This is a genomic window from Arthrobacter glacialis (assembly GCF_002909445.1).
Classification (GTDB): Bacteria; Actinomycetota; Actinomycetes; order Actinomycetales; family Micrococcaceae; genus Specibacter; species Specibacter glacialis.
On record NZ_PPXC01000017.1, the window covers coordinates 1 to 57,671 of the forward strand.

Annotated in this window: 44 protein-coding genes (1 of these 44 running past the window's edge); 21 read left to right on the plus strand and 23 right to left on the minus strand. The window is 62.0% G+C overall.

The window, feature by feature from the left end; genetic code table 11:
* Window positions 1-246: 246 nt before the first annotated feature.
* Together CVS27_RS17240 and CVS27_RS17245 are read right to left on the minus strand one after the other, a co-directional pair.
* Entirely contained in the window at window positions 247-4,173 is a 3,927-nt protein-coding gene (locus CVS27_RS17240) for an HtaA domain-containing protein (RefSeq protein WP_165788342.1), read from the minus strand.
* Window positions 4,174-4,220: 47 nt separating this feature from the next.
* Complete coding sequence (locus CVS27_RS17245) at window positions 4,221-4,955, minus strand: neocarzinostatin apoprotein domain-containing protein (protein WP_103467093.1); 735 nt, start codon at window positions 4,953-4,955, stop codon at window positions 4,221-4,223.
* 278 nt (window positions 4,956-5,233) lie between these two features.
* Between CVS27_RS17245 and CVS27_RS17250 the strand changes: the two genes are divergently transcribed.
* The 4 genes from CVS27_RS17250 (at window position 5,234) to CVS27_RS17265 (ending at window position 9,937) form a co-directional block, all read left to right on the plus strand.
* A complete protein-coding gene (locus CVS27_RS17250) occupies window positions 5,234-6,439 on the plus strand; it encodes a heme/hemin ABC transporter substrate-binding protein (protein WP_103467094.1) in 1,206 nt (401 codons plus the stop codon).
* On the plus strand, window positions 6,436-7,623 hold the full coding sequence (locus CVS27_RS17255) for a FecCD family ABC transporter permease (RefSeq protein ID WP_103467095.1): 1,188 nt from the start codon (window positions 6,436-6,438) through the stop codon (window positions 7,621-7,623). The genes CVS27_RS17250 and CVS27_RS17255 overlap by 4 nt, the downstream gene beginning before the upstream one ends.
* A complete protein-coding gene (locus CVS27_RS17260; RefSeq protein ID WP_207767560.1) occupies window positions 7,620-8,450 on the plus strand; it encodes a heme ABC transporter ATP-binding protein in 831 nt (276 codons plus the stop codon). Before CVS27_RS17255 ends, CVS27_RS17260 begins: the two co-directional genes overlap by 4 nt.
* A gap of 77 nt (window positions 8,451-8,527) precedes the next feature.
* Complete coding sequence (locus CVS27_RS17265) at window positions 8,528-9,937, plus strand: DUF2079 domain-containing protein (protein ID WP_103467097.1); 1,410 nt, start codon at window positions 8,528-8,530, stop codon at window positions 9,935-9,937.
* 77 nt (window positions 9,938-10,014) lie between these two features.
* Here the strand turns inward: CVS27_RS17265 and CVS27_RS17270 are convergent, their stop codons facing one another.
* The 3 genes from CVS27_RS17270 to CVS27_RS17280 all read right to left on the minus strand — a co-directional run bounded on the left by CVS27_RS17270 (window position 10,015) and on the right by CVS27_RS17280 (window position 13,207).
* On the minus strand, window positions 10,015-10,710 hold the full coding sequence (locus CVS27_RS17270) for a biliverdin-producing heme oxygenase (protein ID WP_165788343.1): 696 nt from the start codon (window positions 10,708-10,710) through the stop codon (window positions 10,015-10,017).
* 110 nt (window positions 10,711-10,820) lie between these two features.
* A complete protein-coding gene (locus CVS27_RS17275; protein WP_103467099.1) occupies window positions 10,821-12,098 on the minus strand; it encodes an MFS transporter in 1,278 nt (425 codons plus the stop codon).
* A gap of 80 nt (window positions 12,099-12,178) precedes the next feature.
* Window positions 12,179-13,207, minus strand: a complete 1,029-nt coding sequence (locus tag CVS27_RS17280) for a Gfo/Idh/MocA family protein (protein ID WP_103467100.1) — start codon at window positions 13,205-13,207, stop codon at window positions 12,179-12,181.
* Window positions 13,208-13,259: 52 nt separating this feature from the next.
* Between CVS27_RS17280 and CVS27_RS17285 the strand changes: the two genes are divergently transcribed.
* Window positions 13,260-13,640: a helix-turn-helix domain-containing protein gene (locus tag CVS27_RS17285; protein WP_103467101.1), complete on the plus strand. Its 381-nt coding sequence runs from the start codon at window positions 13,260-13,262 to the stop codon at window positions 13,638-13,640.
* A 35-nt stretch (window positions 13,641-13,675) separates the two neighbouring features.
* Here the strand turns inward: CVS27_RS17285 and CVS27_RS17290 are convergent, their stop codons facing one another.
* On the minus strand, window positions 13,676-14,899 hold the full coding sequence (locus CVS27_RS17290; protein ID WP_103467158.1) for a PucR family transcriptional regulator: 1,224 nt from the start codon (window positions 14,897-14,899) through the stop codon (window positions 13,676-13,678).
* 220 nt (window positions 14,900-15,119) lie between these two features.
* On the opposite strand from CVS27_RS17290, the gene ald reads away from it, so the two are divergent.
* The gene (ald, locus tag CVS27_RS17295; RefSeq protein WP_103467102.1) at window positions 15,120-16,232 is read left to right on the plus strand and encodes an alanine dehydrogenase; all 1,113 of its coding nucleotides are present in this window, start codon (window positions 15,120-15,122) and stop codon (window positions 16,230-16,232) included.
* Window positions 16,233-16,326: 94 nt separating this feature from the next.
* Here the strand turns inward: ald and CVS27_RS17300 are convergent, their stop codons facing one another.
* Window positions 16,327-21,705: a family 20 glycosylhydrolase gene (locus CVS27_RS17300; protein WP_133162976.1), complete on the minus strand. Its 5,379-nt coding sequence runs from the start codon at window positions 21,703-21,705 to the stop codon at window positions 16,327-16,329.
* Window positions 21,706-21,944: 239 nt separating this feature from the next.
* Here CVS27_RS17300 and CVS27_RS17305 point away from each other — a divergent pair, with 239 nt between their 5' ends.
* The 3 genes from CVS27_RS17305 to CVS27_RS17315 all read left to right on the plus strand — a co-directional run bounded on the left by CVS27_RS17305 (window position 21,945) and on the right by CVS27_RS17315 (window position 24,882).
* Window positions 21,945-22,739, plus strand: coding sequence for an alpha/beta fold hydrolase (locus CVS27_RS17305; protein WP_103467104.1), 795 nt, complete (start codon window positions 21,945-21,947; stop codon window positions 22,737-22,739).
* A 101-nt stretch (window positions 22,740-22,840) separates the two neighbouring features.
* Window positions 22,841-23,494: a GerMN domain-containing protein gene (locus CVS27_RS21365; protein WP_243400258.1), complete on the plus strand. Its 654-nt coding sequence runs from the start codon at window positions 22,841-22,843 to the stop codon at window positions 23,492-23,494.
* 59 nt (window positions 23,495-23,553) lie between these two features.
* Entirely contained in the window at window positions 23,554-24,882 is a 1,329-nt protein-coding gene (locus CVS27_RS17315; RefSeq protein ID WP_103467106.1) for an aminotransferase-like domain-containing protein, read from the plus strand.
* A gap of 98 nt (window positions 24,883-24,980) precedes the next feature.
* On the opposite strand, the gene CVS27_RS17320 is transcribed toward CVS27_RS17315, so the two are convergent.
* Complete coding sequence (locus tag CVS27_RS17320; RefSeq protein WP_103467107.1) at window positions 24,981-25,733, minus strand: LPXTG cell wall anchor domain-containing protein; 753 nt, start codon at window positions 25,731-25,733, stop codon at window positions 24,981-24,983.
* Between the two features lie 197 nt (window positions 25,734-25,930).
* On the opposite strand from CVS27_RS17320, the gene CVS27_RS17325 reads away from it, so the two are divergent.
* A complete protein-coding gene (locus CVS27_RS17325; RefSeq protein ID WP_133162977.1) occupies window positions 25,931-27,598 on the plus strand; it encodes a PHP domain-containing protein in 1,668 nt (555 codons plus the stop codon).
* Between the two features lie 80 nt (window positions 27,599-27,678).
* On the opposite strand, the gene CVS27_RS17330 is transcribed toward CVS27_RS17325, so the two are convergent.
* From CVS27_RS17330 to CVS27_RS17345, 4 genes are all read right to left on the minus strand, one after another.
* Complete coding sequence (locus CVS27_RS17330) at window positions 27,679-29,043, minus strand: dihydrolipoamide acetyltransferase family protein (RefSeq protein ID WP_103467109.1); 1,365 nt, start codon at window positions 29,041-29,043, stop codon at window positions 27,679-27,681.
* 11 nt (window positions 29,044-29,054) lie between these two features.
* On the minus strand, window positions 29,055-30,029 hold the full coding sequence (locus tag CVS27_RS17335) for an alpha-ketoacid dehydrogenase subunit beta (RefSeq protein ID WP_103467110.1): 975 nt from the start codon (window positions 30,027-30,029) through the stop codon (window positions 29,055-29,057).
* Window positions 30,026-31,210 (minus strand): pyruvate dehydrogenase (acetyl-transferring) E1 component subunit alpha, encoded by a 1,185-nt coding sequence (gene pdhA, locus CVS27_RS17340; protein WP_103467111.1) that lies wholly within the window; start codon window positions 31,208-31,210, stop codon window positions 30,026-30,028. The genes CVS27_RS17335 and pdhA overlap by 4 nt, the downstream gene beginning before the upstream one ends.
* A gap of 165 nt (window positions 31,211-31,375) precedes the next feature.
* Window positions 31,376-32,497: a histidinol-phosphate transaminase gene (locus CVS27_RS17345; protein ID WP_103467112.1), complete on the minus strand. Its 1,122-nt coding sequence runs from the start codon at window positions 32,495-32,497 to the stop codon at window positions 31,376-31,378.
* Between the two features lie 66 nt (window positions 32,498-32,563).
* Between CVS27_RS17345 and CVS27_RS17350 the strand changes: the two genes are divergently transcribed.
* Entirely contained in the window at window positions 32,564-32,968 is a 405-nt protein-coding gene (locus CVS27_RS17350) for a phage holin family protein (RefSeq protein ID WP_103467113.1), read from the plus strand.
* A gap of 10 nt (window positions 32,969-32,978) precedes the next feature.
* On the opposite strand, the gene CVS27_RS17355 is transcribed toward CVS27_RS17350, so the two are convergent.
* The gene (locus tag CVS27_RS17355; protein WP_103467114.1) at window positions 32,979-34,562 is read right to left on the minus strand and encodes a hypothetical protein; all 1,584 of its coding nucleotides are present in this window, start codon (window positions 34,560-34,562) and stop codon (window positions 32,979-32,981) included.
* A 43-nt stretch (window positions 34,563-34,605) separates the two neighbouring features.
* Window positions 34,606-34,980, minus strand: a complete 375-nt coding sequence (locus tag CVS27_RS17360) for a hypothetical protein (RefSeq protein WP_133162978.1) — start codon at window positions 34,978-34,980, stop codon at window positions 34,606-34,608.
* A gap of 137 nt (window positions 34,981-35,117) precedes the next feature.
* On the opposite strand from CVS27_RS17360, the gene purB reads away from it, so the two are divergent.
* A complete protein-coding gene (gene purB / locus CVS27_RS17365; RefSeq protein WP_103467116.1) occupies window positions 35,118-36,560 on the plus strand; it encodes an adenylosuccinate lyase in 1,443 nt (480 codons plus the stop codon).
* Between the two features lie 70 nt (window positions 36,561-36,630).
* Here the strand turns inward: purB and CVS27_RS17370 are convergent, their stop codons facing one another.
* Entirely contained in the window at window positions 36,631-37,077 is a 447-nt protein-coding gene (locus tag CVS27_RS17370) for a hypothetical protein (protein WP_103467117.1), read from the minus strand.
* Between the two features lie 228 nt (window positions 37,078-37,305).
* On the opposite strand from CVS27_RS17370, the gene CVS27_RS17375 reads away from it, so the two are divergent.
* Complete coding sequence (locus CVS27_RS17375; RefSeq protein WP_103467118.1) at window positions 37,306-37,740, plus strand: acyl-CoA thioesterase; 435 nt, start codon at window positions 37,306-37,308, stop codon at window positions 37,738-37,740.
* A gap of 42 nt (window positions 37,741-37,782) precedes the next feature.
* Here CVS27_RS17375 and CVS27_RS17380 read toward each other — a convergent pair whose 3' ends face one another.
* Window positions 37,783-38,994: an aminotransferase class I/II-fold pyridoxal phosphate-dependent enzyme gene (locus tag CVS27_RS17380; protein ID WP_103467119.1), complete on the minus strand. Its 1,212-nt coding sequence runs from the start codon at window positions 38,992-38,994 to the stop codon at window positions 37,783-37,785.
* A gap of 103 nt (window positions 38,995-39,097) precedes the next feature.
* On the opposite strand from CVS27_RS17380, the gene CVS27_RS17385 reads away from it, so the two are divergent.
* Complete coding sequence (locus CVS27_RS17385) at window positions 39,098-39,784, plus strand: peptidyl-tRNA hydrolase (RefSeq protein ID WP_103467120.1); 687 nt, start codon at window positions 39,098-39,100, stop codon at window positions 39,782-39,784.
* A gap of 66 nt (window positions 39,785-39,850) precedes the next feature.
* On the opposite strand, the gene rlmN is transcribed toward CVS27_RS17385, so the two are convergent.
* Window positions 39,851-41,110, minus strand: coding sequence for a dual-specificity RNA methyltransferase RlmN (rlmN, locus tag CVS27_RS17390; protein WP_103467121.1), 1,260 nt, complete (start codon window positions 41,108-41,110; stop codon window positions 39,851-39,853).
* A 167-nt stretch (window positions 41,111-41,277) separates the two neighbouring features.
* Between rlmN and CVS27_RS17395 the strand changes: the two genes are divergently transcribed.
* Complete coding sequence (locus tag CVS27_RS17395; protein ID WP_243400259.1) at window positions 41,278-42,288, plus strand: YdcF family protein; 1,011 nt, start codon at window positions 41,278-41,280, stop codon at window positions 42,286-42,288.
* 111 nt (window positions 42,289-42,399) lie between these two features.
* Window positions 42,400-44,553: an alpha-galactosidase gene (locus CVS27_RS17400; RefSeq protein WP_103467122.1), complete on the plus strand. Its 2,154-nt coding sequence runs from the start codon at window positions 42,400-42,402 to the stop codon at window positions 44,551-44,553.
* 79 nt (window positions 44,554-44,632) lie between these two features.
* Here CVS27_RS17400 and CVS27_RS17405 read toward each other — a convergent pair whose 3' ends face one another.
* Complete coding sequence (locus tag CVS27_RS17405) at window positions 44,633-45,655, minus strand: LacI family DNA-binding transcriptional regulator (RefSeq protein ID WP_103467123.1); 1,023 nt, start codon at window positions 45,653-45,655, stop codon at window positions 44,633-44,635.
* 190 nt (window positions 45,656-45,845) lie between these two features.
* Between CVS27_RS17405 and CVS27_RS17410 the strand changes: the two genes are divergently transcribed.
* The 4 genes from CVS27_RS17410 to CVS27_RS17425 all read left to right on the plus strand — a co-directional run bounded on the left by CVS27_RS17410 (window position 45,846) and on the right by CVS27_RS17425 (window position 51,094).
* Window positions 45,846-47,873: a beta-galactosidase gene (locus CVS27_RS17410; RefSeq protein ID WP_103467124.1), complete on the plus strand. Its 2,028-nt coding sequence runs from the start codon at window positions 45,846-45,848 to the stop codon at window positions 47,871-47,873.
* A complete protein-coding gene (locus CVS27_RS17415) occupies window positions 47,870-48,787 on the plus strand; it encodes a carbohydrate ABC transporter permease (protein WP_103467125.1) in 918 nt (305 codons plus the stop codon). Before CVS27_RS17410 ends, CVS27_RS17415 begins: the two co-directional genes overlap by 4 nt.
* Window positions 48,788-48,882: 95 nt before the next feature.
* Window positions 48,883-49,710 (plus strand): carbohydrate ABC transporter permease, encoded by an 828-nt coding sequence (locus tag CVS27_RS17420; RefSeq protein WP_165788198.1) that lies wholly within the window; start codon window positions 48,883-48,885, stop codon window positions 49,708-49,710.
* Between the two features lie 52 nt (window positions 49,711-49,762).
* Window positions 49,763-51,094 (plus strand): sugar ABC transporter substrate-binding protein, encoded by a 1,332-nt coding sequence (locus tag CVS27_RS17425; RefSeq protein ID WP_103467126.1) that lies wholly within the window; start codon window positions 49,763-49,765, stop codon window positions 51,092-51,094.
* Window positions 51,095-51,219: 125 nt separating this feature from the next.
* Here CVS27_RS17425 and CVS27_RS17430 read toward each other — a convergent pair whose 3' ends face one another.
* The 5 genes from CVS27_RS17430 to CVS27_RS17450 all read right to left on the minus strand — a co-directional run bounded on the left by CVS27_RS17430 (window position 51,220) and on the right by CVS27_RS17450 (window position 57,431).
* Window positions 51,220-51,606 (minus strand): DUF1304 domain-containing protein, encoded by a 387-nt coding sequence (locus CVS27_RS17430; protein ID WP_103467127.1) that lies wholly within the window; start codon window positions 51,604-51,606, stop codon window positions 51,220-51,222.
* Window positions 51,607-51,631: 25 nt separating this feature from the next.
* Window positions 51,632-53,380 carry a pyruvate dehydrogenase gene (locus tag CVS27_RS17435; RefSeq protein ID WP_103467128.1) on the minus strand — a complete coding sequence of 583 codons (1,749 nt, stop codon included), beginning with the start codon at window positions 53,378-53,380 and terminating at the stop codon, window positions 51,632-51,634.
* 191 nt (window positions 53,381-53,571) lie between these two features.
* Window positions 53,572-54,729, minus strand: a complete 1,158-nt coding sequence (locus CVS27_RS17440; protein ID WP_103467129.1) for a mannitol-1-phosphate 5-dehydrogenase — start codon at window positions 54,727-54,729, stop codon at window positions 53,572-53,574.
* Window positions 54,729-56,645, minus strand: a complete 1,917-nt coding sequence (locus CVS27_RS17445; protein WP_103467130.1) for a PTS mannitol transporter subunit IICBA — start codon at window positions 56,643-56,645, stop codon at window positions 54,729-54,731. Before CVS27_RS17445 ends, CVS27_RS17440 begins: the two co-directional genes overlap by 1 nt.
* Window positions 56,646-56,708: 63 nt before the next feature.
* The gene (locus CVS27_RS17450; RefSeq protein ID WP_103467131.1) at window positions 56,709-57,431 is read right to left on the minus strand and encodes a TetR/AcrR family transcriptional regulator; all 723 of its coding nucleotides are present in this window, start codon (window positions 57,429-57,431) and stop codon (window positions 56,709-56,711) included.
* Between the two features lie 149 nt (window positions 57,432-57,580).
* Between CVS27_RS17450 and ptsP the strand changes: the two genes are divergently transcribed.
* Window positions 57,581-57,671, plus strand: the beginning of a protein-coding gene (gene ptsP, locus CVS27_RS17455) for a phosphoenolpyruvate--protein phosphotransferase (RefSeq protein WP_103467132.1). The gene runs 1,595 nt beyond the window's last position; only the first 91 of its 1,686 coding nucleotides appear in the window; the start codon lies at window positions 57,581-57,583; the stop codon falls past the right edge of the window.

The following is a 57,671-nucleotide window of genomic DNA, read 5'->3' on the forward strand; positions in this document are numbered from 1 at the left end:
CAAGCTCACCAACCCCGCGTCCAGCCGCCGGGAACACCTCATCCTCAGATACCTCAAACGCCACCCACGCTGACAGCTCTATTGACACGTGAGGCGGCCCATCAACCAGGAAAACAGAAAGCGCCATGTAGATGCCATGAAAAAGGCTGGGGCGGGTTCTGCACTTGCAGAACCCGCCCCAGCCTTTTTCATCTCAGCCAGCCACCGGGCTATTCAGCTCAGGTTGAGCCTCAACTGCGCACCTTACTAGCGACGGCGTCGCACCAGGCGGTTGCTGGTGATGGCACCGGCACCCAGCAGCAGGACCATGAGCGCTGCGATGACCGAAGCATCCAACCCCATGGCACCTGTCTTGGCGAGTGTTCCACTTCCGGCAACACTGCCAGCCACAGCCACAGAGTTACTGCCAGCGGTAGCACCTTCTGCGCAGCCCAATTCAAAGGCCACCGTATCCAGCGCCTCTCCGGCAGCGTAGAAATCGGCAAACGGCGCAACGCCACTGGCGGCCAGGACAGCCTTGGCGCCGGAGGCTGAGTAGACCGTGCCGGCCGTGTTGAGGCCCGACGTGGAGAGGTCAAGCGTGGCCAGGACCACGCCGTCGTACTTGGTGTCGACACCGGGCTTGGCGCCAGCCGTGGCGGACTCCAGTGAACGGCTAACAACGTTGGCCTTGAGTGTTCCACTATTGCCATCCATGACCAGCGTGACGTTGTTGATGGTCACCGAGAGGACGGCGCCGGAACCGTAGTCATGGCCCTGGAATCGCGCCTCACCGTTGAACGCCACGGAACCGGTGCGCTTGGCTGGTTCAATGGTTCCCTTGCCCTTTGTGAAGGTGAAGACGGAATCCGCGCCAACCGTCGCACCGTTGAAGGTGATGTTGCCCTTGGCGATGTTGCCGGTGATGTACTTGCGGAAGGACTCCTTCACTCCCCAGGACAGCGTGCCGTCAACAACCGTGCCGTTGGTGCATTTGGCATCGGCGGTGGACTTCGTCGTCGGGCCCGTGGTTCCAGGCACTGCGGGCTTGGGCGTCACCGGGCCCACCACGGGTGCAGTGATCTGCAATTGCGCCGAAGCGCTTTGCACACCGGGAACCTCCACCGCAAGGAACTGCGCAGGAGCGGTTGCCGTTGTGGTCAGGGTGTACGTGCCGGCTTTTTGTGAAGCCGGGACAGCCCAATTCACGGAGAATGTTCCGTCAGCAGCCACCGTCAGCGGAACGGCAGGGGCACTGCCTTGAACCTCAAAACTCAGCGAGTCAAGAGGGGTGTTTGCCGGGTAGAAATCAGCAAAAGCAGGAACGCCGGCTGCCGTCAAGATTGAGGGCAGGTTCTTGCCTGCCAAGCTTGAAGCATCCGCCGTGACTGCCGCGGTGTCAATGGTGGCCAGGGCAACGCCGGGGTAGCTCCTGGGGGCGCCTTCCAGGGACTTGCTGGTCATGTCGGCTACGAGCTGCTTGTTGTTCACATCAACACGAATGTTGCTGATATTCACCTGGAGCGCGCCGTCGTGGCCCGTCATGGAGACGGTACCGCCGAACGCGGCAAGCTTGGTGGTTGCATTGAAGCTGGCTGCGGGGAAGTGGAAGCTGCCATCAGCGTTTACCGTGGCGCCTTCGCTGGGCGTGATTTCGCCCTTGGCGATGGACCCCTGGACGTAGTTGCGGAAGGTCTCCTTCAGACCCCAATCCAGACCACCCGTTGCCCCCGTGGAGGGTGCCCCAATTTCCAGAGCCTCACCTCCCAGGTCAAAGGTCAGTGCGCTGCCTGGCGCGAAGTTGGCGCCCGTCAAGGCCAAGCTCTTGCCTGCCTCAACGCTCATGGCACCGAGATTCAGAACAGGCTTCACGTCCGGAACTTCAGGCTCGGTAATGACCGGAGCCGACGGATCAGCCCATGCGAGTTCCACAAATGCATCCTGGGTGCGGTCGGATGAGTAGTCATGGTCCTTGTTGTCTTCGTCGCGGGGCGAATTGAAGGTGGCAACAAAGAGCTTGTTGGCAACGGCTGTGTAGCCGCCGTTCTCAAAAACAGTTGTCACGGAGAACTCAATTGGACCAAAGGCACCCAAGCCATCTGTTGTTACCAACTGGGCGCGTTCATAGACGGCGGGCCGGCTTTCGCCTCCCGGTCCTTGTGCCACCTCGGCAACGTAGACGGCACGATTGGCGGCGTATCCGGTGCCGGAAACCATAACCTTGCTGTCATGCTTCAGACCGGTTGCGGGCTCAACTTTCAGCACAGGCTTAGTGGCCGGCACCTCAGGCGTGCCCACGGTTACGGGTGCGTAGAGTTCCTGCGCAGCATTCGTCGTGCCACCGGCAGCATAGGTGTAAACACCAAAGTTGCCAGCCTCGGGCCACGCAACATCAACACCGGCAGTGACCTTCTTCTTCACCGTCAACGTCGCCGTGAACGAACCATCCGCAGCAACCTCAACCCACTGACCCCGCACAGCACCCTGATACGCCGCCGGAACAGCATCCAAAGCAGCCTGGCTCATCGCCCACAACTGATCCCCCACCACACGCGTGCCAGCAGCAGCACCCACCGAGGGACGCCACGCATCAGCAAACTTGCCAAACACCACATACGTGCCAGCAGGCTTACCCGTAGCAATCGGCGGACGCGAACCAGCCGGAGCAACATTGCCCGCAGGATCAAAGCCAGTTCCCTTAACAACAATCTTCGTACCCTCAGCCACCGGACCCGCCAACGGCGTCACACCATCAACAGCAAACACCTTCACCGCAGGCACAAACACAGGAGCAGGCGTGCCGACGGTTACGGGTGCGTAGAGTTCCTGCGCAGCATTCGTCGTGCCACCGGCAGCATAGGTGTAAACACCAAAGTTGCCAGCCTCGGGCCACGCAACATCAACACCGGCAGTGACCTTCTTCTTCACCGTCAACGTCGCCGTGAACGAACCATCCGCAGCAACCTCAACCCACTGACCCCGCACAGCACCCTGATACGCCGCCGGAACAGCATCCAAAGCAGCCTGGCTCATCGCCCACAACTGATCCCCCACCACACGCGTGCCAGCAGCAGCACCCACCGAGGGACGCCACGCATCAGCAAACTTGCCAAACACCACATACGTGCCAGCAGGCTTACCCGTAGCAATCGGCGGACGCGAACCAGCCGGAGCAACATTGCCCGCAGGATCAAAGCCAGTTCCCTTAACAACAATCTTCGTACCCTCAGCCACCGGACCCGCCAACGGCGTCACACCATCAACAGCAAACACCTTCACCGCAGGCACAAACACAGGTTCCGGGACCACAACTTCAGTCACCGTCAACGCGGCGGCTGCGGAATAAACCACTCCTCCTGCGTTGGTGAATGCTGCACGGTAATTCTTGCCGTTGTCGGCAACAGTGGCCGGAACGCTCAAGGTATCTGCGGTTGCGCCGTCAATGTTTGTCCACACGTCCGTGCCCGGCGCATTGACCTGCCACTGCACTGAATCGTGCCCCGTGGCGGCTGCACTGAACGTGGCAGTCGAACCGTTTTCCACGCTCTGCGCAACTGGCGACGCTGTCACAACGGGTGCCGCAACAGGTACCGTATAAGAAAGTGAAAAGGTCACGGGGTCGAAGGCATCGCGCTCCGCATAAAAGTTGGCAAACGCCGGAACTCCTGCGCCCGTCAGCGCCGTGGGCAGCGCGCTTCCGCTGAAGTTTCCTTCGCTTGCAACCGCGCCGGCGCCCACGGTGGCGAGATCGGCGTCGTCGTACGTCACCATGCCCTCGCCGCTGAGGGCCTTGCTGACAACATCGGCAACGAGGGTCCCGCGCGTCAGGTCGAGGCGAATATCAGTGATGTTGACGGACAGTTGCCCCTCATGCCCTGCAAAGTTCACCGAACCGCCAAAGCTCAAGAGCTTGGCGGCCGGGTCAACTGCTGCTGCGGGGAACTTGAAGGTCCCGTCGGCGTTCTTAATGGCACCACCGGCCACCGTGACAGTTCCCTTGGCGAAGGGCATTTGCAGGTAGTTGCGGAAGGATGCTTTCACTCCCCAGTCAAGGCTGCCAGCGGTGACTATTGGCGCAGCTGGCGCAGCCGAGGCCGCCGGAGCTGTGGCGGCAAAGGCGCCACCTGTCATGGCGAGTGCTGCCACTACAGCCAACGGGCGGCGCCACCAGCGTCCGCGTTGAAGTGATGTCATGGTGTTCCTCTGTAGTCGGGGAGAAAGGTGCACGCTGGCGGGGCGGGTCATTTGGAACCTCGACGGCGCTTGTTAAATACCACTGCACCGGCACCCAGGCCGAGTAGGACGGCGCCACCGGCCACCACGTAGCCCGTTGTGGCGCCGGTTTTAGCCAGGGCACCCTTGGCGTCACTCTTTGTGTCGCTGGCGGCGGGTTCCTGCGCCACTGTGCCAAAGCTGATGGGAATTGCGACGTCGGCTGTCCGGTCTGCACTGCGCGTGTGGTCGGCGCGGGTGACAATGACACAACCGTTGGGGGCCTTGGCCGGGTCCTCGCAATTGGTCAGCGCGTCAGCCGCGGACACGGCGAGGGCTACCGAGAAGGAACCCTTGCCGCCGGCCTGGGCGAACGGCTGGGCCAACCCTTGGCCATAGGCAGGCGGGTTGGAAGAGATCCACACTGAACTTCCCGAGCCCCCAGTGGTGTCAACGCCGCCAAGGCAGGGCGTTGCCACCGCGCCGGGGCCATTGTTGACGCAGATACCAAGGTAGATGCCCTTGCTCAGGTCAAATCCAGCACCGCTGACTTGCACGGAATCTCCCGCGGCAGCCAGGCCCGTGGCACGGTCCACGGTGAGGGTTTGCCCGCTCGGCCCGCTGCCCGACGCGGCAAGCGCACCGGCACCCGTTGCCAGGGCCAGCCCACCCGCCAGGGAAATGGCTGCGGCTGTTCGCGCTAAGCGCGCGCCACCTCTCACATGTGACACCTTGGCTGCGTTGCAGCTGGCGATTCCCTTCATGATCCTCCTTGTAGTTGGCGGCCGCACGCAAGCAGCACACCACCCCAACGCAGGCCACTTTTGACCTACGCAAATCCTCGATTTGTGCACTTTCCTGTGCGGAAATTCTGCTCAAAACCGAGCTTTGCAGCAACCTTCACGGCCGGCATGATTACGCAAGATTAATTTGAGCTAAACATAACCTAACCTAGGGTAGGCTTACTTAAGAAACGCGATGGTTATTGTGTTACTCCTCGTACCGTCAGCTAGACCACTGCCTGCTTCTCACTGGGGAATCCATGAATTTTGTTGTGCCGCAATCACCAGCGCCCGCCAGTCGTTTTGGCCACAGAAAAAGGGCAGCTGCACTGCTGGCATCCGTGACGGCAGCGGCTTGGCTTGTCAGCGGCTGCGCCCCGACCGCTCCCGGATCAGGCGATGTGACATCGGTGCAGACGTCAGCCGCACAACCTGCGGACCCGGTTGCCGCCTGCACCGAAGGAACCGCCGGGAAGCTTCCCTTGCCTGCCGACTGGCAGGCTCCCGGCACTGCGGCCGGCACCAAAAAGGCAGGCAACACGGCGCCAACTGGCCCACAGACCGCCAATACGGCCGCCATCACCCTGCCCATCGTGGCCGCCAAACCCGTTCCGGCGCTTCCCACCACCGTGACCTCCTGTGATCAGGCGGAGGTGGAAGTAACCGATGTGAGCCGCATTGTCACCATCGACTTGAACGGCACGTTGACGGAGATTGTCCATGGCCTGGGCTTGGGCGCAAACGTTGTCGGCCGGGACCGTGCAGCAGATTTCCCGCAGGCAGCCAACGCCACAGTAGTGACCCCCACGGGACACGACCTCAATGCTGAAGCCATCACAGCCCTGAACCCCAGTGTGGTCCTCACCGACACCACCATTGGCCCCTTGGAAGTTCAGGAGCAGCTGCGGGCTGTGGGGATACCCGTTATTTTCTTTGACCCCTCCCGCACGCTGCCCGGGATCAACCACCAGATTAACGCCGTGGCAGCCGCGCTTGGCGTGCCTGCGGCCGGGGTTGAACTGAACAAGCTGGTGGGCGCCGACATGGTTGCCGCGCTCTCCATGGTTCCCGAGGACTCCACACCAACGCGCGTGGCCTTCCTCTACGTCCGTGGCACCGCCGGGGTGTACTTGATGGCAGGCCCCGGCTCCGGCGCTGATGACATGATCAAGGCGGTGGGGGCCACGGATGTCGGCACCGAAATCGGCCTGAAAATGCCGTTCACCCAATTGACGTCCGAGGCCTTGATCAAGGCAGCTCCTGACGCACTGCTGCTCATGACCGGAGGCTTGGAAAGCGTTGGTGGGGTGGATGGCTTGGTCAAGATTCAAGGCATCGCCCAAACCCCTGCCGGCACCAACAGGCGGGTCATTGACGTGGCTGATGGGACCTTGCTCAGCTTCGGCCCACGCACGGGCCAGATCATCAAGGCCCTGTCCCTTGCCGTTCACGGGGCGCCGGAATGACAGCCACCATCCCCTCCGAAGCCGTCACCTCAGCCGAGGAAGCCGAGGAATCCAAGGAATCGGCGGCCGCAGCAAAAACCGGGCAGGCTAAAACTAAACGCACGGCAAAGGACCGCCTGATTCTGGGCATCCTGGCAGCGGCACTGGCGGTCACCGCATTGGTCGCCGCCGGCACCGGACAGCTGCACATTGCCCCCGTGGAAGTTATTGGCAGCATCATCCACGGTTTTAACAACTGGCTGCAAGGCTGGCTTGACTACTTCGGCACCGGCTGGAACGCACCGTTTGGCTCGGCGCCGCTGCCCGAACATGCCAGGGGCTATGAGACCCTGTGGTCTGTGCGCTTCCCGCGCGTGGTGCTGGCCATGATAGTTGGCGCAGCATTGGCCTGCGCCGGCACCGTCATGCAGGGCGTCTTTGGCAACCCGCTGGCAGAACCGGCCGTGGTGGGTGTTTCCTCGGGCGCCGCCGTGGGCGCCAGCACAGCCATTGTGACGGGCCTGGCCACGCAGGGCAATTGGGTTGTGGCCATCTGCGCCTTCCTCGGCGGGCTCATCACAACACTGCTGGTGTACAGCCTCTCGCGCAGCAAGGGCCGCACGGAAGTAGTCACCTTGGTGCTGACAGGCATTGCCGTGAACGCGTTCACTTTCGCCATGATTGCCTTTTACACTTACGTCGCCGATCCCAACGCCCGCGAACAGTTGATTTTCTGGCAGCTTGGCAGCCTCAATGGGGCAAGCTGGCTCAGCGTAGCCTCCGTGCTTCCTCTGCTGCTGGCGGGACTGTTCATGGCTTTCATGGCTGCCGGAAAATTGGACCTGCTGGCCCTGGGCGAACGGTCCGCCCGGCATTTGGGTGTCAATGTGGAGCGGCTGCGCATGACCATGATCGTCACCGTGGCCCTGCTGGTGGGGGCGGGCGTGGCCTTCACCGGCATCGTGAGCTTTGTGGGCCTGGTGGTCCCCCACCTGATCCGCATCATTGCAGGCCCCGGACACAAGCTGCTACTCCCGGCCAGCGCACTGGGCGGCGCCCTTTTGGTCCTGCTGGCCGACCTTGGCGCCCGCACCCTGGTCACCTATTCCGACCTGCCATTAGGCATGCTGACAGCCCTGATTGGCGGCCCGTTCTTCTTCTGGCTGCTGCGCCGGACCCGCAATGAACAAGGAGGCTGGGCGTGAGCCTGCTCGATGTTTTTCGCGCCCCTCCCACGGCCGTCCCGGAGCCCTTGGCTGCTGGGCAGGAGGCCATTTCCTGCTTCGGGGCAAGTGTTGAGCTCGGCGGCCGCACGGTGTTGCACGACGTCGACCTGACCATCCTTGCGGGCGAAGTCCTGGCCTTGGTGGGCCCCAACGGCGCCGGCAAGTCCACCTTGTTGGCGGCCCTGGCCGGTGACGTCCCCCTGCGCAGTGGGGAAATCCGTCTGGCCGGGAAGCCATTGAAGCACTGGCGGGCGCAGGAATTGGCGTTGCGCCGGGCAGTGCTGCTGCAGCAGGTTCAGCTCAGCTTCCCCTTCAACGTTCTGGACGTTGTGCGGATGGGCAGGGCGCCCTGGTCCAATACTGCTGCTGCCGAGCACGACGACGAACTGGTGTCAGCCGCCATGCTCGCCACAGATGTCACGCACTTTGCGCACCGCAAGTTCTACTACCTTTCCGGCGGCGAGAAGGCCCGCGTGGCATTGGCCCGGGTACTAGCCCAGGACACTGCGGTCCTGATGCTTGATGAGCCCACGGCGGCCCTTGACTTGCGCCACCAGGAGCTCGTTTTGCAGGTGGCACGCGCCCACGCGGCTACTGGCCGGGCAGTGGTTGTAGTGCTGCACGATTTGAACTTGGCGGCCGGCTACGCGGACAAAGTGGCGGTGCTGGACCAGGGGCGCTTGGCGGCACTGGGAACCCCTGCCGAGGTGTTGACGGAGGAACTGCTCAGCCGCGTCTACCAGTACGGGATAGATGTCATGCCGCATCCCGTGAGTGGGCGCACCGTGGTTCTGCCCCGGCGCTGATGCGCAGGCAAGATCAGCAGCCGCGATGCACGGTTAACAATGCCCGGTATCGCGCGCCCGCGGCCTAGACTTTCAGAGTGACCACCGCACAAGAAACCCGACGGCCAGCCCCGGCCAGCCCGCCACGTCTGGCCGAATTTCAGCACGCCACAACAACGCCGCTGGCCCTTTCGGGGATTGTGGGCGCCCTGGCCTTCGCGGTGTATTCGGTGTTCTCCTGGCTGCAGTGGCAAAGCTTCACCATCCGCTCCTGGGACTTGGGCATCTTCACCCAATTGGCGAAGGACTACGCCAATTTGCGCCCGCCCATTGTGAGCCTGAAGGGCGAGGGTTACAACCTCCTGGGCGATCACTTCCACCCCCTTCTGGTGTTGCTGGCACCCTTCTACCGCTTGTTCCCCAACGCGTACACCTTGCTGGTGGTGCAGAACATGCTGCTGGCTGTCTCAGTGGTGGTGGTGTGCCACTTTGCCATCAAGCGTTTGGGCAAGATTACGGGCGTTTGTCTTGGCGTTGCCTACGCACTCAGCTGGGGCATGCAGTCGGCCATCGACGCGCAGTTCCATGAAATTGCCTTCGCCGTGCCGCTACTGGCCTTCTCACTTGTGGCTCTGCTGGAAGAACGGTGGCGTTCAGCTTGGATTTGGGCCTCGCTGCTGGTTTTCGTCAAGGAAGACTTGGGGCTGACGGTGTTTGTCATTGGCCTGGTCATGGCGTGGCGGGCACGGACGGCGGCCGGCTTGTGGCTCTCCGCGTGGGGTGTTGGCTGGTTTATTCTGACCACCAAAGTCATCTTGCCCGCCATGAATCCGGGCGATAAGTGGGCGTATCAAAGCCAGCTGAACATTGCTGGCCTGCTCAGCGATCCGGCGTCACTGTTCCACCCGGACAAGGTCACCACGGTCCTTTTGCTGATTGCCATCACGGCCGGGCTGTGCCTGTTCTCACCGTTGACGTTGATAGTTTTGCCCACCCTGGCGTGGCGCTTCCTCTCGGAACTGCCCGTCTACTGGGGCCAGGAATGGCAATACAGCGCGGTGCTCATGCCGGTGGTTTTCTGCGCCGCCATTGACGCCCTGTCTCGGCGCAAGGTGCTCAACTCCACCCGGCTGCGGCTGCTCATGGGCACCACCATGATGTTGCTGGCCGTGGTGCTGTCCAGCCAATACGCCTTGGGGAAACTGGCCGATCCGGCCAAACACTTCCCCACGCATACCGTTGCTTCCTCGCAAAGCGCACTGGCAGCCGTGCCGGACGGTGTCACGGTTGAAACAGATATTTCCTTGATGAGCTACCTGGTTGACCGCACCGAAGTGTATTGGATTGGCAACCAAAATCCCGCCCCGCAGTACGTCTTGATTGACGTCTCCGGCCGCCCCGGGCTGTCCCCCACAGCTGCCGCCACTGAAGCCGAAGCGCGCTTCCCCGGCACCCGCTTCGTCACCGTTTACGCTGACGGCCGCTACCAGGTGGCCCAGCGGCAATAGCTGACCACGCTTAACGAGAGGACGACGCCGGAATGTAAGTTACGGCGTCGTCCTCTCGTTAAGGCTGGGGTAAAAGCCTACGCTGCGGCCGCGCGGGCAGCAGCCAGGTCAACAAAGACTGCCCGGTTGAGCTCAAAGGAATCGGCCGCAAAGGCCAGGATGGCATCCTTCTGGGCCCGGCTGAAGCCAGTGGTGTCCAGGAGGTCGCGATAGCCGTCCTTGTACGGCTTGGGCTTGGGGATCTGGGGGAACGCGTAAAAGTTCAAGCCCTCATCGGCGATGCCGTAGTGGCGCTGCACCATGCGGGAGATGATCAAGCCGCCGGAGAGATCGCCCATGTAGCGCACATAGTGGTGGGCCAGCAGGAATTCAATGGATTCCGCACCCATGGCTGTCAGTGCCCGCGCATAGGCCACCGTGGCCGGGACAATGGCAATCCTGCCGTCCGCCAACTGCGCTTCCCAGTCCTCACCATGGTGGTAGCTCATGTCGGCCTCCAAGGCGGATGCCCGGGCCAACTTCGGATCGATGAACGCGCCCAGTTGCGGGTGGTCCACATGCGCTGCGAGGGCATCTTCCAGCGCGCGGTAGATGACCAGGCTCTGGTCCAGCAGGCTCACCAGGGCCGCAGTGTCCAAGGTGCCAGCCATCAGCTCTGCCACAAAGGCCGAGTCCTCGGCGGCTGTGTGGGCCGCCGCCGTGTGGCTTTTCAGCTCCTGCGAGAGGGCCTCGGCGGAGTCGGGCAGAACGGTTTCAATGACTGGTGCAGACATAGCGAACTCCATGATTAGGTAATGGTAGCCTTAGCTAATCAGCTTTGCTGACACTGTGTCAAGACATTGCTGACACTGTGTCACCAGAAGTCGCAATGTTGCCGTGGGACTCAGTCAACTCCCTTGATTTTGACCACAAAGACAGCGCCCAGCAACCCAATGATTGCCGCCGCAACGTAGAGAGTCACGTAGCCGCCCAGAATGGTCACCAGCGGCCACGCAATCAGCGGCGCAATAACCTGGGGCAGGGAATTGGCAACATTGATGACGCCCAGGTCCTTGCCGCGACTCTCCGCATGCGGCAGCACCTGGGTCAGCAGCGCAAAGTCAACGGCCAGGTACGCTCCGTAGCCAATACCCAAGACTGCGGCGCCAACCAACGCACCCGTCCACGTGGGTGCGAACGCCAAGATCAGGGCCGCCAGGGCGATGATGGCCGAGGACCCAATGACAAACGGCTTGCGCCGCCCCACCTTGTCGGTCCAGCGGCCGCCAATCACCGCCGTCACAAGGGTCAAAATGGCGTAAATGCCCGTCAGGATCAGGACCCCGAATTCCGGGTTCTCAAAACCAACGGCGTCGCGCAGGAAAAACAGCAAATACAAGGTGACCATGTGGTTGCCCACATTGACCAGAAAGCGGGTAATCCAAGCCCAGGCAAAGTCAGGGTAAAGCCGCGGGGAAATCCAAAATCCCTTGACGAAGGCTGGCCAGGTAAATGGCGGCCTGTCCTCCTTGCGCAGAACAATGTCATTCGAGTAGAACAAGTAGGGCACCATCCCGGCAACCAGGGCAACGGCGCACAGCACGTACCCCAGCGCGAAGTTGCCGGCCACCACGGCACCCACCGCGGCACCCAGCAAGATGCCAATCACGGTGCCCATGGAGGCCAAGCCGCCAATGGTGCCGCGTTGGTGGACGGGGGCCTGGTCGGGAACGGCTGCGGTAATGGCCGCGAGGGCGCCGTTGCAGCCCAGTTGAACCAGGCACCACAGCAGCATCATGGCAGCAACGGTCGGGGCAACCGTCAAACCCAGCAGGCCGATGGTCCCCAGCAGCGCCCCAATGAATACCCAGGGCACCCGCCGACCAAAGCGGGAGATGGACCTGTCGCTGAAGGTGCCAAAGAGCGGATTCGCCACCAAGGAAACTGCGGCTCCGGCTCCGGTGACCAGGGCAAGGATGCCTTCCTTGCCCTCCTCATTGAAAGCGATGGCCTGTTGCCCCAACAGGACCTGAATGGGGCCAAAAAAGGAGGTGTTGATGCCAACATTGACCAGAATGACGGCAAAAATCCACTTTTTGCCCACGTCCTGAGTTGGCTCGGCAAATGCTGCCGTGGACGACGTCGGACCAGACGGGGTGCCGGTTCCCTTGGATGTGGTCATGTTCCCCAGCTTTCACAGTTCCTTCGAGTGGCGCCAACATGCGCCACCACGGGCTTCGCTTCGCAACAGCTTACGTGGCTTTATCCCACTTGCGCCCGAATTTTCTCTATGATCCGCAACGCAGCCACGGAATCGGCAGGGTTGACCGGTACCGGCCCGCCACGGAGTATGGCCTCCGCCAGGAGCTCGTAGAAGCGTCCGAAGCTTGCCCGCTCGGTTGGCACCAACTCCAACGTCCCGTCCCGACCCAGAAGACCCCAATTTTCTTGCGGATCCACCCCGTACCGCGGGTCCCCGGGCGCCAAGCCGGCCATCAGCTGGGACTCCTGAATGTCTGCCGTTTGCTTGGTGTAGCTTGCCTCGGATCCCACAACACGCAGGCGGGGTCCCAGTTGCGGGGCATTAAGGTTCATCCACAGGTGGGAAATCACCCCGCCAACATGTTCCAGCGCAACAAAAGCATCGTCGTCGGCCAGTTCCTGTGGCCGGCGGGCCGCAAGCTCACCGTAGACGCGCGTGGCGGGGCCAAAAAGTTGCAGTGCCTGGTCGATCAGGTGTGTGCCCAAGTCAAAGAGGATGCCACCGCCGCTGGCAACGGTTGCCTTGGCCTTCCATTCCTTGGTGATGACCGGCTGCCAGCGTTCCAGTCGAGATTCAAACCGGCGGACGTGCCCCAGCCGCCCCTGCTCCATCAGCTTTTTCACGGTCAGGATTTCCGCATCCCAGCGGCGGTTTTGGTATGTGGTCAGCAGCAGGCCCCGTTCCCGGGCCAGGGCAATCAGTTCCTCGCCTTCGGCGCTGGTCACGGTGAACGGCTTGTCCACCACCACGGCACACCCGGCCTCCAACGCGTCACGGGTGAGACCCCCATGCGTTGCCGGCGGGGTTCCCACCACCACAAGGTCAACATCCAGCTGGCTGGCCGCCCACACTGCCCGGTCAATGACGCGGGCCTGCGGATATGCTGCCCGGGCCTGAGCCTGACGCTGCGGATTGGAGGTGACGATGACGTCAAGGGCGAAGTCTGGCAATGAAGCAATGGCTGGGGCGTGGAAAATACTGCCGGCATGGCCAAAACCGAGCAGGGCGGTGCGGATTCTCTGCGTCATGGGCATTACATTACCGGGCACCTTTTGGAACCAGCGCGATAAAGTATGACCCATGACCCTCCACGCACCCCGCATCAGCTCCGGCCTTGCCCCAACGGATCAGCAGGGACTGGCCCGCACCTTGGGCGACAGCGACGACGTCACGATTTTTGTGGACGGCACCGCGCACCGCCTGCCGCCCGAAGCCACGGAGGCCGTGTTGGACTTGCTGCGTCGGCTCTCACGTGGCGATGCCGTAACCGTTGCGAGCGTTGCTGAACTGTTGACAACCTCCCAGGCAGCCGAACTTGCAGGGATTTCCCACACCTTCTTGCGCAATATGACGGACAGGGGTGAGATACCTGTGCAGTACCGCGGCACGCACAGGCGGATTCGCAGCCAGGACATCATGGCGTGGCTGGAGTCCCAAAAGACTGACACGCGTCAGGGCTGAGTTCCCGCCTCGCCAGACTCCTTGGAGCAGTCTCTCTAGAGACGGGGCCGGCCGGCCCAGCGCGCCGCCTTCAACGCCAAGTGCAGTTCCAGGCGCACCCGCCCAGACAGCGGATCCGCCCCGATGATGCCCCGCACCCGGCTCAACCTGTTGTAGACGCTTGAACGGTGCAGGTGCAACTGCTCCGCGACTCTGGCCACGGCCCCGTCACTGTCGTACAACAGTTCCAAAACAGGAAACAGCTCTTGGGCGCCGTCGCGATCGCGCAACAACCGGTAGTACACGCTGTCCTCGGGGTCGGCGGCGCCGCCTGCCAGGACCTCATAGACCCCGGCTCCTCGGACATCAAGAATTTCGCCCAGGGCCGGGTCCACCGCGGCAGCCTGAGCAGCAATGTGCGATTCCACGTTGGCCGCAGGCAAGGCCCGCAGGGAAACGAAGGGCTCGCTAATGCCCATCACCACGCGCTCCGGCGGAACCCCCGTACGCTTGCTCAGTTCCGCCGCATAGCGCGAAAGCACTGCCGCATGGCTGCTGCGTCCGGGCGTGTGCCGGAACAAGAGCGCCGCATGGGTGGCCAAGCCGGCGCTGAAAAGGGCTTCATCAACACCAATGGTGCCCTGCAGGCCTGCGCTGCGGTGGATCAATGCCGCAGCCAGCGGATCAGTGACAGCAGGAACGGCGGAGCGGCCGGGAATTCCGGGTGCTGCGTACAGGGTTGCCATCTGCCACGGGCCATTTTGGCGGATCTCGGGCCACTCACCCAACACATCAATGGCACGCTTGTCCCCTGACACGGCGGCCAGAAATTGTTGTTCCCGCAGCTGGCGGACACTGGATTCGGCAGTGTTGGAGTCCAGCAACAACGTGGCCAGCAAGTCTAGCGAGTCCCTGACCTGCGGCAGTTCGGCGAGTACCGCCGTCGCACTTGGTTCCTGCGCATCCTGCTGGACCCACAAGTAGCCCACCCGGAATCCGCGCACCAGCAGTGGGACACAGACCCGGCCCAGCATGCCCAGGTCGTCGTTGGCGGGGATCACCACGGGCCGGACCGCACTGGCAATGCCATGCGAGAGCTGCCAGGCGCTGACGTCGGCCGGGACGCGCTTGCTCAGCAGAAAATTCACCCGCACCCTGTCGGCATGGGACTGGTTGGCGCTGTAGGCGAGCAGGAGACCGTCAAGGTCCTCGAGGGACAGCCCGCGGCCCAATTGGAGGGCCAGTTCCTCCACGAGGTTCTCTATCTCTGGATTGCGCATGAAATCAGCGTAGTGGAGCGGCACGACAGTAGGCGACACTTGAACCCCCAACCATCGACAAGTGTCGAGCCGATTTGGGCAAAGTTGCTGATATTGCGGGAATTTCCTTCTCTGGTGGCACCCGTGGGCTATGAAGTACTTCACAGGAGGGCTCTAATGTAGTCAGTACACCAACAGCGTCCGGGCGCAGGCCCACCGCACCGAAATGAAGGACAAAATCATGATTATCGGCGTTCCCAAAGAGATCAAGAACAACGAGTTCCGCGTGGCCATGACGGCGTCGGGTGTCCACGAACTCACGCGCCACGGGCACACGGTTTTGATTGAACGCGGCGCCGGCATTGGCTCAAGCATTTCCGATGACGAGTACGCAGGCTCCGGTGCCGAGTTGGTTGTTGACGCCGCAGAGGTGTGGGGCCGTGCCGACATGGTGGTCAAGGTCAAGGAACCCATCAGCGTTGAGTACCCGTACTTCCGCAAGGGCCTGATCCTGTTCACCTACCTGCACCTGGCCGCCGAGGCTGAACTGACGAAGGCGCTCATGGAGTCCGGCGTGACCGCCATTGCCTACGAGACTGTGCAGATTGGGCGCACCCTGCCGTTGCTGGCACCCATGTCCGAGGTTGCCGGCCGCTTGTCAGTCCAGGTGGGCGCCCAGTGCCTGACGGCCCCTGCCGGCGGCAAGGGCATCCTGCTCGGCGGGGTCCCCGGGGTCCGCCCCGCCAACGTGGTCATCCTTGGTGCCGGCGTGTCCGGCACCAACGCTGCGGCCATGGCCATTGGTGCTGGCGCCGATGTGACCATTCTGGATATCAACATTGACCGCCTGCACCAGCTCGATGACCACTACCAGGGCCGCCTGAAGACGGTTGCGTCCAACACCTTGGAAATTGAGCGCTCCCTGATGGCTGCGGACCTGGTCATCGGCTCAGTGCTGATCCCCGGCGCCAAGGCTCCCAAGCTGGTCACCAATGAGATGGTGTCCCGCATGAAGCCCGGTTCCGTGCTGGTGGACATCGCCGTGGACCAGGGCGGCTGCTTCGAGGACACCCACCCCACCACGCACGCCGACCCCACCTTCAAGGTCCACAACTCCGTGTTTTACTGCGTGGCCAACATGCCCGGCGCCGTGCCGAACACGTCAACCTACGCACTGACCAATGTGACCCTGCGCTACGCCGTTGCCTTGGCCAATCTGGGTGTTGTTGCCGCACTCGAAGCAGACCCGGCCTTGGCTGCGGGCCTGAACGTTGCGGGCGGCCAGGTGGCTCACCACTCGGTGTCCAGCGCCCACGATCTGCCCCTGGCGGCAGATTGGCGCCAGCTGGTCTAGCTCCTAAACGCCGACGGCGTGCCATACGGGCGGGGACGCATGAAATTTCAGGTGTCCCCGCCGGTATGGCACGCCGTCGATCGTTAATGCGTTGCTACGCGTGCCGGCTGCGTCGCTTCCGGCTCACAGCAATGCCCACGCCGATCAACAGCGAGGCCAAGGCCAGCCCCGACAGCAGCGAGACATTGGCACCCGTTTTCGCCAGGTCATCTACCGTGGCCGGAGCCGTGGTGGCCACTGCCGTACTGAACGGCGTTGACGTTTTCGACGGTGTTGCGCTCGGTGTTGCTGCGCCCGTGGGTGTTGCTGTCGCACTTGCCGTCGCGGACGGCGTTGCACTGGGAGACGCGCTCGGGCTCGGCGTCGGCACCACCACCTCGGCAACCGTCACCGCAACGGAGCCGATGCTGCTGGCACCCACGGCACGGATCTGGTGACTCCCGGCAGTGGCACCGGCGGGCGTTGCGACGTCGAGCGTAAACGCACCAACGCCGTCGGCCGTGGCATTGCCCAGGGGCAGCGGATCCGAATGCAGGCTCAGTGCCACCTGCTGGCCGGGCGTGAACCCGGAGCCTGCGAGTGTCCAGCCCTTGGCGGTGGCAACGGCGCTCAGTGCACCAACCCGCGCTACAGCGCTTTGTGGCAGGACCGCGAGCGCGCCATTGGCATCAAGGGCCGAGAACGCCACCGTGTTCGCTCCGGAAACTGCCGGGACCGAGAAGTTGAATGCACCGTTGGCGGTGATGGCGTGTGCCGTGCCGTTCACGGTGGCAGTCACCGTTCCCGTGACACCGCTCAGGGTGCCGGTGGCGGTAAAGACGGGCTTGCCTGCTGCATCAAAGGAAACCTTGCCGGAGAAGTCCGTCAGGGTCAGGGCGGCGGAAGCTGGCAGCGCCGGGGCGCCAACACTCTTCCACGCAACATCGGGGGCGCGGTAGTAGCCAATCTTGGCCTCGTCCCAGCCTTGGGCCCGGTTGATGAGGCGGGCCGTGAAGTCCTCGAACTGGGCCGGATCGTTCTGGCGGTCAGCCTTGGCGCTCCACGCAAGCTCGGCCACGGCCGGGAAGCGCGGGAACATCATGTGGTTCATGTAGGCGCGCACCGAGTCAAAGGGCTTCTCGGGCGTCCACAGGATGTCGCCGTTCTGGTTCGTGGCATCGGACCACAGTGCCACTTCAACACCTAGGATCTGGCTGTCGGTCAGCTCTAGCTTCCCGCCGCCGGCCTTGGGGACGGCGGTGGTTGGCTCCCACTGGTAGGAACGGGCCAGGCTGACGAAGCCGCCGTTGACCCAGCGCAGGCCGTACTTGGTGGTGGCGTCGTACTTCATGTCGACGTAAGTCCTGTCGGCTGGGGACATGATCAGCTTGTTCCCCGCCTCCACGGCGTGGGCCACATTGGCGACCAGGTCCGCGGCGTCGCCGGATTCCTGGGCGTAGTTTTGCAGCACGCCGCCTGCCGGGAGGCCTTCGCCGTCGGCCCAGGAGTTCCAGGCGATGACCTTTTTGCCGTTGTCCGTGACTATCTTGTTCACGATCTTGGTGTACTCGGTGAACTGCTGGTGCGTGAGCCCGGCGGACTCGTCCCCACCCACGTGGATGTAGTCGGTGGTGTTGTTCTGCGCCGCAACGTCAGCCATGACAGCCGTCAGGAAGGTCTTGACGTTGTCCAGGTGTTCGGCGTCCTTGAGGCAGAAGTTCGGGCCGCGGCCATAGTTGGTCCACGGAGGGATGGCCACGTTGTTGCAGTTCAGGTTCGGCACCGCCGCCATGGCGGCACCGGCATGGCCGGGTCCGTCAATTTCCGGGATGACTTCAATGAAGCGCGCCGTGGCGTAGTCAACAATTTCCTTGTATTCGGCCTTTGAGTAGAACCATGGGCCTGCCACACCGTTGTCCACGGTACCAACGGGCATGCCGCTCTGCACCGATGCGCCGATTCCCGTCAGGGCCGGGTAGGCGTCAATGGCGATGCGCCAGCCCTGATCCTCGGTGAGGTGGAAATGGAACGCGTTGAGCTTGTATTCGGCCATGTAGTCCAGATACTTCTTGACATCGGCCACCGGGTAATACCGGCGGGCGGCGTCAAGCATGGCGCCGCGGTAGTCCCAGCGCGGCTTGTCGGCGATTTCCACCGGCTCCACCGTCCAGGCTCCCAGTTGCACGGTTTCGGCACTGATCTGCACCGGCAGCAGCTGGCGCAGGGTTTGGATGCCGTTAAAAACGCCCTCGGCGGTGTTACCCGTAACGAGCACACCTGTTCCCTTGACGCTGAGCGTGTAGCCCTGCTCCCCCAACGACGCCGGGCCGTTGCTGGCCAAGGTGATCGCCGGGTAGAGGCTCGACGGCGTTTGTCCCATCTTAAGTGTGAAGCCGGCGGCGGGCTTGAGCAGATCTGCCAGGTAGCTGCCCAGTGTTGCCGTTGCGGCATCGGTGACAATCGGGGTGTTCTTGGTCAGGCCGAAGCGCGGGCCTGTGCCGGCCACTACCGAGTTGGGTTCCGGGATCAGCGCCGGCAGACCGGTGGGCGGCACGTATCCGGGGTTCATGGCGCTCACGGAGAACTCGGCCACTGTGGTGGTTTCAGTGCCCGCTGCACCAATGTCGTTGTAGGACACCAGCTTTACGTAGCGACCCGTGGCCGCGGCGGCGAAGTAGGCGCTTTGCTTGTTGTTCCCCGTGACGAACTTGCCGCCGGCAACGGGTGATCCCCAGTTGACGCCGTCGTCGGAAACGTACACACGGTAGTCGCCAATGGCGCCGTTGGTGTTGTTTTGGCGGGCCGTGTAGTTCACGCCGCACAGGGTCAAGTTTTCGCCCAGATCAACACTGAGCGAGTTGGGGAATTCCATGGTGCCCTTGGACCAGCCAGTGGAGAAAAATGTTGCATTGTTGCCGTCAATAGCGTTCGACGCCGGGGTGTCCTCGGAACCGTAGGTGACTAGGGACTCCTCGGAACTGGCCTTGGCCGATACCGGCTTGATGGCAGTGGGTGCGCATCCGGCCGGAACAGCAGTCAGGGCTGCCGGCGCTGCCGGCAGTTCAAAAGGCGCCTGCAAGGCAATGGTTGCACCGGTTGCCGAGGAAGTGAACGGCGCACCCGCTGCGGTGGCCGTGAGGGTCATTTGCGGGGTGTAACTGCCCGCGGCTACGTCGGCGGCGTCAAAGGTGTGCTTCTTGGCCCGGCAGAATTGCTGGGCACCGGGTGCCAGCGTTCCGCTGAAACAGCCGGCAATGTCGATGCTGGACGTTGCTGCAATGTTGCTCAACGGCACGTTGCCGTCATTGGTGATGCGCACCATGTAGGAACCCTTGTCCTTGATGCCAAGGCCGGGAGGTGAAGCGTAGTTGAACACGTCCAGGATGGTTTCAATCTTGACGGACGGGGCCGGGACCAGCTCACCGTGTTCGGCGGGGGCGCTGGTAGTCACCTTGACTTTCTTGATGGTCCCCTTGAAGAACCACTGGTCTGTGGGGCCGGCAGTGTTGGCGCTGGTCTTAAAGTGCACCCCACCAATGGTGACGGTGTCCAGGTTGGGCAGGGACTTGAAGAAGAACTGGCCGGCTTTGGACGCCTTTTCAGCTCCGTCCACAAAGAACTTGGTGGTGCCGTTGGCGGCGGTCAAGGTGACGGTGTGGTCTGCACCGTCCATGATGTTGGCCGTGACCGAGGCGGTGGCCAGGAAGTTCGGCCGGGCCGCACGGATTTCATAGTAGGGGTTCTTGCCGCTGTTGACTGTCAGCAAAAGCTCGTGGTCATCCACACTCTTTTGCGAGGCGCCAAACAGGGTCTGCGGCAGGGATGACACACTGTTGGTGCTGTTGAACGTGACGGAGATGCTGCCGTTGTCCAGGTTTTTGAGCTTGTCCAAGTTCCCGGTGGTGACGTTGCTCAGCGACGTGCCGTCGTAGGTCTTGGGGGTGTTGTCCTCAAAAACCACTATTTCTGCTGCTGCGCCGGTTCCGGCCACTGTGGCCAGCCGGACCAGGACTTGCGAGCTCTTGCCGGCAGCCGTGTATGTGGCCTGCACGTCCTGGGCCTGGACGGCGCTGTTCTTGCTGGTGGCAACGGGGACGTTGACCACTGCTTGCGCGCCTGCGGCAATAGCGGGTGCCGCAGCGCTACCTGCAACGTAAGTGCCGCCGTCGATCGTCACAGTGCCTGCCGGCAGGGCCGCGGCGTTCTGGTTGGTGACCGTGACCGGGACAGTGGTGGTACCGCCAATGGCCAGCTGCGTGCTGCCGGGGATGGAAAGCGGGGCGCAAGTACCCTCCAGCTCGGCGAGCGGGAAGGAGGCGAAGGTGATGTCTGCATAGCCGTTGCGTTCGTACAGCACACCCACGGTTTTGTCGCCGATCATGGCAGCCGTGGAGTAGCCGGAGGAGCCCACTTCCAGGACCTTACCCACGGGCCAGGTAGTGCCGTCGTCGCAGGAGAGCCGGATGGTGGTGTTCATGCGGATGTCTTTGTCAAAGTTGTTGGTGGAAAGCATCCACTTCGACTTGGGATCACTGGCCGGAAGCGTGGGGAACACTCGCGTGATGGAGCCGTTGCTGGTGGCATCGATCAGGGCGGGGTCATCCGTCTTGGGACCCCAGGTGGCGCCGCCGTCAGTGGAGTAGGCACGCTGGCGGTTGTCGCCTGCTCGGTTGTTCCAAATCAGGTTGCCGTTGGACATGGCGGCTGTTTTGTTTTCATCAGCTCCGGCAAGCGGGGCTCCATGCTGCCACGTTGCGCCGTTGTCATCGGTCCAGGCACTGACGGCACTGGAGCCGGGGGTGCGCATGAGGTACTGCTGCACCAAGCGGCCCTTGAACGGCCCGGTGGCAATGTAGGTGGCCATGCCGGATGCGGCAAAGCCACCTGCCCAGGCCGGGTCCTTTACCTGGGGTGTGATGTTGTGGTGTTCCCAGCTGGCGCCGTTGTCATCCGAGTAGCTGACCCAGTGCTGGACGATGGTGGGGGTGTCCTCGATGCCCGTTGTCCCGGCAAGGAAACCTGTCTTCTTGGACCCTGTGTAAAACAAGAAGACTCGGTTCGTTTCCGGGTTATAACCCAGCGACGGGTCGCCATAGCCTTCCGGGTAATTGCCGCCGTGGGCAATTTTCTGTTCGGTCCAGGTGGTGCCGCCATCCTTGCTAATGCGCACCACAGTGTCAATGAATGAGGGCAGATCAGCCACGGTGTGGCGGCCGTCGTAGGCGGTGACGATTGTCCCGTCATTGGTGACAATCATCGCGGGGATCCGGTACTGCCGGTACTTCCCGTCCTGGTGCGTGGCCAGGTCAACCCGCTTGACGTCGGCCAGCTCGGCCAAGGGAGCGGGGTTGGAGCTGGGCACGTCCTCCAGCGCCGGGGCAAGGTTGGCCACGGATTGCGCGGCCAAGGAGCTTGCCTGGGCGGGGGTAACTGCCGCACCCAGCAGGCACGCCGCCACCGCGGCAGCCATGGACTTTCTAAACCAAGAACTCAAGGCACTCTCCAATGTCTGGCCTGACCAAGGAGACGGCAGGCAGCCTGTGAAATGGGACATCCGATGTCACTCCCCGAGAGTCTAGGTGGATATGTTATGGATCACAATGGTTTGCAGTGCCCTCACCCTTTGTTACGTTTCGCCGATTCCACTGCCGCCTGCAACGAGTTCCTCGACATCCCCGCCGCGCCGCAGTAGTCTCCGATCTAGATTCGAACAACATCCAGTAAGGAGCCACCATGACCGCTTATGTCACCTCCGCCGACGGAACCCGCATTGCCTACGACTCCCAGGGTTCAGGCCCCGTCGTCATTCTTGTTGCCGGCGCCATGCAATTTCGGGCCTTTGACCCCACCACCTCTGCCATGGCCATTTTGCTCGCCGCAGAGGGCTTTACAGTCGTCAATTTCGACCGGCGCGGCCGCGGCGACAGCGCCCAGGCGCCGTCGTTCACTCTTGCCGACACCATTGAGGATCTCCGCTCCCTCATCGGCGTCGCTGGTGGACCGGCCGCCTTGGTGGGCAACTCTTCCGGCGGATCCATCAGCCTCGCGGCCGCCGCGGCAGGCCTGGACATCTCGGAGCTGGTGCTCTTTGAGGTGCCCCTGCGTGAAGAACCCGGTGGTGAAGGCGCCGAATTTCTGGCCGGCCTGCGCGAGAGGATTGCACACGGAACCGCCGATGAAACCATCGAATATTTCATGAAAGACATGCCACCCGAGTGGCTTGAGGGCGCGCGGAACAGTCCGGGCTGGCCCGTCATGACGGCCATGGGGCCCTCGCTGGAGGCGGACGCCGAATCGCTGGCATGGACTCAGAGCGCACCCCGCGCCGAACTTTTCTCTGACATTGGCGCGCGAACCCTGGTCTTGGTGGGAGCGGAAACGCTGCCGATCATGCCGCAGGCCGCCGAATCCATCGCCAACAATCTTTCCCACGCAACACTGGGGCAACTCCCTGCGGCGAATCACAGTTGGGAGCCGGCAGTGATGGCCAAGGCGGTGGCGGCATTCCTCAAGGGCATGCCAGCGTGACCTGACTGCAATGACATTGCGGTTGTGCGCCCTTTGCCTCCGCACGCTTCCGCCACACGGGCAGCAGCTCTACCGTAGTTTCATGGGAATGGCAGATCCCCATGAAACTCGGGGAGGGCGTCATGCGTGGACGTGGAAAATCAACTGTGGCAGCACTCGCCTGTGGCGTGGGTTTGCTGCTCACGGGGTGCTTGGGACCTTATGCAACACCTGAATCTACGCTCCCGGCATCAACCCAGTCGACCACTGTCAGCCCAGCAAGCGGTGGAGCCGCAAGCGCAAGCAAGGTCCCGGCGTCGAACCCTCCCGTAACCGGCACTACGGGCGGCAACGACCCAACCGTCATGCCCACCTCGGCGTCGGTGACAGTTTTCTACATTGCCCAGGGCGACGCCGGGACGTCCGGACCCGCCCTTGGCTGCGGAGACAGCGCGGTGGCCGTGACGAGTGCGACCATCATGTTCACCGACCCTGTGGAAGGGGCATTGCGCACGCTGTTGGCCAATCATGCAGCCCAGATTGGGCAGTCGGGATTGTCCAATGCGCTCTGGCAATCTTCGCTGAGCGTGGACTCCGTGGACAGATCCGGGGGCACCATCACGGCGCAACTGAGCGGCACCCTCACCCTCGGCGGTGAGTGCGACATTCCCCGCGCGGAGCAGCAACTCCTGCGCACGGCCCAGCAGGCAGCAGGCGCACCAGTGGCGATAATAGTCAACGGAAAAGCGTTGAGTGATGCCTTGAGCCTGAAGTAGCAGGCACAATGGAAAAACTTTTGATGCCTATTTAGCAACATTGGTTATATCCTGAGCACGTGAATACTCCAAGCTCAGGCGCCAACGCTGCCGCCGAAACACTGTCCGAAGAAGCCCTCGACGCCCTTTCCAGGGCCGGGACGGCAGCAGCCACCGCAGACACAGCTGGCGCCGCCGCTCACAGGCACGAGGCGTTGCTCTCGTCCCGGGCCGCCAACATCAAGCAGTCGGCCGTGCGTGATGTGTTTGAGATTTCCATGCAACCCGGCCTGGTGTCGCTGGCCGGCGGCAATCCGTATCTACAGTCACTGCCACTGGATCGCTTAGCAAAGACGGCGGCAGCAATCATTGCCGAACACGGTCTGGAGGCGCTGCAGTATGGCGGCGGCCAGGGCACCCAGGAACTGCGGGAGCAGATTTGTGCCGTCATGGCAGCCGAGGGAATTCTGGACGCGGATCCGGAAAACGTTGTCATCACCGCCGGTTCCCAGTCCGCCCAGGACGTTGCGGCGAAGGTGTTTTGCGATCCGGGCGATGTCATCCTGCTCGAGGACCCCACCTATGTCGGCGCCCTGAACACCTTTGAAGCCTATGAGGTGGACATCCAGCCGGTTGCCGGAGATGAGTACGGCTTGATTCCCTCGGCCCTGCAAAAAACCATCGCGGAACTGCAGGCGGCAGGCAAGCGCATCAAGCTGCTTTACACCATCCCCAATTTCAACAACCCGTCCGGGGTGATGCTGGCGCCGGAACGCCGGCAGGAAATTGTTGACATATGCCGTGAGGCGAATATTCTTGTGCTGGAAGACAATCCCTACGGGCTGTTGAAGTTCGACGGCGTGCTGCCGGAGCCCCTGCGGGCGGCAAACCCGGAGGATGTGCTGTACCTGGGATCGTTCTCGAAGATTTTTGCACCGGGCCTTCGCATTGGCTGGGCACTGGTGCCAGCCCACCTCAAGCAGCGCTACTACTTGGCCAGCGAGGCCGTCACGCTGTGTCCGCCCACATTTAGCCAGCTGCTGGTCAGCGACTACCTGCGCAATTACGACTGGCGCGGCCAGATCAGCACTTACCGCACCCTGTATGCGGAACGGTGTGCGGCCCTCTTGGCAGCGCTCGAAGAGTTCATGCCGGCGGAGGTGTCCTGGACCCGCCCGGAAGGCGGCTTCTTTGTGTGGCTGACTCTCCCGGAAGGCATCGACAGCTACCCGCTCCTCTACACGGGCATCGACGCAGGCGTGGTCTTTGTTCCTGGCGCAGCGTTCTCGGCATCGCACGCCCCCAGCAACAAACTGCGGCTGGCCTTCAGCGCCGTACCGGCAGAAACTCTGCGTGAAGGAGTCAGGCGCCTGGCGCCGGTCCTGGCGGAGGCCATCGCCGCAAGGTAGCCGAACTTAAACAACTGACCCGCAGAAAACGCCGAAAAATCGCGAATTTCCTTGTTTTTTCGGCGTTTTCTGCGGGCTAGTTGCGATCAGAGGCTGGGTCAGGAATGGGACGCCTTGCTGCGGCGTCGCAACAAGAGCGCCGCTCCGGCGGCACTCAGGATGCCGGCCCCGAAAAGCAGCGGCAAGGTGGCGGATCCGGTGGAGGCCAGATCACCCCGCCCGGATCCTGAAGCTGCTTGGCTGCCAGGCGCGGTTTCTGCACCAGCGGTGGCCGGCACCGACTGCGGCGCCGTGGCAGAGGCTGTGGGCGGCGAGGTTGTTGGTCCAGTTGTTCCAGGCGCCGTGGTGGGCGGGTTGCTGGGCAGCACAGGTGCGGGCACCACAGTGTAGCCAGTCCCGGCAATGTCCAGGCCAACACTGAATACGGATGCGGCCGGAACGGGGATGCCGCCCTTCACGCTGAGGCATTCCAGCGCCACAGTTGCCCCACTGCCCAATTTGTAATCATCCAGCACGGCAAGGACCGGCACAGCCGCAGGTGCAGCAGGGTTGGTCAGCGGAATCGTTGCCGAAATGACCATCGCCTTCCCGCCGGCGGGAACAACGCTGGCGCGGGCGGCGTCGGTAAATCCCGCCGGGCACGGCGCAGGCGCCAGCACGGTTGCGAAGCCGGGCTGCGCCGTCGTGCTGCCAACAGCTACAACCTTGCCGCCAGTATCTAGCAGCGTCAGGATTCCAACACTATTTTCGGGTGTGGGAGGGGCTGCTGCATGGGCGGCCGCCGGTGCAGCCAGAAGCAGTGCGCCAACCCCAATGGCAGTTGCGAGGCGTGCGGGCGTATTCAGTGACACGTAAAGAACCCTTCTGGTCGCCGCCCCGTTTGGACGGCTTGGTTGATGCATCGTCCCGTACCCACATGGACGGTAGATGGACGCACAGTAAACCATCACGCACCTGCCAGTCAGGTCCCGTTCACCCGAGTATTTTTCCCGTTAACCTTCGCTGCCTACGCTCTGTTTGTTCCAAACTACGAGGAGAGCTTTCAGAAATGTGTACGCCCCAAACGCCTGTCAAGGTATCCCGCCGTCAACTGATGGGGGCGGCCGCACTGGTTGCTGCCGGGCTGGTGGCAGGGTCCACTGTCCACTCAAGCCGCGCCACTGCGGCGGATGGTTTGGACGACCCCCAAGATTTGGCTTGGTTGGTGGGCGATCACCACGTCCACACTGTGTACAGCCACGATGCCAAATACCTGCAAAGTCACCTCCTGGACAAGGCTCAAGAGTTCGGCGTTGACGTCATCGCCTTCACCGAACACAGCAATTGGGGCCACGCCAACATGGGCGGTGCCCTGAATTCGCAACGCGACATTGCCGCGGCCCGCCTTGCCCGCCCGGGCTTGCTCATCTTCCAAGGCCTGGAGTGGTACATCCCGGCCGCGGAGCATGCAACCGTCCTGGTGGCTCCGGGACCCAACGAGGCCCGTATCCTGCGCCAGTTCGAGCTGTTGTGGGACGGCAAGCTCAACGGCTGGGAGAAGCCAGCGCCGGGCTCCAACCAGGCCGCCGAATGGGAGCCCAAGGCCGGTGAGGCCATCAAGTGGCTGGCCGGGCAGAAGAAGGCAGGGTTCATTGACGACGTCGTGGTGCTGGCAAACCACCCGTCCCGGCTGGGCATTGACTCACCCCATGAGATGCGCGCATGGCGCGATGCGGCTCCAGAGATTGTGATCGGCATGGAAGGCGCCCCCGGTGCCCAGGCCTCAGCCGTCAGCGCCTTCGCCAACGCGGCCAGCCAGCGTGGCGAGTATGAGAACGCACCTAGCGAGTTTTCCTTCAAGGGCTTCCCCGCCGAGGCTTACAAAACCCGCGGAGGTTTCGACTGGGTTACCAGCGTTGTGGGCGGACTCTGGGACTCCATGCTGGCCGAGGGCAAGCCCTTTTGGATCACCTCCAACAGCGACAACCACCTCACCGCCAAAGACACCATGCGCATTGGCGACTACCCCACGGGGGACGGTTGGGACAACGGGGCCTCGTTGAACAACTTCAACCGTGCAGGCCGCCGCCCGGACCCTGTCGAGGCCGGCACACCCCAAAATGGCAGCGACTTTTGGCCCGGTCAGTTCAGCCGCACCCACATTGGCGCCGACAGTCGGGACTACCTGGAGGTCATGGCTGCCATGCGGGCCGGGCGCATGTGGGTGGACCACGGACACCTGATCGATGGACTGGACGTGCGCGTCCGCCCGGTTGGCCACAGCGGCCCCGGCATGGCCATGGGCTCCACACTGAGCGTTGCGCCCGGCACGGATGTGGAACTCATTATCATCATCAAGGCTGCCAGCAAGGCCAACCCGAACGGCACAGTGCCGCACTTGGCTCACGTTGACATCATCAAGGGCCTGGTCACCGGCCCGGTTGCCGACAGGGATAATTTCACGGCCCCGAACACCAAGGTTGCCGAACGCATTGACACCTCCGGGCGGACAGGCGAGATCGTATTGAAGCGCACCTTCGCCAATGTGATCGAGCCTTTCTACCTGCGCCTGCGCGGCAGCGACGGCAAGCGTTCCGGCGTCGGCCCCTTGGGCGCAGATGTTGATCCGCAAGGTCCCATCCCGCATGGCGCCGGTGAAGGCGATCCGTGGGCTGACACTTGGTTCTACGCCAACCCGATCTTCATCGACATCAAGGAAAATAGTCCCATAACTTAAACAACTGACCCGCAGAAAACGCCGAAAACTCGCGATTTTGACGTGTTTTTCGGCGTTTTTTGCGGGTCAGTTGCAAAGGACTAGTCCAGGAGCAGCGCCGGCTCCTCCATGATGGCGGCAACGTCCGCCATGAAACGGGCGGACAGGTCGCCGTCAACCACGCGGTGGTCGAACGATCCACCCAAGGTGGTAATCCAACGCGGAATGACTTCCCCGTCCAGCACCCACGGCTTTTGCTTGATGGTGCCAAACGCCACGATGGCCACTTCGCCCGGATTGATGATGGGCGTGCCGGTGTCAATGCCCAGGGCACCAATGTTGGTGACTGTCAGCGAACCACCCTGCATGTCCGCCGGCTGCGTCTTGCCAGCCCGTGCGGTGGTCGCCAGCGAGTTCAACGCTATGGCCAGTTCCTTCAGGGACAGGTTCTGGGCATCCTTGATGTTTGGCACCATGAGCCCTCGCGGGGTTGCTGCGGCAATGCCAAGGTTCATGAAGTGCTTGATGATGATCTCATCGCCGGTCCAGGTGGCATTCACCGATGGGTTGCGTGCGGCAGCCCAGATGACGGCCTTGGCCAGGATCAGCAACGGCGAAACTTTGATGCCCTCAAAGTCGCGTGAAACTTTCAGGCGTTTGACGAACTCCATGGTGCGTGAGGCGTCGACGTCCACAAAAATACTCACATGCGGGGCCGAGAACGCGCTTTCCACCATGGCCTTGGCCGTCGCCTTGCGCACACCCCTGACCTTGATGCGTTCAATGCGCGGATCGTCGGCCAACCCCGTGCCGGTGGCGGGGGCCCAGAAGGTGCCGGCCCCGTCCTGTTCTGCTGTCCGCTGGTCTTGGTAGCTGAGCAGGTCCTTTTTGGTCACTTCGCCGCGCAGGCCTGTGGGTGAAACGTCCGTCAGGTCGATCCCCAGATCCTTCGCGGCCTTGCGCACCGGCGGCTTGGCCAGCACCCGGTTGGGCCGTGCCGCCACAGGTGTGGGGATGCTCGACGCCGGAACCTGGGCAGGAGCCTTCGCTGCGGCAGGCACGGCGGCTGTGACAGAGGTGGCCACAGCGGGAGCCGAGCCAACCCGGGGGCGGCGCTTGACGGCGTCGGCCTTGGGACCGGAACCAACCAGCGGCTTCATCACCTCGGCTTCGGGCGTCGGGGCGGCAGCGGGGGCAGCAGCGGCCGGAGCGGGCGCCGAAACTTCGGAGCCGATGGCGATGATGGGTGTGCCCACATCCACCGTGTCACCCTCGGCAACCATCAACTGGGCCACCACTCCCGCGTAGGGCGAGGGCAGTTCCACAATTGACTTGGCTGTTTCAATCTCCACAATCACGTCATTGACGGCAACGACGTCGCCCAGCTTGACCTTCCAGGAGACGATTTCAGCTTCGAGGAGGCCTTCGCCGACGTCGGGCAGATTGAACAAATTCAGGGTAGACATGGTGGGCCTTCCTAGTATGCGAAGGCGCGGTCCAACGCCTCCAGCATGCGGTCAATGTCCGGCAGGTAGTGCTCTTCAACACGGGCCACGGGGTAAGGCATGTGGAAGCCGCCCACCCGAATGGCCGGGGATTCCATGGAGTAGAAGCAGCGTTCGCTGATGCGGGAGGAAATTTCGCCGCCGATGCCACCAAAGGTGGGGGCTTCGTGCGCAACAACCAGGCGCCCGGTCTTGTTCACCGATGCCTCAACCGTGTCAAAGTCAATGGGCGAAATGGAGCGCAGGTCAATGACCTCAACGCTGTGCCCGTCCTCGGCCGCAGCGCTGGCGGCTGCCAGGGCCACCGGAACCAGCGGACCGTAAACCACCAACGTGGCGTCAGTTCCTTCACGCAGCACATGGGCCTTGAAGGGGTCCCCCGGGGAGTTCTCGGTGTCCACTTCACCCTTGAGCCAGTAGCGTCGCTTGGGTTCAAAAACAATCACCGGATCCTTGCACTCAACGGCCTGTTGGATCATCCAGTAGGCGTCATTGGCGTTGGACGGGGTGATGATGCGCAGGCCAGGCGTGTGGGCAAACAGCGCTTCAGGCGATTCGGAGTGGTGCTCAATGGAACCGATGCCGCCACCATAGGGAATCCTGATGACAACGGGTGCGCTGAGCTGCCCGTCGGAGCGGGTGTGAATCTTGGCCAGCTGCGTGGTGATCTGGTTGAAGGCCGGGAAAACAAAACCGTCAAACTGGATCTCGCAGATGGGCCTGTGCCCGCGCAGGGCCATGCCGATGGCTGTTCCCACAATGCCGGATTCGGCCAGCGGCGTGTCCATGACCCGGTGCCCGCCGAATTCCTTCTTCAGGCCTTCTGTGACACGGTAAACGCCGCCGAGCGAGCCAATGTCCTCCCCCATGAGGAAACTTTTGGGGTCCTTGGCCAGTGTGGCGCGCAAGCCCTCATTGATGGCCTTGGCAATAGTCATTGTGCTCATGCTGCACCACCCTGCGTTCCGGAAATCTGTGTTTCGGCATCGCTAAATGACGCCTCATAATTCTCAAACCATGCCAATTCCTCGGCCACCAAGGGGTGCGCCTGGGCGTAGACAGTGGCAAACTTTTGGCGAATGTCCGCGCCACCCAAGGCCAGCGTGGCCTTGCGAACATGGGCAGCGAGCTCGTCGCCGTCGTTCTTCAAGCCTTCAAAGAACTCGTCGTCGGCCAAGCCTTCGGCACGCAGGTACGCTTCCAGGCGCGCCAGCGGATCCTTGGTCTTCCACAGCTCCTCTTCGGCCAGCAAGCGGTACTTGGTGGGGTCATCGGCAGTCGTGTGGGCACCCACACGGTAGGTGGACGCCTCGATCAAGACGGGGCCGTGGCCGTTGCGGGCGTGGTCCAGGGCCCATTGGGTGGCTGCGTAAACGGCCAGAACGTCATTGCCATCCACCCGGATACCGGGAATCCCGTACCCGCCGGCGCGGTTGACCAAGGGAATCTTGGACTGAACCTCGAAGGGAACCGAGATGGCCCAGTTGTTGTTCTGGCAGAAGAAAACAACCGGGGCGTTGTATGAGGCGGCGAAAACCATTGACTCATGGACATCACCCTCGCTGCTGGCTCCGTCACCAAAGTAGGCTACGACGGCGGCAGCCTCAGTGGAGGGGTCGGCGGCGCGGTCACGCTGGATGCCCATAGCGTAGCCAACAGCATGCAGGGTCTGGGCAGCGAGCACCAGCGTGTACAGGTGGAAGTTGGTCTCGCGGGGATCCCAGCCACCGTTGGAGATGCCGCGGAACAGCTTGAGCAGGTCAGCCAAATCCAGGCCGCGAGTCAGGGCAACACCGTGTTCGCGGTAGGTGGGGAAAGCGTAGTCGGCCTTGTTCATGGCCCGCCCCGATCCAATTTGGGCAGCTTCTTGGCCCACCATGGGCACCCACAGAGCCAGTTCACCCTGGCGCTGCAGGGCAGTGGCTTCGGTGTCAAAGCGTCGCACAAGTGCCATGTCTGCATAGAAGCCGCGCAGGGTTTCCTGGCTCAGCTCCTGGATGTAGGGGCTGAAGGTGCTGTCCTGGTGGATTGCTCCATCCTCGTCGAGGAGCTGGAGCGCCTCGTCGGGGCCCACTTCATTGCTCCGCAATACTCCTGCGGAGTCTCCTGTTTGCTGGGCGGCGCCCATGCTGTCTCCTCGTCTGCCGAATCTCAGGGGCACATTGCTCCCTGTTTCGACTCGTTGGGGTTGATATATGCCCGTTCGGGAATGCATTCCGTCGTGTGCATATATATACGTTTTCGATTTACAACTGTATCCGTAGAGCCTGACAAATGGTGCCTTTGTTAACCGCTAGGAACGCCGTGGCTCTTTTGTATAGGACGCACAGATTTCCAAGAAACGGGTGTTGGCCTCAGCCTCGCCGATACTGACCCGGACCCCCTCGTCACCGAATGCGCGCAGGGATAGTGCATGGCTTTGGGCCAACGCCGCAAACTCTTGGGTATTGGCCCCCAACGCCAGCCAGACGAAGTTGCCTTGAGCATCTGGAATATCCCAGCCCAAGGCTGCCAGGCCGGCAACCACACGTGAACGCTCGTCCACGAGGCTTTGTACTCTTTCTACAACTTCGCTGTAATGCTCCAAGGATGCGACGGCGGCCTGCTCGGCAATGCCGGAAACGGCGAAGGGCGTGGCAGCGGCCCTCAGGTACTGGGTGATCTCCGGCGTGGAGACGGAGTATCCAACACGTAGACCGGCGAGCCCATGCGCTTTGGAGAACGTTCGCAGCACCACCACGTTGGGGTAGTTCCGGTAGATCGCCACACCGTCAACGGCGTCGCCGGCGCGGACAAATTCTTGGTACGCCTCGTCGATAACCACCACCACATTGCTGGGGATCTGGCGGATGAAGTCTTCCGTCTCCTGCGAGCGCAGCACGGTTCCAGTGGGGTTGTTCGGCGTGCACAGCAGCACCACTTTGGTGCGTTCTGTGACCGCAGCAGCCATGGCGGGCAGATCATGGCTGCCGTCGGCGCGAACGGGCACCTGGACGCTCTTCGCACCGGCCAGGCCCACACAGATCGGGTAGGCCTCAAAGGACCGCCACGCATAGACAACCTCGTCGGCAGTGCCGTCCTCGTTCTGGCCAGCAAAGGCGGCCAGAATCTGATTCAATGCCCCGAGGCTGCCGCCGCCAGTGACAATGTCATCGGGCGGGACGCCCAGAAAGGTGCCCAGGGCATTGCGCAGCAATGTGCAGCTGGGGTCGGGATAACGGTGCACATCAACGCTGTTGCGCAGAATTTCCATCACAGCCGGGACCGGACCCAACGGATTCTCGTTGGAGGACAGCTTGAAGCTTTCAAGTCCAGCTACGCCTTCGGGCGGTTTTCCTGCAGCATATTTGGGCAGGCGGCCTACGACGGGGCGGGGCTGGACACCGTGGGTGTGGGTGCTGTTTGTCTCGGTCATGCCCCAAGCCTAGTTGAGGTCCCGGCGTCCCTACGGTTACGCCGGGACCTGTGGAACCATAGGGCTATGAGAAACTTCCTCGTTCAAGTAGGTATCAATGCTGTGGCGCTGTGGATTGCCAGTTGGATTCTGCCCGGCATGAATATTGCCGCCAGCGCGGCCACGGGAATCGATGCCACCCTCGGCACCGTCTTGGCATATTTGTTTGTTGGCCTGATATTTGGCTTGGTCAATGCGCTGGTCAAGCCCATTGTGAAGCTGCTGTCGCTGCCCGTGACCATCTTGACCCTGGGGCTGTTCACCATTGTGATCAACGCGGCCATGCTGTGGCTGACCTCATGGTTGAGCAGCTACTCGCCCGTACAATTCACGATTGACGAATTCTTCTGGACAGCCATTTTGGCCGCCCTGATCATCAGCTTTATCTCCATGCTGGCGGGAGGCTTGACCCGGTCCGCCGACAGGGTCTGAGCCAGCCTTTTCACCGGGAACCCGGCGAGTAGTCAGCTCCCTTCTCTGGTTGTTTGGCGGCTTTGCTTGCGCGTGTTCCCTGCGGGGCAGAGTTGTTGGAGTTGTTAACGTCCCGGCCTTGATAGACGGTCTTGACTCCGTGGATGGTGGCCCCGGCCCCGATTCCCACTCCCAGGAAGACGCCCAACCGTTCCCTCATGGCCACAACGGACGGGTCGCTGCTCGAATCCAGGGCCGCAGCGTCCTGCAGATAATTCGTCACGGAGTGCGCCTGCGCCATCACAGCGCCTGGGGCCTGGCCTTCCATGGTGCCGGGCCGGTGGGATGTCACGGTGACCCAGTTCGCCGCAGCTGGCGGAGCACCGAAATCTGCGGCGGTGACAATGTCATGCTCGTTTTGCAGGTCCAGCACAGCAATACCGGGTGGAACGTGCTGGTTTCTGGCGGGGGCACCGGCAATGACCACCATCGTGACGTTGACGTCACCAAGAAATGCCGGGCTAGCGGCGGCTGCCGCCGCATGGATGCCGCCGCCGCTGTGCCCCGAAATCAGTACTTCCTGCTCAGTGCTGGCACCGGCTGCCTGCAGGGCTGTCCGGATAAGTTCCTGCACCACAATTTGCTCCTGCTCAAACCGCTGGTGTGCGGCCGCCGTAAGCGCCTCCATATTGCCTTCCATGTCAAAGGGGTTGGAGCTGTCTACGGTTGACCAGTCTTCGGTGCCGGGCAGGTGGACCACCCACGCAATGGTTCCATCGGGGCGGAGAATCTCCACCACTGAAATGGAACCGGGCGGGTACCCATAGGCATCGCTGCTGCCCGCCAGCATGCCGTGGATGCCGGCCTTCATTTCAACTGGCTCGCCCAGAGTTGGGGAGGCCGCACCCCGGCCGGTTGGGATCCCGGCCGGGCGCCACTCTTGGACCGGAACCTGACGGACCTCGAGGCGTCCAGGGATTGCCAGGCCCGTGGCGTCAAAGAGTTTTCGCAGGGCAAACGCTGGCGCACCACCAGCGTTCCGGCCATCCTGTTGGCGCAGCTGCGCCAACAGATAAGGCACCGCCATGCCAGGGCCCAACAAACCTGCAAGGTAGGCCGATCCGTCGTTGAGGAATTTCTCCGAGGCATCGCGTATCCCGTGTTTGTTGCCGTGTTGGACCTTCCCGGCAGCGTCGAAGGCGACCTTCCAGGGCGCGAGCGAACCCAGCCCCCACGTGGCCAGGCCGTCCCGCAGCGCAGCAAGCCTGCCCAGCTGGGCCGACAAGCCAGCGTTGCGGGCTTCGGTGGCGGCGTAGTTCGCGCCTGCTTGGGTGGCTTTCGAGGCAAGCTCGACTGTGTCTGCCTGCGCCCTGCGAAAAGACCACAGCGCTGCACGCATGGCATCCAACGCCGCATAAGGGTAGGGCGCCGTGCCGGATGAGACCTGGCACAGCCACAGCCACTCCCCTTCCAAACGATCAGCCAGGGGCTCCATGAGCTGCGCCAAGCGGCCAAGGTTCGTCCCTGCTTCGGAGATCTCCGCCAGTGTGTAGCTGATGGAACCGGCCCCACCGTCAATGGAAAACGTTGTTCTGGTTTCGTCATGATTCGCCATGGCGCACATCCTGCTCTCTCGCTTGCCGCCGGAGCTGTTTCCCTTAGCGCCATGGCCATGCCATTCCGAAGCCCTGCATTCCTGGGCTCGGCACACCCATGCCTGGACCATCACCGGGCCTGGGCGGAACGGCTGGCAAGGAGAGGGCGTAGCTTCCCAATGACGCCACTGCTGCAGTCACGTCCCGCGCCACCGCCGACAAGGCCAGATTGCGATCCGCGAGGGAATCGCGGAACGCAGCGGCCGCGGGCGAGCGCCAATCCATGGCGTTGAGTCGGCCAAGCTGCAACCGCAAACCCTCCAACTCCCCGGCTATGCCTGCCAGCCGCTGCGCCACCGCAGACACCGCCTCAGCAGAGGGACCACCCCGTGCGGCTCCCCCACTGAGACCCGAAAGGGCAGTCATTGGATAGCTCATGGACCCTCCTGAAAAGACCGATACCTCCACGGTAGGGGCGCCCATTGCGCGGCGCTACGGCCCTTCATGGAATTGTGGATAGTTCCAACGTCGGCACCGGCTGTGGAGGAATTGGCTGTTCATGAAAGAATTAGGCCATGTCTGATTCCGCAAACGCCACAGCCCGCATCCCTTCCGGCCGGAAGTCCCTGGCCGCTTCCTCCGAGCGCATTGCCTTGGGCCCCCTCGATGGGCGCTACTCCGGCGCCGTAGCACCGTTGGTGGACTACCTCTCCGAGGCAGCCTTGAACCGTGACCGCGTTGGGGTGGAGGTTGAGTGGTTCATCCACCTGACCAACAACAACGTCTTGCCGGGCACCGAGCCGTTGACGGCAGCGCAGCAGGCCGGATTGCGCGCCATCGTGACCGAGTTTGACGCAGCCTCTGTGCAGGAGCTGGCTGACATTGAAAAGGTCACCGTCCACGACGTCAAGGCCGTTGAGTACTTCATCGGTAACCGTCTGGCAGACCTGGGCCTGGAGCGCTTGAAGCCGCTGGTTCACTTTGGTTGCACCAGTGAAGACATCAACAACCTCTCCTACGCCGTGGGCGTCAAGGGCGCTGTGGAGGACGTGTGGCTGCCGGCAGCCCGCACACTCGTGGCCAAAATTGCTGAAATGGCCGAAGAAAACCGCGCCGTCCCCATGCTGTCGCGCACCCACGGCCAGCCCGCCACACCCACCACCCTGGGCAAGGAACTGGCCGTCACGGCTCACCGCCTAACCCGCCAGCTGGACCGCGTTGCCAAGACTGAATTCCTGGGCAAGATCAACGGCGCCACGGGAACCTACGCTGCCCACTACGCTTCCGTCCCGGCTGCCGACTGGCAGGACGTTGCCAAGGGCTTCGTTGAGTCCTTGGGCCTGACATGGAACCCGTTGACCACGCAGATCGAATCACACGACTGGCAGGCCGAGCTCTACGCTGACATGGCCCGGTTCAACCGCATTCTGCACAACCTGTGCACCGACGTGTGGAGCTACATCTCCATCGGCTACTTTGCGCAGATCCCGGTTCCGGGCGCCACCGGCTCCTCTACCATGCCGCACAAGGTGAACCCGATCCGCTTCGAGAACGCGGAAGCAAACCTGGAACTCTCCAACGCCCTGCTGGACACCCTTGGCGCAACGTTGGTCACCAGCCGCTGGCAGCGCGACCTCACGGACTCCTCCAGCCAGCGCAACATTGGCGTGGCGTTCGGTCACTCCCTGCTGGCCATTAACAACGTTTTGGGCGGCCTGGGCCGGCTCGACACCGCCGAGGCCGTGCTGGCCGAGGACCTTGACCACAACTGGGAAGTTCTCGCCGAGGCCATCCAGATGGTCATGCGCGCCGAGGCAATCGCCGGCGTCGAAGGCATGGAAGACCCCTACGAGCGTCTCAAGGACCTGACCCGCGGCCAGCGCGTGAACGCCGCCCGCATGCAGGAGTTCGTCTCCGGTTTGGGCCTGTCGGCCGACGCGCAGGCACGCCTGCTGGATCTCACCCCGGGTAAGTACATCGGTATTGCCGAGTCCTTGGTGGATCACCTGCAAAAGTAACTCCCTCTCGAACGGGCAGTAGTTGTTGATGTTGGGCAAAAACATCAACAACTACTGCCCGTTCGTTTTTTTAGCGGCGTTCCAACCAGGCCTGGAAGTTGTCCCGCGCGACGTCGGCCCGCCACCGCCATAGCTTGCAGGGCTGGGTTGAGCCGTGCCGAACTTCAAGACAGTCCGGCGCAGCGTAGGGTATGCCGCAATCCGGGCAGCAGTCAGCTTCCCAAATGGCATCGTTGACCATGACGCCATCCTGGAGCAGCTGACAGTCGCTGAAAATGCCCATCCTCATGAGCCGTGTGGCCCACTGGGTGGCACGCGGGGCATTGAGCCTCTGAAACGTTGCGGTCATGTCAAAGCCGGATTGCTTCAGAAGCGTCATGGTCCGCATGAGAAAGCAGATCATGCACTCATTGTGGTGCGGCACCATGATGGTGTCTGTCATTTCCCAAAATCGGCGCTCAATTTCTTGGTCCGAGGCATGGGACCCGTCCCCCTCGGCAGCACTATGGTGATCCATGGTTTTTCCTTTCCATGGGTTCAATGTCTCAGACTGGGGAACCGCCTTGAAGGGCCCTTTCTTCTTTTGTGGACAACTCCGCCGCCGGCGCTGCCTCTGGGGGAATGAATGCCGCACCCGCCCTTCGCCCGCGGCCGCCGCGCAAATAAGCCTGTGTGGCGCAAAACATGGTGAGTCGTGGCTAACATTCCATGCCACGCCCCCTCGGCGGGAGAGTAAATTATCGTTATGAGCCTTGGTGACATCACATTCCACACCCGCAAATGGGTCCGCCCCGAAGATCTCAACGCCAACGGCACCCTGTTTGGTGGCAGCCTGTTGCGCTGGATCGACGAGGAAGCAGCCATTTACGCGATCGTTCAGCTTGGCAATGGCCGGGCCGTCACCAAGTACATGTCTGAGATCAACTTTGTCTCCTCCGCCCGGCAGGGCGACTTGGTGGAGATGGGCCTGACGGCAACCCATTTTGGCCGGACGTCGTTGACCATGCGCGCTGAAGTGCGCAACATGTTCACCCGGGAATCGATTCTCACCATCGAAAAGATCGTGTTTGTGAATCTGGGCGACGACGGCAAGCCAGCACCCCACGGTTACGACTCCATCACCTACAGCCGGGACCGGGTGCCCACCCAGCACCTGGGGCACTTCGAACCCGAGGACTGAGCCGCCAGCCTCACCCCCGGGCCTCCTGGACAACAGCCGACGTCAACCTCGCCGTGTGCGCTGGAACTCTCCGGTCCGTGCCAAGGCCTCACGGACGGCGTCGTACCCGGCGGCAAAGCTCAACCGCACTGTCGAACGACCCCCGACCCCGTCAAAGTCGGAACCCGGCACCAGCGCCACTCCCGCGTCTTCCAGCAGGGCGGCGCAGTAGTGCGCCGAATCGGCAAAGCCAGCCAGCGCGGGACCTAGATTGGCATAAAAGTAAAAGGCGCCGTCCGCCGGAGCCGCATCAACCCAGCCCAGCTCGGCCACCTGGCTCAGCACATAGTCGCGGGTGCGGGAAAACTCCGCCACCGCAGCGTCCGCCTCGGCGTAGGATTGCTCGTTGAACGCCTCCAGGGCCGCCATTTGGGCCGGTGCGGGCGGGCAGAGCGCAATGTTGCCGGCCAGCGCATCAACGGCCTGGATCAAGTCGTCGGGCACAATGGCCCAGCCAAGCCGCCAGCCCGTCATGCCCCAGTACTTGGAGAAGCTGGAAATCACCACGCCCGCACGGTCAAGTTCCCAGGCACACACGCCTTGCGGATCCACTGCGTCCGGCAAAGGGTAGGTGATGCCGTGGTAAATTTCGTCACTGACCAAGCGGACGCCATTGTCCGCGCACCAGCGGGTCAGTGCGGACAACTCGGCCCGGGACACCATGGTGCCCGTGGGATTGGCGGGCGAAGCCAGCACCAGTCCCGCCAACGGCCCGTGCTGAGCCACGGCGGCGTCCAGAATAGCCGGAGTGGGCTGGAAGCGGGTGTCCGCCCCGGCGTCGAGCTCAATCACCTCAACACCGAGCGCCTTGAGGATGTTCTTGTACGCCGGATAACCCGGGCGGGCCAGCGCCACCTTGTCCCCCGGGTTGAATGCCGCCAAGAAGACCAGCATGAACGCGCCCGATGACCCCGTGGTGACAGCAACGTTCCCAGAAGCGATCTCCAACCCATACCAACGCTTGTAGTGCCCGGCGATTGCTTGGCGCAGCGCAGTGATGCCCAGCGGCGGCGTATATGTCAGGGCCATGGAGGAGGAGTGGAGTGCTGCAGCCCGCGCGGAAACGGCCAGGGGTGCGCCGCCGCTGGGCTCGCCGGCGCACAGGGAGATGACTGATCGCCCCTGGGCGCGGAGGTCGGCCACTCGTTGCAGGATATCCATGACAGCAAAGGGCTGCACGTTCGCGCGGCGGGCAACAGCAAGGGGTTTGCGCATGTGAACTCCTGGGCAGATTCTGTTTGCACGCCGGGCAGTGGGGACGAACGTGCAAGAGTTCCAGCTTGTCACATGCCCCCGCGGATACCCATACGCTTAAGGGGTGAGTGAATACGCCGACAGCAGCCCCCAGGAACTGATCCAACCCATCATTTTGCTGGTAGACCGCGAGGAACCTGCCAGCGAGCAGCACGGCATTGCCGCGGCCGCACTGGCCTCCGCGCAGGCGTTCCTGCGCGACCGCGAAAATCCCGACTGGCGCCTGTGGGCATCCGGAGCGTTCGGCAAAACGGTCAGGCGTGCCGACGCCAAGGTGTTCGCCAAGGTCCTCGCCGCGTTCCCCGAGCACGTGCTGGCAACGGTTGGCGAAGCAAGCGCCGTGGGCCTGCCACCCATGCCGGCCGCTGAACTGCCCAAGCTGCTGGCCAAGTTGCAGGTTTCCGGCACGCAACTGCCACCCGGTGAGCCGCTGCCGCCCCAGCCACTGAGCATTGTGCTGAACGCGTCCCTGGAGATGTCCACTGGCAAGGCCTGCGCCCAGGCCGCTCACGCGCTTTTCGCGTGGGTGCTGGAGTCCAAGCCGGCCGCGGTTGAGGCGTGGGCTGCCGACGGCTTCCCCCTCGGTGTCCTCGAGCTGCCGGCGAAGGAGTTCCACAAGGGTGCCCGCAAGTCGGCCGGGCCTGTCATCCAGGATGCAGGCAGGACCGAAATAGAGCCGGGCTCCACCACCGCCTATGTGACCGTTGCTGCGGAAAAGCCCCGCCCGTGGTGGAAGCGAACCAGCGCTTAACCCAAGAACGACGCCGGAACTTTAGTTCCGGCGTCGTTCTCTCGTTAAGTGCAACTCGCCTAAGTGCTACTCGGCGGCGGCGAGCTGCCCGCAGGCGCCGTCAATTTCCTTGCCGCGGGTGTCGCGCAGGGTGGTGGGCACGCCGTTGTCAATGAGCGTATTGATGAATTCCTGCATGACCTCCGGCTCCGAGGACGTCCAGATGGAGCCGGGGGTGGGGTTCAGCGGGATCGGGTTAACGTGCACCCAGCCGCGGCCGCGCTGGTTGAGCTTCTTTGCGAGCAGCTCGGCACGCCACGGGTGGTCGTTCATGTCCTTGATCAGCGCGTACTCGATGGAGACGCGGCGGCCCGTGACCTTGTAGTAGTTGTACGCGGCGTCAAGCGCCTCATCAACCTTCCACTGGGAGTTGACCGGGATCAGCTCATCGCGCAGTTCATCATCGGGGGCGTGCAGGGACAGCGCGAACGTGATGGCGATGCCTTCTTCGGCCAGCTTGTTGATGGCCGGGACCAGACCCACCGTGGAAACCGTGATGCCGCGGGCTGACATGCCCAGGCCCTCGGGAGCCTCGGCTGCCATCCTGTGCACGGCCTTCATGACGCGCTTGTAGTTGGCCAGCGGCTCACCCATGCCCATGAAAACAATGTTGGTGACGCGCTCGGCGTCGTGCCCGCCGTCGCGGCGCAGGTGGCCCAGCCCGCCCTCGGCGATGACCCGGTTGGCCTGGACAATCTGGTCAAGGATTTCCGCGGTGGACATGTTGCGGGTCAGTCCGGCCTGGCCTGTGGCGCAGAACGGGCAGTTCATGCCGCAGCCGCACTGGCTGGAGACACACAAGGTGACGCGGCCCGTGTAACGCATCAGCACTGACTCCACGAGGGAGCCGTCAAAGAGGCGCCACAGGAACTTGATGGTGTCGCCGTTGTCCGTGGTGAGGCGCTTGACCTCTGTCAGAAGCTTGGGGAACATGGTGTCCACAATCTCGGCGCGGCGGTCCTTGGGGAGGTCGCTCATGCGCTCGGGATCGGTGGTGTAATGCTGGAAATAGTGCACGGAGAGCTGCTTGGCACGGAACGCCGGCAGGCCCATCTCCTTGAACTTCGCCTCACGCTCGGGCAGCGTCATGTCCGCCAGGTGCACCGGCGGCTGGGACACGCGCGGGGACTTGAACTGCAGCAGCGGTCGCCCTCCCGGGTCCTTGGCCTGCTTCCAGCCCTCGGTGGCAGGCATGACCTGGGCCGCACGGCGGGCAGGACGTGTCTTGGAGGCTGTCACGGCGGATGCGGCGACGGCAGGGCTGGGGGTGTTTTCGGGGGAAGTCATCCTTTCCATTGTCCCTCAGTTGCCCGCTCCTGTCCCGTCTCGGCCGGGAAGATCACATTTTGCCTCATCCGGGCATCGTTTTTCGAAGGCAAGCACGACGGCGTGTGCCACGGTTCCGCGGCCCGACCACCAGTCTCCGAGCTCGCAGAAACACGTAGGCTGACACCATGATTTCCCTGATTCTTGCCGTCTTTCTCGGCAGCGTGTACTTTTACCTGCGCCATAAGGACGCCCGCATGCTGCGCAATGGAATCGTGTTGGTGGCCGCCAGCTGGTTTGCACTGTTGGGAATAACGGAAATACTCGGTCAGTGGTTCCCTTGGACCCAATGGATCGCGGTTGGCATCGTAGTGCTCTCGCCGTTGGCCATTGTGGTGCTGGCCGGGTTCCTGATCAGCAACGGCGTCACCATGATGCGCAATGAGGGGCGAAGCTTAGGCAATCTTCTCGCCCTTCTGGCCGGCGTGGCCCTGTTGGGACTCCCGGTGTTCGCCGCGCTGCTCGTGGTCACGCTCAATCCGGTGGCGATCGGCTTAGCCGCACTGTTGTTTTTCTTGTGCAGCTATTTTGGCGTGGTGTTTGTGGTGTTCCTGGCTTATGCGGTGGCCTACGGGAAGATGAAGCACACCATAGACCCGGCCGCCGTGGTCATTCTGGGTTCGCAAATCATCAAGGGGAAAGTGCCGCCGCTGCTCCGCTCCCGCCTGGACAAGGGCCTTGAAGTGTATCGGGGGGCATCGGCAAAAACCGCTCCGTTGCTTATTCCAAGCGGCGGTCAGGGCTGGGACGAATCGCGGCCCGAGGGCGTCGCCATGGCCGAATATCTGGTCTCTGCCGGGGTTCCCGTGGCACATGTGGTGGCCGAGGATCAGGCTATTAGCACGGCCCAAAACCTGCAATTTTCGGCCATTGTGGCCCGTGAGCACGGCCGCGACGGCGCCCTGCTGGTCGTCACAAACAATTACCATGTGCTCCGCGCCGCACTGCTGTCCAGGAAGCTGGGGATCAATGCCCAAGTAGTCGGCTCCCCCACGGCGCGGTACTTTTTGCCCAGCGCGTTCCTGCGCGAATTCGTCGCCATCCTTAGGGAACACAAAAAACTGCACGTCATCATGTGCCTGCCGTTTGTGGCACTGACGGTGTCCGTGACGGCCGCCATCATCACCGTCTCACAGTGACCTCGATGACGGCGCTGCCGTTGTAAGCCACAGTAAGGGACTGCGAGCATCCGCTTAAATTCAGCGGCGCGACTTTTGACAGTCTAATTATTTTCGTTATAAAACTTATGCATGAATATTGACGCTTCTTACGCCCAACTACATCGCGGCGGCACCTCGGTCATCGTTGACCTGAGCACACCAGGCATCCCCGCGATCGTCCATTGGGGGCCCGCCACAGGTAAGTTGCCGGAATCCGAGCTGGCGGCCATTGCCATCGCCGCGCGTCCCCAGCGCGTGTCAGGCGGAATTGACGTTCCCGCACGGTTGACGCTCCTGCCCCAGGAAGTGTTTGGGTGGCAGGGTTCACCGGCCCTCCTGGGTCAGCGCAACGGCACAGCATGGGCCAGCGCATTAAGCACGACGGCGGTCACCTCCACCGCGCACAGCCTCACCATCACCTCCGAAGACTCCGCAGCCAAACTGCGCTTGGTCACCGAAGTGGCTCTAAGCCCCCATGGCGTGCTGCAACAACGGCACACCCTGACGAACCTGGGATCCACTGACTATCAGCTGCACCAGCTCGCCACACTCTTCCCGTTGCCTGCGACGGCCACCACCATTCAAGACGCCACTGGGCGCCATTTGAAGGAACGGTCCGTCCAGCAGCGTCCTCTCACCGTCGGCGCACACGTGCGCGAAAGTCGCCGAGGTCGTCCCGGCGCAGACGCAACACTGCTCATGTTGGCCGGTTCTGCCGGCTTTGGCCATCGCAGCGGCCTGGTCCACGGCGTCCATCTGGCCTGGAGCGGAAACCATCGGCTCAGTGCCGAACGCACCATTACCAGCGACAACTTCTTAAGTGCCGGAGAGCTGCTGCTACCCGGGGAAGTAGTGCTGGCGCCAGGGGAAAACTACTCCACCCCTTGGGCACTCGGCTCCTGGGGCATCGGCTTGGACGAGTTGTCTGGGCGTTTCCATCAAGATTTGCGCCAACGCCCGCAGCATCCCTCCCGGCCGCGCCCTGTCACCTTGAACACCTGGGAGGCCGTCTACTTCGACCACGATCTCGCCACCTTGACGACCCTGGCAGACAAGGCCGCCGCCGTCGGCGTGGAGCGTTTTGTGCTTGACGATGGCTGGTTCCTGGGCCGCCGGGACGACACCGCCGGTTTGGGTGACTGGTTTGTTGATCCCGGTGTGTGGGCCCAGGGCCTGGGCCCCATCATCAACCACGTCCACGAGCTTGGCATGGAGTTTGGCCTGTGGTTTGAACCCGAAATGGTCAATCCTGACAGTGAGCTGGCCCGCAACCATCCCGAGTGGATTCTGCACGCCGACGGCCGTTGGCCCGCCAGTGGCCGCCAACAACAAGTGCTCAACCTGGCCCACCCGGATTGCTTTGACTACCTGCTCGAACGCATCAGTGCCATCCTTGGCGAGTACCCCATCAGCTATATCAAGTGGGACCACAACCGGGACCTGCTCGACGCCGCCGATCCGCGCACCGGCCACGCCGCTGTCCGTGAAACCACACTGGCCTTGTACCGGTTGCTGGCGGAGCTGAAATTCTGGCACCCCGACGTGGAGATTGAAAGCTGCGCTTCCGGTGGTGCCCGCGTGGACCTTGGCATCTTGGACTACACGGACAGGATCTGGACGAGCGACTGCATCGACCCGATCGAAAGGCTCGACAATCAGGCCAACACCGGCCTACTGGTCCCCTACGAGCTGATGGGCGCCCACATCGGTGGGCCCATCTCGCATTCCACCCGTCGCCAACACAGCCTCGGGTTCATGGCCCGAACAGCCATCTTTGGTCACTTCGGCATCGAATGGAACATCACCGATATCAGCGAGGCACAAACCGCGGAACTTGCCCAGTGGGTGGCCTTCCACAAGGACAACCGGGAACTGTTCCACACAGGCATCTCTGTTCACGCCGATCTCGCCGATCCCGCCTTGGACGTGCGTGGTGTGGTGGCCCAGGACGGCGAGCGCGCCGTCTTTGCACTCACCCAGCGAGAAGCCTCGATTACGTACCCTTCGGGCCGGATCGCCCTGCCCGGTTTGTCCCCCGAGGGCCGCTACCGCGTGACCTTGTCGCATCCTCTCGATGACGAAGTCGGCAATGGGCAATCCCCGCTGGACTGGCCCCTGCATGAGAGCGTGCTCTCGGGCACCGTCCTGGGCGCCGTGGGCATCGCCGCCCCTGTCCTCTTCCCCGAACAATCGGTGCTCATCATGCTCGCCAGGGTTGACGCCGAAGCTGCACCAAGCAGCTAAACGCGTAGCAACACCTCACTGGTGGGCGGGCCCTTGAACGGGACCTGCCCACCAGTGGAGAGTGCCGCCGTCGTACGGCTCAGGCGGAATCTCGCCACACGATGGATGTTTCCAGGTACACGCCACCGCGGTTGATCTCCTCGCCCCTCAGCTGGGCCAGGACCAGTTCGGCGGCCTGCGCGCCGAGCTCGGAGGCGGGCTGGCGCACCGTGGAGAGCGGGGGGTTGGTGCGCTGCGCCCAGACGCTGTCATCGAATCCGACCACGGCGATATCCTCGGGCACCCGGCGGCCAATCCGCTGCAGCACGCTCAACGCCCCCGCAGCAACGGCGTCCGAGGCTGCGAAAACCGCATCGATGGTGGGGCACCTTTCAAGAAGTTCGCGCATGCCGGCAATGCCGGCGTCAAAGGAGAAGTGCTCCACCATCGCTACGAGCTCGGGGCGATAACTCGATCCCAGGGCGTCCTCAAAACCGGCAAGTCGATCGGCTCCCGCTGCGCGACCCAAGGCAGAAGCGATCATGCCGATCTGCGTTCGCCCCGAGGCTTTGAGCCGTGCCGTAATCTCTGCCGCCGCCTTCTTGTTGTCGATGGACACGAAAGGAAGCGGGCGATGATTGGGCGGCAACCCCACGAAAGCCGAGGCCATGGCCAGCTGCTCAATGAGCTCCGTGATGGGATCATTCTCGCCCGCTGAAATAACAATCGCACCGTCGATGGATCCGCCGTTGAGGTACTGCCCAATCCTGTTGACATCCAGCTCGGAATCGATAATCAAACACACCATCTGATACCCGGCTTGTGAGAGCACGGTATTCGCCCCGAGCATGATCGAGCCGATGTTTGGATCTTCCAAGAACAGCGCATGCGGCTCGTGAATGAGCAGCCCCACGGCTTGAGAGCGTTGGCGTACCAAGTTCCGGGCAGCCATGTTGGGAACATAGCCAACTTCCTTGATGGCCTTGTTCACGGCAACCCGTGCCTCATCGGAAACATAGGGTTCGCCGTTGAGGACCCTACTCACCGTTCCCCGCGAAATCCCTGCAACCGTTGCAACATCAAGAATGGTTGAGCGCTTTTTTCTGCCGGGTGAGGGAGTCATTCCTCAACCTTACCGGGGCTGTGAAGCAAGCCGACATCGAAAATAACTTGACAACTTTGTGACGCCAACCATAGTCTGTGTACGTTCACAGAAAATCGTTCCGCCGAATGGGGCACGCAAACCTGTGAACGTTCACAGAGGCGTGAGGCGTTGGCTGTGAATCATCACTTCGCACCACGTAAGGATTTTCATGCACAGCTCACACGAGGGGCCTCCCCGTCCAATCATCGATTTGGATTCCGGATTGGCCTTTGGGTGCGACTACAACCCGGAACAATGGGATCCGGATGTTTGGGTTGACGATGTTGCCGCGATGAAGCAGGCAGGCGTCAACTTTGTTGCTATCAACATTTTTGGCTGGTCACACCTTGAGCCACGCCAAGGTGAGTACGACTTCACCAACCTCGACGCCATCATCGACTTGCTGCACGCAAACGGAATCAGCATCAACCTGGGAACGGCCACTGCCTCTCCCCCGCCATGGCTGACAACCACTTTCCCCGAGGTTCTGCCCAAGGTCGAAGATGGCACCCGGCGGTACCCGGGCGGGCGGCAGGCGTTCTGCCCCAGCTCACCGATCTACCGGCACCATGCCGCCCTCCTCGTGGAGCAGGTAGCCCAGCGCTACGGAAGCCATCCCGCCGTCGCACTGTGGCATGTGTCCAACGAAATTGGTTGCCACAACGCGCACTGCTACTGCGAAACCTCCTCGGATGCGTTCCGTGACTGGCTGATGAAGCGCTATGAGAACCTTGATGCACTCAACACAGCGTGGGGCACCGATTTCTGGAGCCAGCGAGTTTCCGACTGGAACGAAATCTGGACACCCCGACTTACCCTCTCCAGCCGCAACCCCGGCCAGAGCATGGACTTCCGTCGCTTCAGCAGCGATGAACTGCGCAGCAACTACCTGCTCGAAGCGGACATCATTCGTCGGCACAGCGACATCCCCGTGACCACCAACTTCATGGTGACAGCCCACATCCGCAACATGGATTATTTCACGTGGACAGCGGACATGGACATCATCGCCAATGATCACTACTTGGATCACCGGCTGGGCGAGCCCACCACGGAGCTGTCGTTCTCCGCAGACCTCACCCGAGGACTGGCCAAGAATGCTCCGTGGATTCTCATGGAACACTCCACCGGAGGCGTCAACTGGCAGCCGCACAACGTGGCCAAGGCGCCGGGCGAAATGCTGCGCAACTCCTTGGCTCATGTGGCCCGCGGTGCCGACGGCGTCTGCTTCTTCCAGTGGCGGGCCTCCCTCCAGGGATCCGAGAAGTTCCATTCCGCGCTCATGCCCCATGCTGGCAAGGACAGTCAGCTCTGGCGCGACGTTGTGGAACTGGGCGAAACCGTTGCCGGCTTGGCCGAGGTTGTTGGCAGCCGCGTTGAATCCAACGTTGCCTTCGTGTTCAGCTGGGAATCCTGGTGGGCAGTTGACGCCGAAACGCGTCCTTCCGCCGCAATCTCCTACTTGGAACAGGCCCACGCGATCTATGCGGCCTTCCATGCTCAGGGCATCACCGTGACCATGGTGGCCCCGGGCTCCGATCTGAGCGGATTCTCGCTCGTCGTCGTCCCCACCCTGTACATGATCTCCGACGCCCACGCCGCGCAGATCAATGATTATGTGCAGAACGGCGGGCACGCGGTGGTCACCTTCTACAGCGGAATCGTTGACGACGAAGACCGTGTGCGCACCGGCGGCTACCCGGGCGGCTTCCGGGACATGCTAGGGATCCGCACCGAAGAGTTCGCCCCACTGCTGCCGGAGCAGGTTGTGGAACTCTCCGACGGCCGGACGTCCTCGCTCTGGGCCGAAAAGACCACCTTGCACGGGGCAACCGCCGTCGCTTCCTACGTTGATGGGCCAACGCCCGGTGGCGCTGCCGTCACGGTCAACGATTTTGGCCAGGGACGCGCTTGGTACCTCGGAACCGTCTTGGACCCGGCCGGATTGACCAGTGTTGTCCGCAACGCGCTCGACGGCGCAGGCGTGGCACCAGTTGCCCCCGAGGCGGACGCCAATCTGGAAATGGTGCGGCGTACGGGTGCTGACAATTCTTATTTGTTCATCATCAACCACAGCCAACAAGAGCGCCGCGTATCCATCACGGGGCACGAGATTCTCACCAAAACTGACATTTCCCAGACACTCACGGTTCCTGCGGGAGCTGTACGTGTAATCCGAGAGGTAGTACTGCCATGAGCCGCACTGAACTGCTCAACGCTGAGCCAGCGGTGCTTGAAAACCGGAAGCCGAAGAACAAATTCAAGAAAGCGATCGTGCTCTTTGTAGCACCGTTCGGCGTACTCTTCCTCTTGTTCTACTTAGCTCCCATCAGCTATGCCCTATACCAATCGTTCCTGAAGGTGGACCGGCAGGGCACGTTCGGGAAGGCGAAGGAAGTATTCGGTGGCTTCACCCAATACATCGCCGTTTTCCAGAACGGCCCCTTCTGGGAATCCATCGGCAGGGTGTTCTTGTTTGGTGTCGTGCAAGTCCCGGTAATGCTGGGCTTGGCGCTCCTCTTTGCCTTGCTGCTGGATTCTCCGCTGGTCCGCGGCAAGAAGTTCTTCCGCCTCGCGTTCTTTGTTCCGTACGCAGTCCCCGGCGTCATCGCCGCCATCATGTGGGGATTCTTGTACTCGCCCAACCTGTCCCCGTTCACGGACGTCACCAGCAAGATCGACTTCCTCTCGGCCGACTTGGTGCTGTGGGCCATGGCCAATGTGGTGACCTGGGTCTTTGTTGGTTACAACATGCTCATCATCTACTCCTCGCTGCTGTCGATCCCGACGGAGATCTATGAGGCGGCACGGCTCGACGGCGCCGGGCAGCTACGCATTGCCCTGTCCATCAAGATTCCGCTAGTGACTCCTGCCATTGTCATGACGGCCATTTTCTCCATCATTGGAACACTGCAGCTTCTTGCCGAACCCCAGGTTTTCCGCACGTTCAGTTCTGCGGTCAACAGCACGTTCACACCTAACCTGGCGGTTCTGACCACCTCGTCCATCCCGAACATCCACCTGGCTGCGGCGATGTCTGTTGTCCTTGCGTTGACAACCTTCATTTTGTCTTTCGCCTTCCTTAAGTTCACCCACCCGAAGGGCAACTGATCGTGAACAAGCAAGCAACGAGCCCTTCGAAGCCGAGCAGCCGACGGCGTGAACCCGCCATAACCTATTCCCAGGCCCGCGGCCCCCGTGAGCAAATGCTCCCGCGTATGGGCGCCATGCTCATCATGGTGGTCTTCGCCTTTTACTTCCTCATCCCGATCTGGTGGCTCTTCGTTTCCGCAACGAAATCCAAGGGCGATCTGACCAGCACCAACCCGCTCTGGTTTTCAGAGGTCAACTTCTTCGAGAACGTCGGCAATGTCCTGACCTACCGCGACGGCGTATTCCTGCGCTGGATTGGCAACAGCCTGGCTTACGCCGGCGGTGGCGCCCTGGTAGCTACAGTTCTTGCCGGAATGTGCGGTTACGCCCTGGCTAAGTACAGCTTCAAGGGCCGGGAGCTGATCTTCAATGTCATTCTTGGCGGCGTGCTGGTTCCGGCAACAGCCTTGGCCCTCCCGCTGTTCCTCATGTTCAGCCAGATCAACGCGACCAATACCTTCTGGGCCGTATTCCTGCCCAGCATCGTGAGCCCGTTTGGTGTTTACCTGACCCGTATCTATGCCGGCTCAAGCGTCCCCGACGAGCTCATGGAAGCCGCCCGATTGGATGGTGCCAGCGAAGTTCGCACCTTCTTCAGCGTTTCGGTGAAGCTGATGTTCCCGGCTTTGGTTACCGTTTTCCTCTTCCAATTCGTCGCGATTTGGAACAACTTCTTCCTCCCGCTCATCATGCTGCGCGATGAGGCAAACTTCCCCGTTACCCTCGGGCTTTACACCTGGAACTCTCAGATCAACCAGATCCCTGAGCTCCGGATGTATGTACTGGTCGGCGCGCTGCTATCGATCATTCCGCTGATCGTGGCGTTCTTGTTCCTGCAGCGGTTCTGGCGCAGCGGACTGGGCGCAGGCTCGGTCAAATAGTTTTCACCCCTGCATTTTCTTATCCCTTTAAAACAATCACTTCAAGGAAGAAATGAAACCCTTTAAAAGCGCCATTGCAGTCGTCGTCCTTTCAGCCATTGCCCTCACCGGGTGCTCAAGCAGTGATTCGAGCGGCACTGCCGGTGCCGGTGCCGCCATCGATTGTTCACCGTCCGACACCCCTGTCACCCTCTCCTTCACATCATGGATCCCCGGGATTGAAGGCGTGGTTGAGGTTTGGAACAAGTCGAATCCGGACATTCAGGTCAAGGTGCAAACCGGGCCTAACGGGAACAGTGGAACGTACCAGAACTTCTTCAACCAGCTCAAGGCCGGCAACGCCCCGGACCTGGGGCAGGTTGAATACGATGCCCTGCCAAACTTCCGCGTTCAGGACGGTCTGACAAACATTGCCGCGTGCCAGGACGTAGCTGACGCAGAAAGCACCTTCATTCCGTGGGCATGGAATCAGGTCAGTTTCGGCGAAGAGGGAGCCGCTTACGGAATTCCCCAGGACACCGGCCCCATGGCGCTCTTCTACCGCAGCGATCTCTTCAAGGAGAACAACATTGCGGTTCCCACCACGTGGGAAGAGTTCGAAGCAGCTGCCGTTGAAGTCCGCAAGACCGGCAGCTACATCACCAACTTCTCACAGAATGACGTCAATCAGTTCGCCGGCCTGGTATGGCAGACCGGTGACACCTGGTTCAAGAACGACGGCGACAAGTGGGAAGTCGCACTGGCCGGCACCGGAAGCACCACCGTTGCGAAATACTGGCAAGACCTGATCGACCGCGACCTTGTTTCCAGTTACCCCGGTTGGACGTCCGAATGGGACAACGCCTACAACACTGGCAAGGTCTGGAGCTGGAACTCTGCAGTATGGGGCGCAAACTCCATCGCATCCGGAGCACCTGACACCGCAGGAAATTGGAGCGTCGCTCCGATGCCCCAGTGGAAGAAGGACGATAACACCAGTGGAAACTGGGGCGGTTCCTCAACGGTTGTCTTCACCGGTTCCGAGCACCCCTACGAAGCTTCAAAGTTCGCGCTCTGGCTCAACACCTCAAGCGAATCCCTGACCATGCTTAACGAGTCCGCAAACCTGTACCCGGCTACAACGGCTGGACTGGATCTCCCCTCGCTGAAGAACGGCGTCGAATTCTTCGGCGACCAGAAGATCTATGACGTATTTGCCGCTTCGGCCAGCCAAGTTTCCAGCACTTTCGTGTGGGGCCCGACAATGACCCAAACCTACAACAGCGTGTCAGACGGCTTCAAAGCAGCCGTTACCGGCAAGGGAACTCTTCTGGATTCGTTGAAATCCGCTCAAGACGCAACAATCAAGGAACTCACCACCCAATCAATTCCCGTGGCTGAATAACCACAGCCTTGCTCGGAACACAATGAGGGGCAGACCAATTGGTCTGCCCCTCATTGTGTTCCGCTGGGCTCGACATCTCCCTGACCGGGCGGAGCGTCACGTTCCTTGGTGCGCTACACAATGAATTAGAAAATCAGCCACGCCACAACCAGTACGACGGCGATCAGCGGGAAGGTGAGCTGCACCAGTGCCGCTTTTGCTTTCGCAGGCGATGAAATAAGCAGAACCAGGCCCGCGGCAAGCATGGAACCTGCCCCGGCCAGGACCAGCGCGGCACCCACCCCGTGGTGGCCGGCGGCGGCAGCGATGATGCCGGCCGCGGTCACCACGGCCAGGAACAGGTTGTAAAAACCTTGGTTGAAGGCAAGTTCCTTGGTCGCGTTCGCCTCTTCAACAGAGGTGCCGAACGTCTTCCTGGTGCTCTCCTCTGTCCAACGCAGCGATTCCAGTACAAAGATGTAGACGTGGACTAGCGCGGCGAGGGCGGCAACGATGAGGGCAGCGGTAAGCATGTGAATCCTTCGGTATGGGGTTGTGTTAGCCGCGCGGGATGTTGCGCAGGTTGGAGCGGGCCATGCTGACGGCCTCGCCGGCTCCCTTGTTCAGGACGATCTTGGACATGGCCGTGGCAAAACCGATGATCTGCCCGCCCTTGATCTTAGGCGGAATCGACAGGGCATTGGGGTCGGTGATCAGTTCCACCAGTGAGGGTCCGTTGTGGGCGAAGGCGGCTCGGTAGGCGTCGGCGATATACGCCGGGTCCGAGACGCGCACGGCGTGGAAGCCCAGCGCCGCCGCTACGGCGGCATAGTTGACGTCGGGGACATCCACGCCAAAGTCCTGCAGCCCGTCCACCAGCATTTCCAGTTTCACCATGCCCAAGGTGGAGTTATTGAACACCACCACATTGATCGGCAGCTTGTGGGCGGCAACTGTGATCAATTCACCCAGCAGCATGGACAGGCCGCCGTCGCCGGAGACGGAGATGACCTGCCGGTCCGGGTAGGCGGCTTGCGCCCCGATGGCTTGGGGCAAAGCATTGGCCATGGAACCGTGCAGATAGGAACCAATCAATCGCCGCGTGCCCAGGGGGTTGATGTAGCGGGCCGTCCAGACATTGCACATGCCGGTGTCGGCGGTGAAAATCGCGTCGTCAGCGGCAATCTCATCAAGCAGGGAGGCTGCGTATTCCGGGTGGATGGGGACCAGCTTGTCAGCCTTGCGCGTGTAGGCGCCCACCGATTTGTTCATGAGTCGGTCGTGTTTTTTCAGGATTGCATCGAGGAACTTGGAATTCTCCTTCTCCTCTATCAGGGGCATAAGCGCCTGGAGGGCAGGCAAAACGTCGCCGTGAACAGCAATGTCCACATCCGTTCGCCGCCCCAAATGCTCCGGCGCCCTGTCCACCTGCGCGGTTCTGGTGGAAGGCAGGAACTGGTCATACGGAAAATCGGTGCCAAGCATGATCAACAGGTCAGCGTCTTCGATCCCCTCTGCGGCTGCGCCGTAGCCCAACAGCCCGGTCATGCCGATGTCGTACGGGTTGTTGTATTGGATGAAGTCCTTGCCGCGCAGGCTGTGGCCGATCGGGGCATTGATTTTAGCTGCCAGAGCCACCACCTCATCATGGGCGCCCTGCACGCCGGCACCGGCAAAGATAGCTACCTTTTGGGCGCCGTTGATGGCATCGGCCAACTCCTTGATACTGTCCGGGGCCGGCACCAGCGTGGCCGGACGCAGAGGGCGCTGCAGGGGCGATGGTGCAGTGGCGGGCAGGCTGGCAATGTCGCCGGGCAGCGTCACCACAGCCACCCCGCGCAAGCCCACAGCATGTTGGATCGCGTTGTGAAGCACCCGCGGTGCCTGGTCGGAGGTGCTAATCAACTCCGAGTACACCGAACATTCACCAAAAAGTCGGTCTGGGTGGGTCTCCTGAAAAAAGCCGCTGCCAATTTGCACGCTGGGCAGGTGCGAGGCGATGGCCAGCACGGGTGCGCCCGTGCGGTTGGCGTCATAGAGGCCGTTCATCAGATGCAGGTTTCCTGGCCCGCAGGAACCGGCACACACGGCCAGCTCCCCCGTCAGTTGCGCTTCGGCGCCTGCTGCAAAGGCCGCGGCTTCTTCGTGACGGACGTGGATCCAGTCGATCCCGCCGTTGCTGGAGCCGCCGGTTTTACGCACCGCATCCACTAGAGGGTTGAGGCTGTCCCCCACTATCCCGTAGATGCGCCGCACACCGGCTGACTGTAATTGTTCGATCAGTTGGCTGGCAAGTTCCTTGGCCATGGCTGGCCCTCCCGCTGTTGGGTGATCCTGGGTGAACGCTTTGATGCCAATATAGTCCCCGCGCCCGTGATTCGGGCACGCAAAACGGGGCCAAGCCACGATAACGGCACATCGTGCCACCTATCGCGCGGCTAGACCCCGTTTACTAGGTTTCGCGCCGGCTTGGTCCCGCTCTCGCGGAGCCCTCACCGTTATTTGGCTGCCGCCGCTGCTTTCACGGTTTCGATCGCGTCGCGGACGGCCGGGAACAGCGGATGCTCGGGTGCCAGCCCCGTGATCCTTTCAGCAGCTGCGGAGGCCGTGCTGCCGTTGAGGATCTCGGCAAGCTCCACAGCTTCGGCGTCACTTTCGTCAGTGAATCGCAGTGCCGCTTCAACAGCTTCAAGCAACGCCACAGGGGCGACACCGTTCTCGGCCAGCTCGGCAGCCGGGCCGATGAACCGTTCGTGGCGGCCGAGTTTGCGCAGCGGTGCACGACCAACGCGCCCCACCGTGTCCGGCAGGTATTGGTTGGAGAACCGCACCAGGATCTTTTGGACGTAGGCCTCCTGCTCCGCCTCGTCAAACCCGTGCTTCTTGACCAAGAGGGCCTTGGTTTCCTCCAGCACGGCCCGCACCTTGGCCTTGACCGCGGGGTGTGCCATGGCGTCGGAGATTTTTTCAATGCCGGCGGCGTAGCCAAAGTAGGCCGTGGCCGCGTGGCCGGTATTCACCGTGAACAGCTTGCGTTCAATGTAGGGCACCAAATCGTCCACAAAGGTGGCCCCGCCGATCGCGGGCTCGCTGCCATGGAACGGGGTTTTGTCGATGACCCATTCAAAGAAAGACTCCACAGTGACATCCAGGCCCTGGCCCGGCGCCTGGTTGGGCACAATCCGGTCCACAGCCGTGTTGGCGAACACGGCGCGGGCATCAACAGCCGCCTCATCCACCGCGTTGTCAGCCCGGATGGCTGCCTCCAGGATGTCAGTGGCATTGATCGCATTCTCACACGCCATGACCTGCAATGGTGCCAAGGCGGCGTCGCGTGCTGCGATGCCGCGGGCAATCAGCGGTGCAACGAACTTGAGGATATTCGGGCCCACAGCTGTGGTGACCATGTCCGCCGTCGCGATTTCGGCGACCACAAGTTCCGGTGTGAGCGCTGAGTTCAGCGCCCGGAAGTTGTCCACGGTGTGCACGGCAGGGTGCTCACCCACTTCATGGACGCTGTAAGAATCCGCGGCGGCAAGCTCGTTGATGAGGGCCTCGGCGACGTCGGCAAAGACAATCTCGTAGCCGGCTTTGTGGAGCAGCAGCCCAACAAATCCGCGACCGATATTTCCGGCACCAAAATGAACTGTTTTCACTATGCGTTGACCTTTCCAAAGATGTCCAAAACCTCGTCGACACTGGTGGCGTGTTCCAGCCTGGCCACCTGGTCTTTGTCGGTAAAGACCCGTGCGATCGAGGACAAGATTGCCAGGTGCTCGTTGTTCACCCCGGCCACGCCCACCACAAACTTCACGGGCTTGCCGTTCCAGTCGATGCCGTTCGGGTAGTGGATGACGGAGACGGCCGAGGAGATGATGTTGCCCTTGGCCTCGTTGGTGCCGTGCGGGATGGCCAGGAAGTTGCCCATGTATGTGGACACCGATTCCTCGCGCTCATGCATGGCCCTGACGTACACGGCATCCACGGCTCCGCGGGCCAGCAAAAGCGCCCCGGACTCATCGATGGCGCCGTCCCGGGTGGTGGCGGTGCCTTTGAGGATCACACTTTCGCGGGCCAGAATGTTGCTGCCCACCGGAGCTTCAACCACCTCGTCTGGTGCGTCGGCGAAGGAGCCGGCGGCCGAGTTTTTGGCACGGACCAGCTCCACAATTTCGTCATACCGGGGGCTGTTCATGAAGTTGTCCACGGAGACGTGCACGGCACTGGCTGTGGCGGGGGCGGCACGGGCGGCCAAGTCCTGGTGAGTCACGACGACGTCGTATGTGTCAGTCAGGTTGGCGATGGCCGAGTTGGTGACTTTGACTTCCGGGAAGCCCGCCTTCTTGATCATGTTGCGCAGCACCGAGGCGCCCATGGCGCTGGAGCCCATGCCGGCGTCGCATGCGAAGACAACAGTGCTGATCGGGCCCTTGGCACCGTCGCCCGCGAGGGCGAACGCGACCGAGCTCTTCTTGCCCTTCAGTGCTTCCATTTTGGCGGTGGCGTCGCCCAGGCCGTCGCTGTCGGCAGGGATCGGGCTGATCTTCAGAATGAGGGAGCCAATCGCAAAGGAAACGGCGGTGGCCGCTACCACCGACAAGGCAACACCGAAGTAGCTGTCCTTGGCTGTCATCGCAAAGACAGCAAAGATGCTTCCCGGGGCAGCCGGGGCAACCAGACCCGCCCCGGTCAGGACCAGCATGAAGATGCCCGTCATACCGCCAGCGATGGCTGCCATGATCATGATCGGCTTCATCAGAATGTACGGGAAGTAGATCTCGTGGATGCCGCCGAGGAACTGAATCACTGCCGCGCCCGGGGCAGAAGCCTTTGCCAAGCCTCTGCCGAAGAAGGAGTAGGCGAGCAGGATGCCCAAGCCTGGGCCGGGGTTCGCTTCAAGCAAGAAAAGGATGGACTTGCCGTTGGCAAGTGCTTGTTCGGTGCCCAGCGGGGTCAGGATCCCGTGGTTGATGGCGTTGTTCAGGAACAGAACCTTGGCGGGTTCGATGAAGATGCTTGTCAGCGGCAATAGCCCGTTATTGACCAGGAATTCAACCACGCGTCCGGCGCCGTTGCTGAAGGCCAGCACCACCGGGCCCACCACCACCAGACCGATCACGGCCATGATGCCGGAGAGGATACCGGCGGAGAAGTTGTCAATGAGCATCTCAAAGCCTGGCTTGACCCGGCCTTCCCAGACCTTGTCCAGTTTCTTCATCACCCAGGCGGTCAGCGGACCCATGATCATGGCACCAATGAACATGGGGATGTCCGTACCCACAATGACACCCATGGTCGCCACAGCACCCACCACGCCACCGCGGACTCCGTGGACCATCTTGCCGCCTGTGTAACCAATCAGGACGGGCAGCAGATAGGTGATCATGGGGCCAACCATGGCCCCGAGGGTCTCGTTGGGGAAGAAGCCCTTCGGGATGAAGAGGGCTGTAATGAGGCCCCAAGCAATGAATGCCCCAATGTTGGGCATAATCATGCCTGAGAGGAAGGTGCCGAATTTCTGCACCCCAACTCGCACGCCACCCTTGGGGGCGGCCACTGATTGTGTTGCCATTGTTATTCCTAACCGTGAGTCCTGCGCCTGTGCAGGAGTAACTGGTGATGTTTACTGGTTATTTCAAGAATTTTTGGAAATGCGATCAAGCCACTCCAGGAACAACTTCAATTCAGACGTTGAGAGTTGTTCCGGGTTGGACGATTCAAGCGCGGCGTTGAGGGCGATGGCCGCCACCACCACCGATGATGCGCCCACTGGCGCCGCTGCCGTACTGAGTTCAAGCTCCGAAGAGACGGCGGAGATCACCGCTTCCCGGGTCATATCGGATAAATCGAAGTTCCTGTCGGCCGCAGGTTCCGCAAGAAGCATCAAAGTGACCCCCACATTGGCTGCCAGGATGCTTCTGGCCGCTTCCTTGGGTGAAACGCAAAGCTGTCCGGCCAAAGCCGCCTTCTCCAGCATTTCCTCCATGAAACCTTCAGCCTCAGCGACCCGCACCGGACGGCTCTCCGGGCGGATATTGCCGAACATCACCGAATACAGCTGTGGATTGTCCAAGCCGAACTGGAGATGGTTGTCCCAAATTTGGCGGACATCCTGCAGCGGACGGCCACTCGGGGCAAAGTTGTGTTCACCGGCCACGTACTCTTCAAACCCGGCATCAATGACTGCGTTGAAGAGCCCTTCCTTGTCGCCAAAGTGGTGGTAGAGGGTAGGTGCCGTCACGCCGGCCAACTCGGTAATTTGCCGGGTAGATACTGGCGCACCCGCCGAATTAGCCAACAATTCGGCGGCAGCTTTTAGCAGCCTGACTTTCGGTGGAAGCTGGCTGTTGAAGTTCATGACTGCTACCCTAGCATCTATAGCAATGCTATATGAAGTACATCACAGGATATATTTTTAGGACACCCCGCAACCGCGGGACACCCACTGGCGGGCACCGCGGCCCACCGGCTGGCACTGAAGCCAGACAAAGAAATTGAGGAATTTCAATGCAGAGTTTCCCAGGAGTTGGCGTCAGCCCCGGACGAATTGTTGGAACCATTCGGCAAATGCCGAAACCCTTGGCTGAACCGCCTGCCG

What these genes read in the sequence shown, in the direction of transcription:
- CVS27_RS21365 (WP_243400258.1), top strand. Translation starts at nt 22,841, where the DNA reads ATGAAACTCGGGGAGGGCGTCATGCGTGGACGTGGAAAATCAACTGTG.
- CVS27_RS17350 (WP_103467113.1), top strand. Translation starts at nt 32,564, where the DNA reads ATGAGAAACTTCCTCGTTCAAGTAGGTATCAATGCTGTGGCGCTGTGG.
- rlmN (WP_103467121.1), bottom strand. Translation starts at nt 41,110, where the DNA reads ATGACTTCCCCCGAAAACACCCCCAGCCCTGCCGTCGCCGCATCCGCC.
- CVS27_RS17405 (WP_103467123.1), bottom strand. Translation starts at nt 45,655, where the DNA reads ATGACTCCCTCACCCGGCAGAAAAAAGCGCTCAACCATTCTTGATGTT.
- CVS27_RS17445 (WP_103467130.1), bottom strand. Translation starts at nt 56,645, where the DNA reads ATGGCAACACAATCAGTGGCCGCCCCCAAGGGTGGCGTGCGAGTTGGG.
- CVS27_RS17425 (WP_103467126.1), top strand. Translation starts at nt 49,763, where the DNA reads ATGAAACCCTTTAAAAGCGCCATTGCAGTCGTCGTCCTTTCAGCCATT.
- pdhA (WP_103467111.1), bottom strand. Translation starts at nt 31,210, where the DNA reads ATGGGCGCCGCCCAGCAAACAGGAGACTCCGCAGGAGTATTGCGGAGC.
- CVS27_RS17290 (WP_103467158.1), bottom strand. Translation starts at nt 14,899, where the DNA reads ATGCGCAATCCAGAGATAGAGAACCTCGTGGAGGAACTGGCCCTCCAA.
- CVS27_RS17325 (WP_133162977.1), top strand. Translation starts at nt 25,931, where the DNA reads ATGTGTACGCCCCAAACGCCTGTCAAGGTATCCCGCCGTCAACTGATG.
- CVS27_RS17275 (WP_103467099.1), bottom strand. Translation starts at nt 12,098, where the DNA reads ATGACCACATCCAAGGGAACCGGCACCCCGTCTGGTCCGACGTCGTCC.
- CVS27_RS17255 (WP_103467095.1), top strand. Translation starts at nt 6,436, where the DNA reads ATGACAGCCACCATCCCCTCCGAAGCCGTCACCTCAGCCGAGGAAGCC.
- CVS27_RS17240 (WP_165788342.1), bottom strand. Translation starts at nt 4,173, where the DNA reads ATGACATCACTTCAACGCGGACGCTGGTGGCGCCGCCCGTTGGCTGTA.
- CVS27_RS17395 (WP_243400259.1), top strand. Translation starts at nt 41,278, where the DNA reads ATGATTTCCCTGATTCTTGCCGTCTTTCTCGGCAGCGTGTACTTTTAC.
- CVS27_RS17280 (WP_103467100.1), bottom strand. Translation starts at nt 13,207, where the DNA reads ATGACGCAGAGAATCCGCACCGCCCTGCTCGGTTTTGGCCATGCCGGC.
- CVS27_RS17355 (WP_103467114.1), bottom strand. Translation starts at nt 34,562, where the DNA reads ATGGCGAATCATGACGAAACCAGAACAACGTTTTCCATTGACGGTGGG.
- CVS27_RS17360 (WP_133162978.1), bottom strand. Translation starts at nt 34,980, where the DNA reads ATGAGCTATCCAATGACTGCCCTTTCGGGTCTCAGTGGGGGAGCCGCA.
- CVS27_RS17415 (WP_103467125.1), top strand. Translation starts at nt 47,870, where the DNA reads ATGAGCCGCACTGAACTGCTCAACGCTGAGCCAGCGGTGCTTGAAAAC.
- CVS27_RS17430 (WP_103467127.1), bottom strand. Translation starts at nt 51,606, where the DNA reads ATGCTTACCGCTGCCCTCATCGTTGCCGCCCTCGCCGCGCTAGTCCAC.
- CVS27_RS17420 (WP_165788198.1), top strand. Translation starts at nt 48,883, where the DNA reads ATGCTCCCGCGTATGGGCGCCATGCTCATCATGGTGGTCTTCGCCTTT.
- purB (WP_103467116.1), top strand. Translation starts at nt 35,118, where the DNA reads ATGTCTGATTCCGCAAACGCCACAGCCCGCATCCCTTCCGGCCGGAAG.
- CVS27_RS17370 (WP_103467117.1), bottom strand. Translation starts at nt 37,077, where the DNA reads ATGGATCACCATAGTGCTGCCGAGGGGGACGGGTCCCATGCCTCGGAC.
- ald (WP_103467102.1), top strand. Translation starts at nt 15,120, where the DNA reads ATGATTATCGGCGTTCCCAAAGAGATCAAGAACAACGAGTTCCGCGTG.
- CVS27_RS17410 (WP_103467124.1), top strand. Translation starts at nt 45,846, where the DNA reads ATGCACAGCTCACACGAGGGGCCTCCCCGTCCAATCATCGATTTGGAT.
- CVS27_RS17450 (WP_103467131.1), bottom strand. Translation starts at nt 57,431, where the DNA reads ATGAACTTCAACAGCCAGCTTCCACCGAAAGTCAGGCTGCTAAAAGCT.
- CVS27_RS17435 (WP_103467128.1), bottom strand. Translation starts at nt 53,380, where the DNA reads ATGGCCAAGGAACTTGCCAGCCAACTGATCGAACAATTACAGTCAGCC.
- CVS27_RS17335 (WP_103467110.1), bottom strand. Translation starts at nt 30,029, where the DNA reads ATGAGCACAATGACTATTGCCAAGGCCATCAATGAGGGCTTGCGCGCC.
- CVS27_RS17400 (WP_103467122.1), top strand. Translation starts at nt 42,400, where the DNA reads ATGAATATTGACGCTTCTTACGCCCAACTACATCGCGGCGGCACCTCG.
- CVS27_RS17380 (WP_103467119.1), bottom strand. Translation starts at nt 38,994, where the DNA reads ATGCGCAAACCCCTTGCTGTTGCCCGCCGCGCGAACGTGCAGCCCTTT.
- CVS27_RS17345 (WP_103467112.1), bottom strand. Translation starts at nt 32,497, where the DNA reads ATGACCGAGACAAACAGCACCCACACCCACGGTGTCCAGCCCCGCCCC.
- CVS27_RS17375 (WP_103467118.1), top strand. Translation starts at nt 37,306, where the DNA reads ATGAGCCTTGGTGACATCACATTCCACACCCGCAAATGGGTCCGCCCC.
- CVS27_RS17245 (WP_103467093.1), bottom strand. Translation starts at nt 4,955, where the DNA reads ATGAAGGGAATCGCCAGCTGCAACGCAGCCAAGGTGTCACATGTGAGA.
- CVS27_RS17250 (WP_103467094.1), top strand. Translation starts at nt 5,234, where the DNA reads ATGAATTTTGTTGTGCCGCAATCACCAGCGCCCGCCAGTCGTTTTGGC.
- CVS27_RS17330 (WP_103467109.1), bottom strand. Translation starts at nt 29,043, where the DNA reads ATGTCTACCCTGAATTTGTTCAATCTGCCCGACGTCGGCGAAGGCCTC.
- CVS27_RS17270 (WP_165788343.1), bottom strand. Translation starts at nt 10,710, where the DNA reads ATGTCTGCACCAGTCATTGAAACCGTTCTGCCCGACTCCGCCGAGGCC.
- CVS27_RS17305 (WP_103467104.1), top strand. Translation starts at nt 21,945, where the DNA reads ATGACCGCTTATGTCACCTCCGCCGACGGAACCCGCATTGCCTACGAC.
- CVS27_RS17285 (WP_103467101.1), top strand. Translation starts at nt 13,260, where the DNA reads ATGACCCTCCACGCACCCCGCATCAGCTCCGGCCTTGCCCCAACGGAT.